This window comes from Pseudomonas sp. rhizo25, from assembly GCF_031931935.1.
GTDB lineage: Bacteria > Pseudomonadota > Gammaproteobacteria > Pseudomonadales > Pseudomonadaceae > Aquipseudomonas > Aquipseudomonas synxantha.
Window position 1 is genome coordinate 514,945 of the sequence record NZ_JAUJXA010000004.1, and the last position, 44,459, is coordinate 559,403.

The window sequence follows — 44,459 nt, forward strand, 5'->3', positions numbered from 1 at the left end:
GAACGCCGTGAGTGCGGCGGCGCAGCTCGCTATTCCGCTGGTGGGCAATGTGTCGATCCAGACCAAAGTCATCGAGCCGCCGCAGTTGTCGGCTATCGGCAATCCTGCGCTGGCGAAGAAGGGCTTGTTGAAGAACCCGCCGACCGATCAGATCTTTGTGCGCACCGCACAAGTGCGTACGCTGGTGTCTATTCAACTGCCCGTATTGAATGGCATTAATGGGCTGACATCTGCGGTTTCCGCCATCACCACTCCGGTGACAGGTGTCGTAAATAACTTGTTGCATTTGAATTTGGTGGGCCTGCTGGATCCGGTGTTGTGCCTGATTTTGAAGCCCTGTGATCACACCGATGTTCAGTTGATGAGCGGCCTGGATATCAATATCGAGGTGGCGAGCGCGAAAAGCCATGTCACGGATTTCAATTGTGCGAGCAATGCGACGAAATCGCTGACTGTTCAGGTTGAGACTGCGCTTGCCGATGTTTCCGTAGGAAAAGTGGATGCGGCGCAGGCCTTTTCCTCCGCAGTAAAATCCGAAGTGAATCCAGTAGCCCTGGTGGATATTGGCGTACAGACCTGCAAGGGGATATTTGGCTGTGGTCCACGCAAGGCAGGCGTAGGCGGTAGCCTATCCCTATCCGTCGTCCATGCGACCGTGGGAGGGACGAGTCAAAGTCTGCTGTTTTCTCCGGTCAACGACATGAATCTGGCGCCCACCTATAAGTCTGTTCCTCCCTCGACAGAGGTGGTCAAAGGGCTGGTCAACACATTGGGGGCGATCCAGGTGAATTATGTTGCCCCAACCGGTAGTGCCCCTGGCGGCATCCTACCGGCGGTGTCGGGTTTACTCGCGACCATTACCAATACGCTGGTCACCGCGATCAAGAACGTTTTGTCGCCAGTACTCGACCCGATTGTGGATGGCTTGTTGAGTGCACTGGGCATCAACCTCGGAAACGCCGAAGTCGGTGCCAACCTCACCTGCCACATGGGTCGGGCTTACCTGGTGATTTGATCCGGTACGATGGGCAACTCCACGCAAAATTTCGCGCCTGCCTCGCCATTGCTGACGCTCAGGCGCCCGCCCATGTTTTCCACGATCCCATAGCTCACCGACAGCCCCAGCCCGGTGCCCACACCGATTGGCTTGGTGGTGAAGAACGGCTCGAAAATCCGCTCCAGCAAGCGCGGGTCAATCCCGCCGGCGTTGTCTTCGACCCAGATGCGTACGTGGCGGCCGTCATGCTCGCTGTGCAGCGTAATCCAGGGGCGCAGTCCGGGAGTCTTTTCGCGCTGGCTGAGCAACGCGTCGCGGGCGTTGACCATCAGGTTGATCAGCACCTGTTCCAATTGATCGACATAGCCTTTGACCTGCACTGAGAAGTCCGCAGGGCTGATGCGTACTTCCACACCCTTGCCGCGCAGGCCTTCGCTGAGCAGGGCCAAGGTGCCCTCCAGCGCCTGCGCCGGGTCAAAGGGTTGCTGTTCGATTTCAGAGCGACGGCCGAAGACGCGCATATGGTCGACCACTCGTGCCGCGCGTTGTACCTGGGCGTCGATGCGCTGGAGTTTTTCCGTGAGGTAATCCACTTGTACATCGCCATTGCCCAGGCGCTTGAGCACGTTGACGACGGCCATGTGCATCACGTTCAGCGGCTGGTTGATCTCATGGGCCAGGCCGGTGGCCATTTCGCCGAGGGTGGCCATTTTTGCGCTTTGGGTCAGTTGTTGCTGGGAGCGACGCACTTCGGTGTTGTCGCGGCCCACGGCCTGCACTTCCAACAAGGTGCCGTGTTGATCAAACACGCCACGGTCCGACCACACCCACCAGGCATGCTCGCGCCCAGGCAGTTGCAGGCTGATTTCAGCCGTGCTCACCGGGAACTCCGGGGTCAGCCGCGCAATGCGCTGCACAAAGGCGGCGCGCTGTTCATCCGACAGCCATTGGCCCAGGTCGATGCCGGGCAGTTGGGCGGGCAGGCATTCCAGGTAGTTGGCCAGCGGCGTGTTGCCGAAGGTCAGGATCAGGTCGGGGCGATAGCGGCAGATCATTGCTGGCGAATCTTCCACCAGGATGCGATAGCGTTCCTCACTCTGGCGTACTTGTTCAGCGGCCAGGGTCGCCTCGGTCACGTCCAGCCACAAGCCTACGGCCTCCACCGGCAGCCCGAGGTCGTCGCGCAACAGTTTGGCTTCGTCGAGCAGCCAGTGGTAGTGGCCCTGTTTGTCACGCAGTCGGTAGCGGCTGCGCATGTTGCCTTCGCGTAGCAATTGGCGAGTGCGTTCAAAGTAGAGTTCGCGGTCGTCGGGGTGGATCAGCGCCGCCAGGGTGTCGAGGTTGCAGTCGGCCAGGGTCCAGCCCAGCAGTGGTAGCAGGCTGTCACTGAAAAACGCCGGATGCAGCGCGCCGTTGACGTAGCGCTGCACATAGATCACCGCCGGTGAACTGGCGATCAGGTTGTCCAGCCGCGCATGGGCGGCGGCGGCTTGCAGTTGCTGGTTCTTGATGTCGCTGATATCGAGCATGAAACCGATCCAGCGTCGCTCATTGCCAACTCCCAGCACTTGTCCCTGTATGCGGTACCAGAGGGGCGCCTGCTCGGCCTCCGTCCGCTGCAGGCGCACGCTGGTCAGCAAGGGTTTGCCCAAAGCTTGCAAGTCTTGCAGGCGGCTGTTGAGGGCCTGGCGGTCGGCCGGGTGGATCAGTTCAAGCCAAGTGCCAAGGGCCTGGCGAGTGGGACCCTGCTCCAGGCTCAGGTTGCGCAGCAATTGTGGCGCCAGCTGGATTTCCTGGGTGGCGGGCAACAACTCCCACCAGCCGGTGCCGAGCAGGCCTTGCAGGGCTTCTACCCGTTCCAGTTGCTGGTGATGACGTTGTTCACGCAGGCGACTGAGCAACGGTGCGGCGAGGGCTGCGCAGAGATTAAGCCAGTCGCGCTCACGGGTATGTTGGGCCTGGCCACTGTAGAAGCCACACAGCAACCACGCCGCGACACCTTGGCTGTCGCGGTAAGGCACCAGGAAGCCATCGGCATTGCCAAACACGCTGTGCAGGCGCGGGTTGTCGCTGCGGCCCTGGGCAATGTCCAGGCTCAGCGGCGTGTTGCCGTTGATGCTGTCCAGGCTGGTGCCCAAGTGTTGCCCGGTTTGCCACAGGGCCGGCGCATCATGGGCGGCATATTGACTGTAGATGCGCCAGCCTTGGTCCTCCTCGTCGAGCAGCGCCATAGCCACGCACGGCATGCGCCAGCGCTGAGCGACGGTGCGCAGGTGCTCGTTGAACACCTGGGGTAGGCGGTTGAGGCTGCACACGCGCAATTGTTCGTTCATCAGGCCGGTGATCTGATGGTTCTGTTCGCGCTGCTGTTCCAATGCTCGGTCGGCCAGCAGGTCAGTAATATCCAGCAAGTGCAGGGCCCAGCCGTCGCCCTCGGGCTCCATCCAGCCGCGGGTATGCAGGACCTGGCCGCCGGCACCCTGAAAGTCCAGGTCCAGGCCATGGCGTTGCCATTGCTGCGGTGTGCCCTCGACACTCAATGCGCTGTTGGCGCACAGCAAGGCATGCAACGGTGGGGTGTTTGTGTGGGTGAAATGGTGGGTGAGCAAGGGTTGCAAGGTGCCGGCGATGCTCAGCACATGGCCCAGGTTGTCCAGTTGCAGGTGCAGGCCCAGCGCGGTCATGGCCGGAGCGCTGTGGCGCCCGCGCAGGCGCGCGAACAGTTTATCCCCTGCCGTCAAAACTGCAGGCTCGAGGTGGCGGTGAGGTTGGCGGGCAGGTTCGGTACGCTGCCAACTCCGGGCAGTACCAAGGCCGGCAGCACCGCTTTGATATTGGCCGAGGGGTAGGTGATTTTTACCGTCAGCAAATTATTGGTGTAGGTGGCAGTGATGTAGCCGGGCAAGAATTTCAACGAGCCGGGGATCCAATTCAACTGGGCCTGCGCCGCATCCTTGGCGCGCTGTACCACCAGTGCCGAATAGCCTGCGGTACTTGGGTCCAGGGACACACTGCGGCGCACTCCCTCCGCTGCCGCCTGATGAAAGGACTGCATCAACAGCAGCGGCAAGCTGTAGCTGAGCATGCCGTAGAACACCGCAAAGAAGATCACGAAGACCAAGGCAAACTCGATGGCCGCCGCACCTTTTTGCTTTCTCGGGAAGCCTGATTTCATCACTGCGTCTACCCTGAGGCGAGTACCTGATATCAGCATAGAATCATTCGGCAAAAAGGGATGTTTTTTACGTGATCCACTATGTAGTGATTCTGCTGTGGTTGGGCCTGTGTGCAGTGCAGGATATTCGCCAGCGCCAGATTGCCAATACGCTGACCTTGGGTGCTGGTTTGCTGGCGTTGATCTACCTGCTGTGGGCAGGGTCGACCTGGGTCGGTGCGCCCCGCAGCGAAGGCGGCCTGGCCTTGGTTCTGGCGCTGATACTGACCCTGCCCGGGTATGCGTTGGGCCGCTTCGGCGCGGGGGATGTGAAGCTGCTCGCCGCCCTGGGCCTGGCGTCCAATATCGACATTCTGTTGGGATCGCTGATCGGCGCCGCGGTCGCCATGCTGGCCTGGACATTTGTGCATCAAGGGCTTAGCTCGAGCCAGTTTGAGCGGGCAGAAAAAGTGTCAAAAAAACAGCCTTTTGCGCCTTTCGTTTTGACAGGTTTCGTCGGGTGTTGGCTTTGGATCCATTAAGCGCGCGCGTTGAATAATGCTATGTACATAGTCAGAAAGTACGTCTACGTTTAATGAGTAGTTGTATAGGATTTTTCGTCAAAAAGGATGGGTCCTCTTTGGCTTGCCAGGCATGGAGTAGCGCGTGAACAAGCTCACATCTGCAGTAAAAGTGCTCGTGGTCGACGATCAACCTTTGATCGTGGAGGAGCTCTGTGAATTTCTCGAAAGCAGCGGGTACCGTTGTGTCCCGTGTGAGTCCAGCCAACAGGCGATCCAGCGCTTCGGCGATGACCCCTTGATAGGCCTGGTGCTGTGTGACCTGCATATGCCGGACATGGACGGCATCGAGCTGGTGCAGGCCCTGCAGCAGGTTGCCGGCAAACATCGTGCGTTCGAAGCGATCATGCTTACCGGGCGTGCCGACAAACAGGATGTGATCAAGGCCCTGCGCGCGGGGATCGCCGATTACTACCAGAAGCCGATCAATCTCGATGAGGTGCTCGAAGGCCTGAAGCGCCAGGAAGCGGCCTTGGAGGAACGGCAAAAAGACCTGCAACTGGGCACGCTTAACCAGAAGTTGCAGTACCTGTCCGAATCCATCAACGACTTGTATATGGACCTGGACAAGGTGCGTCGCAAGCCAGTGCCCAAAGAGGGTGACGGCGAACCGTTGGCCGATGATGCCGGGCCGCTCGAAGTACCGGCGATCTTCAGTCAATTGTCACCGCGTCAGTTGGATGTGGCGCGCCTGGTGGGCAAGGGCCAGACCAACTACCAGATTGCCTGTGACCTGGGGATCACCGAGAACACGGTCAAGTTGTATGTGTCCCAGATATTGCGCCTTACCCATATGCACAACCGTACCCAGCTGGCGCTGGCGTTGTCACCCAGCAACTCGGCGATGCACCAGCGGGTGACGGCGCACTGAAGGCCCGGCGCCTGCGCTAATAATGTAGGAGCGAGCTTGCTCGCGAAAAACGTCAACGATAACGCGTGAATCCTGCATAAACGCGGTGTCGTGGGGTTCTTCGCGAGCAAGCTCGCTCCTACGGTGGGATATAGGCTTGGCTATTGGCTCCCACCCTGTGCAGACCCGCCCACCTTCTGATCAAAGAACTCCGGGATCGGGTGCTTGTTGCTGTCCAGCCAGCGCTTGAGTGCCTGCTCGCGTTCTGCCGGCGTGGTCTTCTGCGGGTTGGCCGAGGCTGCGCGGCCGCTTAGTTGCAGCGCCATCCAGTTTTCGGTTTCCGCTTGCCGTGGAGAAGACGGCCCAGCTTCGATGGCCGATGCCATGAGCGGCAGTGTCAACACGGCGAGGCCGGCAAGGTAATGGATTTTCATCATCGACTCCCTATTTCACAGGTACCGGCAGCGTGTCGCTGACCGTCGCGACCTGGTCTTTGGCTGAACGCACCGGTACCGTGCGTGAACCCTTGAGTTGTTGTGCCCGCGCCTGGGCTTCGGTGACCTGCTCGGGGCTCAGTCCGAGTTGGCCGACCACTTTTGCGGCCTGTTCCCAGTTGTCCTGATAAATCAGCAAGGTCACCAGGTTCAAGGCCGCCAATTGATCGCTCTGCTTGAGCTCGATGGCGGTCATGAATTCGAAACGGGCGTCTTCCAGGCGCAGTTGATCGAGGTACACCACGCCCAGGTCATTGCGGATTTTCTCGTCGGTGGGCGCCAGTCTTGCAGCATGTTGCAGGTGGGCCATGGCCTGGCCGTTGTCGCCCCTGGCCGACGCCAATTGCCCCAGGCCGTGCTCGCCATCGGCAGCCAGGCAGGTGCCCAACAGGCTGCGGTACAGCGGCTCGGCCTCGCTGCGCCCCAGCAAGCGATAGGCACGGGCCTGGCGCTGGCGCACCTGGGGCAGGGCATTGGGCAGGTTCTGCAGGTTGGCCAGGCTGGCGTGCAGCTTGCCTTCGTTGGCCATGTCATCGGCCAGGTTCAATGAAAGCTCCTGGTCCGAGCTGGGCTTGGGGCAACTGCCGGGCTGCAGCAACCCGGCCCATGGAACCTGGCCATTGCTGGCACAGCCGCCCAGCATCAGCAGGCTCAAGGCGACAATCAGTGGCTTCATGGCAGGCTCCTCAGAAGTTATTCAAGGCCCGGGCGATGGCGATAAAGGCCGGCCCCCCAAGCACAGTCAGCAGGGCGGGAAACAGGAACACCATCATCACTACGGACATCTTCGCCGACATCTTCGAGATGTATTCCTGCAGGCGGGTCAGGCGGCGGTCATCGAGCAATTGCTTGAGCGCCAGCAGTGACTTCATGGCACCGCCACCCTGCTGGATCAATTGCTGGAGAATGATGCAGGTGTCGGTGAACTCATCCACAGCCAGCAGGCGCGCGGTCTTGCCCAGTTCCTCCGACAACTCCAGGCCCGAGTCGACCCGTACCAGAATCAGGCGCAGTTCATGGGTCAGGTCCGGGAGCAGGCGCTGGGCGTCGATACTCAACACCCGCAGCGACTGTTCAACCGCCATGCCGGATTCGAACAGGATGCGCAGCAACGGAATGAATGTGGAGATCTCTCGTGCGATGCGTTCCTGGCGGTATTTCGCGCTGAGGACCAGCACGCGCTTGGGCAACAGGTAACCGACCCCCAGGGCAATGGCCGGCGCGATCCACGGCGAGCCCACATGGGGAAACAGCAGTTGCTGGCCGAGCACGGTCAGGCCCAACAGCACAATGGGCACGCCGACCTGGCAGGCGGCGAACATGGAACGCTGGTTGGGCTTACGCCAGCCGACGCGGTTGAGCAAGGTCTGTGTTTCGTTGTCCAGGCTGACCGAGCGCTGCGCCACCGCGCTGGCGCCCAGTTGGCGCATCAGGCTGCCAAGTTTGTCTTCACGGGCCAGTTGGCCTTGCAGGCGTTGGTTGACCATGCGCTGGCGGCGGCGTTGTTCCAGCAGGCTGCCGGCGATCAAGACGACGGCGGCGAGTAACAGCAGGAGGCTGATCAGGATGGCCATCTCAAATACTCCGCAACATGCGCCACATGACGAAGGTGCCCGTGATGTCGAGCGCTACCGCACCGAGCAGCAGGTAGCGCCCGGTTCCGTCATTCCACATGCTCATCAGGTAGCCCGGGTTGACCATCAGGAAGTAGCCGACCATGGCGATGGGCAACCCCGCCAGCACATACGCGGTCATGCGCGTTTCACCGGTCATGGCCTTGAGTTGGCGCGCACCCTGCTCGCGCTCGCGGATCATCTTGATCAGATTTTCCAGCAACTCGCTGGCGTTGCCGCCGTAGCGGTGGTTGACCTTCAGGCCCAGGGCAAACAGGCGAAACTCATCGCGCTCGTAGAACTCGGCAAAATCGCTGGCGGACTCCGGCAGGCTCACGCCCATTTGCACATTGCGCTGGATGCGGCTCATCGCTTGCTTGAGGGGCGCCTCGGTGCTTTCGATTGCACCCAGCACGGCATCGGCCAGAGTGCGTCCGGACTTGAGACTACGCACGCTGTGGTCGAGTAACTGCGGTAGTTGTTCGATCATGCGTTGCACACGCCGCTGGTAACGCCAGGCGATGTACAGGCGCAACAGCAACGGTGGTACCAAGAGCATGGCGAGTAGGCCCAGCCAGTCGGCCAACAGGTAGCCCAGCACCATGGCCACCGCCCAGCCGCTCAACCACAGCCCAAGGCGATCGGTGGGCTTGCCCAGGCCGGCGCGCTGGAACATCCGCTCCATGGCGACCCAGCTGCTGTTCGATTCCTGGGGGATGGGCTGGCCCTCGGCAAGGCGTTCCAGCACGCGGTCGGTGCCGGCCTGGCGCAGCCCGCGCTGGAACAGCCAGATGGACAGGCTGACCAGCAGAACGCAGATAAGCAGCAGGATAAGTCCGGTCATGACGCCTCCCTACAACGGCAATGGCGTTTCGCGCCGCAGCTTGTCGCCGGCCGGGTGCAACGCTTCGCGCAGGAAGCCAAAGCCGGCACGGCGGTCGAAGCGGAACAGGGTATTGGTGACATACACGTCGTCGCGCACGCCGACCACTTCCACCACCTCGCTGACGCAGCGGCGCCCATCGGGCAGGCGCGTCAGCTGAATCACCACATCCAGTGCGGCACAGATCATCTGGCGCAGGGTTTTTTCCGCCACCACGCGCCCGGTCAGGCCCACCAGGGTTTCCAGGCGCAGCAGCGCGTCCTGGGCGTTGTTGGCGTGCACGGTGCTCATGGAACCGTCATGGCCGGTGTTCATGGCGGTCATCACGTCGAGTACTTCGACGCCGCGAATCTCGCCGAGGATGATGCGGTCCGGGCGCATCCGCAGGGCGTTGCGGATCAGGTCACTGGCCTTGACCTCGCCATGTCCTTCGGCATTGGGTGGGCGGGTTTCCAGGCGCACGACGTGGGGGTGGCCCAGTTGCAGTTCGGCCACATCTTCGATGGTGACCAGGCGCTCGTGGGGGTTGATCAATTGGCTGAGAATATTCAGCAGTGTGGTCTTGCCGGTCCCGGTACCACCGCTGATTAGGATATTGCAGCGTTTGCCCACCGCTTCCTGGAAAAACTCGAAGATGCTCTGGTCGATGGTCTGCATCGCCACCAGGTCGCTGCTCTTGAGCATGTCCTTGCGAAATTTACGGATCGACAGGCAGGGGCCGTCCAAGGCGATCGGCGGGATGATCGCATTGACCCGGCTGCCGTCGGGCAGGCGCGCATCGACCATCGGCGACGACTCATCCAGGCGCCGCCCGAGGGGCGCGAGGATACGCTGCATCACCCGCTCCACATGGTGCGCATCGATAAAGCGCAGGTCGCTCTGGTGCAGCACACCATCACGTTCGATAAACACCCGGTGCGGGCCGTTGACCAGGATCTCGGTGACCGACACATCGCGCAGCAGCACTTCCAGCGGGCCGAAGCCGGTCAGCTCATCGACGATTTCTTCGGCCAGGCGCTCCATCTCGTAACGCGAGATCGCCAGGTGCATACGCGTGATGTACTCGGCCACCTTGTCGATGACAAATTGCGCCAGGGATTGGCGCGAGCCTTCCAGCAGGTTCTGTCCGGTCTCTTCGATGGCATCGATAATGTAACGATGCAGCACCATTTTCAGGCTGTCGTGGTCGTTGCGCCCGGCGGCTCCACGAGTGGGGGCGCCGAAGAGCTTTTCACCGTTCATCGACCTGACCCCAGTAGACGTTCGAACCAGCGCGTGGACGGTTTTTCCATGCCCTCGGAACGTTTTGCCAGGCGCTCGCCCAACTGACGCAAAGTGTGGGTAAGGGCTTCGCGCGGGGCCAGGGTGAACAGACTTTGCCCCTGGTTCTTGGCATTCAGGCGCACTTCAGGGCTAAGCGGCAGCACCGCGATGCACTCCAGGCCGAAGCTTTTTTCCAGGGTTTCGGTGTCGGGCGCGCAACCCTTGATATAGCGGTCGACCAGCAGTCGGGCGTGGTCGAGCTTCATGCCTTTTTCGCGCCACAGGTTCAGCACCGCGAGGTTGCGCCGGCAGTCGAGCACGCCTTGGTCGGTGCACCACAGCAGTTTGTCGCAGTGGCTGACAAAGGTGCGCAACGGCTCGCTGTCAGCCTGCCCGGTGAGGTTGACCACGATGTGCTGGAAGTGCTGGCGCAAGGCGCTGAGCAACATGTACAGCTCGGCGGCGCTGGTCATTTCCAGGGGCTCGTCGCTGGCGGCATACGCAAGAATGCGCAGGCCCTCGTCGGTGCTGGTAAAGGCGCTGTTGATCAGTGTGGTGTCAAGGCGGCGCAGGTGGCGCAAGGCGTCACCGAAATTGAAGGTACTCTCCAGGCCCAGCAGCGCCAGGCTGTCGCCCCGCGGCAGGCCGAGGTCGAGCAGCAGTGTCTGTTGACCGCTCTTTTGCACCACCATCGCCAAGTGGCTGGCGATCAGGGCTCCGTCGGTATTGCCTTGGGTGCCGTATAGCACCGTCAGGCCACCAAGGTGGGCGTTCGGCGCGGTAGGCGGCAGGCGCTTGCTCATGCGTCGCACCAACCCGGCCACTTCGCTGGAGCGTGAACCATAGGCGACAAAATCCCGGGCGCCGGCGCGCATCGCGTTGAGTACCAACTGGTTGTCCATGCCGTCACCGAGGGCGACTACGGCCAGCATCGGCTTGGCTTCCAGGGCGCCTTCGATCAGGGCGCTCTGGGCCACCAGGTGTTCGCGGTCCAGGCCCACGAACACCAGGTTGGCGAAGGTCACGTCCACCAGTGCCAGCAATTCATCCAGGCTGCCACCGCCGACGCTGATCACTTGACCAAGCGGGGCCAGCGCGCCCTGCAGCCACTCCAGGTCGGTGTTGTTGCGGGTGATTGCCAGAAAGGTCTGGCCCAGGCTATCGCTCATTGGGAAAGTCCACTGCGACGGTCGAAGTTGCCGTTTTCAAGAAAGAACAGGCGGAACCAGTTCGGGTCGTAGTTGCGCAGTTTTTCCCCGGGCAACGACGGCAACTGTGCGTTGGCCGCCAATGGCCGGACCAGGTGCGGGGTGACAATCATCAGCAGCTCTTTTTCCTCGCTGCGAATATTGGAGTCGCGGAAAAACGCGCCAATTATCGGGATATCGCCCAGGCCGGGGAGCTTGGCGATGGTGGAGCGGTTGGTGCTGCTGATCAGGCCACTGATGACAAAGCTTTCGCCATCGGCCAGCGATACGCTGGTGTCGGTGCGCCGTACGGTCAGGGCGGGCACCAGGATGCCCTCGATCTGGATCGCGTTGTTGTAATCCAGCTCGCTGACTTCCGGTGCGACTTTCAGGGCGATGCGGTTGTGATCGATCACCGTGGGCGTCAGGGTCAGGCGGATGCCGAACTCCTTGTACTCGATGGAAATGGTATCGCTGCCGGCACTGGGCACCGGGATCGGCACTTCGCCCCCGGCCAGGAAGGTCGCGCTCTGGCCGCTCATGGCCACCAGGCTCGGACGCGCCAGGGTGTAGGCAAAGCCACTGCTTTCCAGGGCGTTGATCAACGCCTTGACCCGGCCACCGCCAAACCCGATGTTGAAACTGTCAGCGCTCACCGGCAGCTTGAACACGCTCTCTGCTGGGGAGAGCAGGTCGGGGCTGCCGAGGAAGAAATTCTTGCCCATGCCGAGGATCTTGGTGCTGGCCTCCTTGAGCTTGGTGCGGCTGACTTCGACGAAGCGGATATCGGTCTGTACCTGGCTGGGCAGTGTCGGGTCTTCCGAAGGCGACAGCGATTGGCTGGTCAGCGCCGAGGTGGCCTTGCCCTTGACGAACACCATGCTCTGGCGCGGCGCGGTCGAGCAGCCGGTCCACACCATCAGGCTGGTGGCGCCGCTGCCGACGCCGGTCAGCAGGAAGTTACGCTCGCCATTGACCCGCACATCGGCGATCTTCGGGTCACCAATGGCCAGGCGCGTGATCGCCACTGACGATTGCAGCTCGGTTTGCAAGCCTTCGCCCACCTCGACCACGGCGGGCAACTGGCCCAAGGTGCTGCAATTGCCAGGTGCTGCCATTGCCAGGCCCACGGGCAGGCACGGTAGCATCAAGGTCAAGGCCAATTGAGCGTAGCGTGGGCTCATTCAAAGCATCCTTGTTCAATCAGGGGTTTGTTGGGCCGCCGAAGCGCCACGAATCACTTCGACGCCCCGACGCTGGCCGGTGTCGGCAACCGTGGGGGCGACTTTTTTCGGCGGGCCGGTGAGGGCCAGTTGGGTGAATTGGTAGAGGTCGCGGTTGGCGCTTTGCACTTTGTCCGGCGTGTCGCTTTCGCCGGCCCAATAGCGGCTGAGCAACTGTTCGTCGGCACTGCGCACAGCCAGGCGCAGCGTGCCGGCTTGGGAGGCGAGCATCAGCCGGCTCAGCAACGGTTCGGGCACCGCCAGCACGACACTGCGCGCTGCGGTACGCCGTTGGGCAGCTTGGGCGCGCTCTTCGGCGGTGGCCGGTGGCGGCACTGCCGGTGTGCCGTCGTTGGCCAGCCCCAATTGGTCGCCGACGCTGAGCAGCCGAATCGCGGGAATGATCACCTGCGCCGATTGCTCGGCATTGGCGTTGTCCTGACGCAGGAACAGAAGGACGTCGACGTAATCGCCGGGGCTCAGTTGGCCGCCAGCACCGATGACCTCATCGACGGCGACCGCCAGTGCGCGTTCATTTGCACGAATCATGCGAGCCAGAGGCCCACCGGCGGTGAAACTTTCATCGTTTAGCCACGTCCCTGCACCCAGCGCGCGCAAGGGCGTACGACCGATAGCCTGGTCGAGGCTGGTCAGGCTGCCGGCCGGAACGGTGCGCAATTTTTCCACGGCCACGTCGGCAGCGGTAAGGGGGGCAAAAGCGGGCACCGCGTGTACCAGTACCACCACCGGTTGGCGGGTTTGGTCTTCCACGGCAGTCAGGGTTTTTTCAACGGAAATGACAGGTTCCGGCGATGGGGCCACTACGGATTCCGGAGGACGACTCAGCACCAGCCCCCAATACCCTGCAATTAAAGCTGCGACAAGCAGCAAGCCAGCCAGGACCATGCTGATGCGACTGTTCATGACGGCTCTCCCTATCCCGTTGCACTGCTTATGCCCGTTAATCCAAACGAGTTAATTTCGCAACTTAGCTGTGATGAACAACTAACGATTTGGCTATTTGAAGGTAGCTCAGCTAGGACGAAATGCCATTACCGTATGAAAAAATTATCTGTAGGCTAAATCTGACCCCCGTAAAATCGGATTTGGGGCGGCAGCGCCGCGACTAATACTTTGTGATTAATTCGTTCTTACAGTTGTGAGTGTCAACTTTGTTGACAATGCTCTAGTGGCACACGGCAATCATCGTGCGGGCCAGCAGTAACGGCGCTTTGTGGCGCATGAAGGAGAAGTCTTATGATCCTTGATCTGTTCTTGAAGTTTTACATTCACGCTCAGTTATTCTTGCGTCGCAGAGACGGAGCATCAGCCATTGAGTATGTGATTATCGTGGCGATAGTTGCGTTGGTGATCATTGGGTTCGGTACTGGGCTGGGCGATAAAATAAAAGGCGTTTTCCAGAAGGTGTCCGATGCACTGCCGGCGGCGACATAACCGTAAGTACTGTAGGTTGTCGTTTCGATGATCTTTTTAATCAGGTACTGCCCATGAGCCCCCCGTCGTCAGCCCGCCAACAAATCCTATTGGTGGACGACGAGGAGGATGCGCTGGTCGAGTTAGCCGAATCCCTCGAAAACGAGGGATTCGTCTGTTTCACTTCCACGTCCGTGACTTTCGCCCTGCAAGAATTGACACTTCATCCTGATATAGCGTTGGTCATCACTGACTTGCGCATGCCCGAGGAAAGCGGGATTTCCTTGATCAAGCGCCTGCGCGAACACACATCGCGCTCGCATTTGCCTGTGATCGTGATGTCCGGCCATGCCGAGATGGATGATGTCAGTGACATGCTGCGTCTGCAGGTGCTGGATCTGTTTCGCAAGCCGATCTATCTGGTGCGCTTGATCGATACCCTCAACAGCCTGTTTCCTCTGCCGAAGTCCCGTCGGTAGTTGGCCCGCGCAGTTCCAAAAAAATGTGGGAGAGGGCTTGCCCCCGATGGCGGTGTGTCAGTCACAGATTTGCTGGCTGGCATTCCCTCATCGGGGGCAAGCCCCCTCCCACATTTTTAGTTAAGGCATCGGCTGGGTCAGAGCTGATAACTGAAACTCAACGTATACCGCGGCCGCCGGTTGTAGCTGTCCAGGGCTATGTCCGACATCGGTTTGGCCGCTTCCAGGGCGATGTTGTAGTACTTGTTGTCGCCAAAGCGCAGGCCCACGGCCGCCGATGACATGTTGCTGGCCTTCACCGGCAGCTCGTTGAACCAGGTTTTGGCGCGGTCGAGCACCACATAGGGTTGCAGGACTTTCACCCAGTCACCGGCGCGGTTGTAGCTGTAGTTGACCTCGTAGGCCGCCCCCCAGCCCTTGTCGCCCGAGCCTTGGTCATCAGGGTAGCCGCGGCCGAAGTTCTGCCCGCCGAAGGTGGCGCGCTCGCTGTCGGGCAGGGTGTCGTTACTCCAGTAGAAGGCCCCTGAAAGCACGCCTTGCCAGTTATCGAAGAACTTGTTGCTTTGCACCCCGGACAGCCGCAGGCGGAAGAAGTCGAGGTCGGGCTTTGCCACGTCCAGGTCACTGCGGGCTTTGGCGCCCAAGCCGTCGATACCCCGGTACAAGCCGCCGCTGATAATGCGCAATTGCCGCGCATCAGCCTTGCGCCAATCACCCTCGAACGCCAGCGCACGCAGGTTCGATTCGATATCAAAACGCAGCGGGTAGCCCACCAGTTTGTAGCGGGTGGTCTGGTCCACGGCGTACAGGCGCGTACCCAGGGTCAGCGACTCGGTGGGCGAGGCAATCAGCGGGTGGCTCAGGCCAATGGAGTAGCGGTCCACGGACTGGTGCGGCTTGAGTTGGAAGCCGCCGTCCAGTTGCACATTGGCATTGGGGTCGGCGCGGTAACGTTCGGCGGCCAGTGCGAACTGGCTGCCTTCGGCATTGATGAACTGGTTGTAGTCCACGCGGTAGTAATGCTCTTTATCTTCGCCCGGCGGGAACAGGCCGCTGACGGTGAGCTGTTCGCCCAGGAAGGTTTGCGAATTGCTGGTGGCGCTGAGCAACGCCTGGGTGCCGCCACGGCTTTTCTGCACCAGGCTCATGCTGGTGGTGAAGGGCTTGCGGCTGGCCTGGATCTGCATGTGCGTGGCGCCATCGGTGGTGCCCGGCGGCGGCACTTGCGCCTGCACGGTGAGGCCCGGGATGCGGCTCATCAGAGTGGTGTAGCGTTCGAAGGTTTTGCGGGTCAGGGGACGTTCGGCCAGGAGTTTATTCGCCAGCTTGTCGACGTAGGCCGACACCGGGCCGATGTCGCCGGTCTGCTGGTAATCCTTGATGTAACCCTCCACCAGGACCACGCGGACCAGGCCGTTTTCGAAGTTTTGCTGCGGCAGGAACGCATAGGACAGCAGGTAGCCGTCTTGCTGGTAGCGGCGGGTGATGCCACGGGTGGCTTCGATCAGTTGCGCGAGGTTGGTCTCACGTCCAATCAACGGCGCGTAGGCCTTGGCCGTCTCGGTGAGCGGGTAGATCGTCCCGCCTTCGATTTGCAGCTTGCGGATGGTGACCTTGGTGTCCATCAGCAGCGGCTGGCCCGCCGTCGGCGGCGCCTCGGGCACCTGGGTTTGCGGGGTGGCCGGGCGGTAGGCGTCGGCGGGCAGGTTGGGGACCGGCAGGGTGCGGATTGTGTCGTTACTGTTCAAAAAGCTGGGAAGGGGCTCGGCCTGTACGTAGGCACTGAGGGTCATCAATAACAACGGTGTCAACACGCGCATAGGACACTCCATGGTCAACTGCAGCAGCGCTTCGGGCCCGCCGGGTTCTAGGACGCGGTTCGGGAGGGCGGCGGTTCATCACCTATGTCGCCGCCCATAAAAAAGACGAGAGACTTATTTAGGGTCTCTCGTCTCAACCAAGCGTAGGCGCTGTAGGGGAGGCCGTCTAATCGGCCAGGTGCAATTCTATTTTCCGGTCAGGCCGTTCAACAAACCGCCAAGACCGCCCGTTGCTGTGGTGCCGCCGGTTGTTGTCGTTGCAGTACCGGTGGTTGTGGTGCTGGCGCCGACGTTCAGGCCGCCAAGCAGGCCACCGCTGGTGCCGCCAGTGCCGCCGGTGACCAGGCCACCTACCGAGCTCACGGTGTTGCCGACCGCCGTAACGGTGGTGCCGAGGGTGTTGGTGACCGGGTTGGCATTGGCTGTGGTGAGGTTAGTGCCCAGGCTGCTCACAGCGCCGCCGACTTGTGTTACCAGGCCGTTGACTGGAGCACCAACGCCAGTGGTGGTACCAATGTTTTGCGTCAGTGCAGTGACGCCGGAAGTCACTGGGTTCAAAGCTGCGCCGACATTGGTTGCGACTGCTGCGACCGGTGCCGTGGCGCCGGTGTTGGCGACGCCGGTACCACCCAGCACGGTGCCTACGGAGGCGATGGTGTTGCCCAGCGCGCCGCCGGTTACGCCGGCTGCACTGACGGTGCCGTTGGTGTTGCCCACATTCAGGCCAGTACCCACGTTACTTACCAGGCCACCCACCAGTTCCGGTATGCCGGGGGCTGCCGTGCCACCCGCAGGTGCGACATAACCGCCGGACTTATCGAGTGTGCCCCCGACGCCAGTCAGCACGCTGCCGACCACGCTGGTGACAGGGTTGCCGGTGCCGCCAGTGCTGGCGACTTGGGTACCCAGGCTGGTGACCGTCGAGCCGACTTTGTCCAGCAGGCCATTGACGGGAGTGCCCAGGCCGGTTGCGGTGCCCAGATTGCCGGTGGTGTTTTCCACCAGCGACACCACAGGCACCACTATTTTGCCACCCAGGGTGTTGGTCAGCGAACCCAGCGGGCCAGTGGTGCTGGCGGTGCTGAGGGTATCGCCGAGCATGGTCACCGTGGTGCCGACTTTATCGACTACGCCGCCGACCGCACCGCCGACACCGCCGGTCAAGCCACCGACCACGGGGACGCCGCCGAGGGTGGTCGACAGCGATTGGCCGGTGGTCGAGAGGCCGCCGCCCAGGTCGGCGACGCCATTACCTACGCCTGCCACGGTGATGCCCAGGGAGTTGCTATTGGTGCCCAGCGAGCCCAGGCCGGTGGTCACGCCGGTACCGATGCTGGTGACAGCAGTGCCTGCCGAGGTCACCAGGCCGCCAGCGGTAACGCCGACGACGGGTACACCGTTCAAGGTCGAGCCAAGATCACCCACGGCTGCGCCTACATTGCCCACGGTGGTGCCGAGGGTGCCAGCGATCTGGCCGGTGATCAGTGGGGTAGTTGTCGAGCCAGTTCCGCCGCCAGTACCACCACCTGTTCCGCCGGTGCCGCCACCTGTGCCACCAGTGCCACCGCCGGTCCCACCAGTACCGCCACCAGTACCGCCAGTGCCACCGCCGGTCCCACCAGTACCGCCACCGGTTCCACCCGTGCCGCCGCCCGTACCACCTGTTCCGCCGTCAGTGCCGCCAGTGCCGCCGCCGGTCCCACCCGTGCCGCCGTCAGTTCCGCCGGTGCCACCACCCGTGCCGCCGTCAGTGCCGCCAGTGCCACCACCAGTTCCGCCCGTGCCGCCGTCAGTGCCGCCGGTACCACCGCCAGTTCCGCCCGTGCCACCGCCCGTGCCGCCGTCACCACCACCTGTGCCTGCACCTGCTCCGGCATCTGGTGAGGACGCTGCCACGCTGGATTTATGCCCGCCACCTCCGCTGCTGCAGCCACCGAGGCTCAACGCCATGATCAGGGCCAGAGCGGTACTTGCTTTCCAAAACACTACTTGAGTTTTCATGATTGAGTTCCTTGCACCTGGTACAACCTTGGTTGTTTCAAACCCTCGTTACTTCTTGGGGTAGCGATAGGTTTGTCCGTGTGGTTATCACAGGCCCAGGCGCTCTTTCGTGCAACGCTCAACTTGGTATTAACGATTTATATAGATAAGGTCTTAGTCGGCTTAACGACTAATACGAAAGGTGTAATAGATAAGACTTTGATAAAAACTTAAGTTTTTTAAATCAGGGAGTTAAATAAAAAAACGGACCTCGTGAGGTCCGCTATAACTTTGGATGTATATATACAATTAAGCAGGGTATTTCAGGCGATCGGCTGCCACTTGCCGAGCATATGCTGAATGTCGCCCGCGCCTTGGAGTGCCAGCTCGCCACTGGAACCGGCCGTGCTGCTCATCAATATCACTTCACTGGGCAGGCGCACGGGCTTCTTGAACTCGACTTCTATCTCAATATTGGCAGCCGGCAGATGTGCTCCCAGCGCCGCCAGGGTGCGCGCCTTATTCCACAGCCCATGGGCAATGGCCTGGGGAAAACCGAATAACTTGGCCGTCGGCGCACTGAGGTGGATCGGGTTGTAATCGCCCGACACCCGGGCATAGCGGCGGCCGATATCGGCAGGCGCTTTCCAGCGTGTCAGCTCGCTGGTCGGGCCAGGGGCCAGGAAGGTTTTATCCACGGCTTCGCCTTCAAGCTTCACGCCGCGACATAGCATTTGGCTTTCGGCCTCCCAGAGCAGCCCAAGCGCATCCTCGACCACGGTCACAATGTCAAAGGTCGCGCCCTTGGCGTGGGGCTTCAGGTTATGCGCATAGACGCCGATGCTCAGGTCGCCCACGCCACCCAAGGGGCGATGAATGCGGATGCGATTGCTCAGGTGAACCAGCCCCAGCAAGGGGAACGCAAACGCCTTGTCAGTCAGCAACTGCATCTGCAGGCCGAACGCCAGGATATGCGGATAGGTCGCCGGTAGCATCGGGCCGTCGGCAAACCCGCAGACCTTTCGGTAAGCCGCGACGGCCCTGGGGTTGACGCTGACCCGGCAACGCAAGCCGTGTTCGGGCAAGGTGCTGCCGGTGATCTTGCGCTTGAGCGCCGCTCGCCAATACAACGGCAGTAGAGAGGGCGAACTGTCTAAGGTGTGCCATTGCATGTTTACGCTCCCAGAAGACTTTGCCCACATACCCGCAGCGCTTGGCCGCTGACCGCACCGGAACCCGGCTGACCGAGCCAGGCCACCGCTTCGGCCACGTCCTGGGGCAAGCCACCCTGGCCTAATGAACTCATGCGACGCCCGGCTTCACGTAGGGCGAACGGGATATGCGCGGTCATCTGGGTCTCGATAAAGCCTGGCGCCACGGCATTGATGCTGATTCCGCGTTCCTTCAACAGGGGCGCCCAGGCCTGGGCCAGGCCGATCAAGCCGGCCTTGCTCGCGGCATAGTTGGTTTGCCCGCGATTACCGGCAATGCCGCTGATCGAGGCCAGCAGCACCACCCGTGCGTTGTCATGCAGGCTGCCGCTGTCGAGCAGGGCCTTGGTCAGCACCTGCGGGGCATTGAGGTTGACGGCCAGCACGGCGTCCCAGTATTCCGGGGTCATGTTGGCCAGGGTCTTGTCGCGGGTGATACCGGCGTTGTGTATCAGGATATCGAGGCCGTCGGGCAGGTGTTCGACCAGTTGGCTGGCGGCGTCTTCGGCGCAGATATCCAGCACCACCGTGCGCGCATTCAAGCGCGCAGCCAGGGCTTCGAGATCGGCCTTGGCCTGGGGCACGTCGAGCAGAATCACCTCGGCACCGTCGCGGGCCAGGGTTTCAGCGATGGAAGCACCGATGCCACGGGCGGCTCCGGTGACCAGGGCTTTGCGCCCCGCGAGCGGGCGCGTCCAGTCCTCGACCGGGGTGTCGCAGGCCGCCAGGCGGATGACCTGGCCCGAGATATAAGCGCTTTTCGGCGACAGGAAAAACCGCAGCGCACCTTCCAGCTGGTCCTCGGCGCCGTCGCCCACATACAGCAATTGCAATACGCCGCCGCTGCGCAACTCCTTGGCCAGGGAGCGGCTGAAACCTTCCAGGGCATGCTGGGCGCTGGCAGCAAACGGATCGCTGAGGCTTTCCGGCGCCCGGCCGAGGATCACCACGTGGGCACTGTGATCAAGGTTTTTCAGCAGCGGCTGGAAGAACTCGCGCAGTTGCTTGAGCTGGTCGGTGTGCTGCAAGTGGCTGGCGTCGAACACCACCGCCTTGAGCTTAGGGCCGTGCCCGGGGATCCACGCGGTTGCTGTCGAGGCTTCGGTGCCGTAGCTGTAAACCGCGTCGGTGAGTCGATTGGCAAACGCCAGCACCTGGGTCGTCAACGAGCCCCCGCCGAGCAGCAGTGCACCCTCGACCGGGCGCAGTCGTCCGGCCTGCCAGCGTTCCAGGCGTACCGGCGACGGCAGGCCAATGGCGGCGACCAGGCGATGGCCGAGGCTTGAGTTGGCGAAGTCGATATAACGGTCAGACATGGAACGCTCTCCGAAGGCTGGGGTTCAAAGGGTTGACCACCCTGGGGTGGCAGTCGTTCGATTGAGCCTAGGCTAGGCTTGATGATTCCACCCACCTTCAAAAGGGAGCTTTCCATGACTCAATTGCGCCGTGTAGCGATCATTGGCGGTAATCGCATTCCTTTCGCCCGCTCCAATGGCCCATACGCCACGGCGAGCAACCAGGCGATGCTGACCGCCGCGCTGGAGGGCCTGATCGAGCGCTACAACCTGCACGGCCTGCGCATGGGCGAGGTAGCCGCCGGTGCGGTACTCAAGCACTCCCGAGACTTCAACCTGACCCGCGAATGCGTGCTCGGCTCGCGCCTGTCGCCGCAAACCCCTGCATACGATATCCAGCAAGCCTGCGGCACCGGGCTGGAGGCGGCGTTGCTGGTGGCCAACAAAATTGCTCTGGGCCAGATCGAATGTGGGATTGCCGGCGGCGTAGACACCACGTCCGATGCTCCGATCGGGGTGAACGAAGGCTTGCGCAAGCTTTTGCTGCAAGCCAATCGCGGTAAATCCATGGTGGATAAACTAAAAACCTTGTTACAACTTCGTCCCCAACATCTCAAGCCGGAACTGCCGCGCAATGGCGAACCACGCACCGGCTTGTCCATGGGCCAGCATTGCGAACTGATGGCGCAGACCTGGCAGATTCCTCGCGTCGAACAGGACCAGCTTGCGCTTGAGAGTCATCAGAAAATGGCCGCGTCCTACGCCGAAGGCTGGCACAACGACTTGCTCACGCCCTTTCTTGGCCTCACCCGCGACAACAACCTGCGCCCCGACCTGACCCTGGAGAAACTCGCCAGCCTCAAGCCGGCCTTCGAGCGCAGCGCAAAGGGCACGCTCACCGCCGGCAACTCCACGCCGCTCACCGATGGCGCATCCCTGGTGCTGCTGGGCAGTGAAGCCTGGGCCAAGGAGCGTGGCCTGCCGATCCTGGCGTACCTGCGCGATGGCGAAGCGGCTGCGGTGGATTTCGTCAACGGTGCCGAGGGGCTGTTGATGGCGCCGGTGTATGCGGTGCCGCGCTTGCTGGCCCGCAACGGCTTGACCCTGCAGGACTTTGATTACTATGAGATCCACGAAGCCTTCGCCGCCCAGGTGTTGTGCACGCTCAAGGCGTGGGAAGATGCGGACTATTGCAAGACCCGTCTGGGCCTGGATGCGCCGCTGGGATCCATCGACCGCAGTCGGCTCAACGTCAAGGGAAGTTCCCTGGCGGCGGGCCATCCGTTTGCCGCCACCGGCGGGCGCATCGTCGCCAACCTCGCCAAACTGTTGGATGCGGCGGGCAAAGGTCGCGGGCTGATTTCGATCTGTGCTGCTGGCGGCCAAGGGGTGACGGCGATTATCGAACGCTGATTAACGACAAAATTGGCCCATTGCATGCATTCTTGAGTGGTCAGAGGTCGGTAGCCTCTCCCACCGGCGAGCCGATTGCCGTATAACGAGTGCCACACGCGTGTTTGGTAATACAGGACCCACAATAAAAGCTGATGAAGACTCCTAAACGCATTGAACCCCTGATCGAAGACGGTCTGGTCGACGAAGTGCTGCGCCCACTCATGAGTGGTAAAGAAGCAGCTGTTTATGTGGTGCGCTGCGGCAACGAATTGCGTTGCGCCAAGGTTTACAAGGAGGCGAACAAACGAAGTTTTCGTCAGGCGGCCGAGTACCAGGAAGGCCGTAAGGTTCGTAACAGCCGCCAGGCCCGGGCCATGGCCAAGGGCTCCAAGTTCGGCAAGAAAGAAACCGAGGACGCCTGGCAGAACGCCGAAGTTGCGGCGCTGTTCCGCCTGGCCGGTGCGGGCGTTCGCGTGCCCAAGCCGTATGACTTTCTTGAAGGCGTGCTGCTGATGGAGCTGGTGGCCGACGAGTACGGCGATGCGGCGCCGCGCCTGAACGACGTGGTACTGGAGCCGGACCAGGCGCGTGAATACCACGCCTTCCTGATCTCCCAGATCGTGCTGATGCTATGCACCGGCCTGGTGCACGGCGACCTTTCTGAGTTCAACGTACTGCTCACGCCAACTGGCCCGGTGATCATCGACCTGCCCCAGGCGGTGGATGCGGCGGGCAACAACCATGCATTCAACATGTTGGAGCGCGACGTTGGCAACATGGCTTCCTACTTCGGGCGCTTTGCCCCGGAGTTGAAGAAGACCAAGTACGCCAAGGAAATGTGGGCGCTGTACGAAGCCGGCACCTTGCACCCGGCCAGTGTATTGACCGGTGAGTTCGACGAACCGGAAGAGCTGGCGGATGTGGGCGGTGTGATCCGCGAGATCGAAGCGGCGCGGCTGGATGAAGAGCGTCGCCAGGCGATTCGTGCGGCGGATGATGCGCCACCGAGCAAAGTGCCGGACGAACCACCGCCGCCGCCTTGGATGCAGTGATCTTCGGGTAGATGAAGATCAAAATGTGGGAGGGGGCTTGCTCCCGATGGCGGTGTGTCAGCGACAGATGTGTTGACTGTCACTCCCTCATCGGGAGCAAGCCCCCTCCCACATTTGGATTTGCGTGTAGCCAGTTAGAGCATCAGGCGCAGCAGTTGCCCGCTGCCAACTCCTTGAGTATCGGGCAGTCCGGTCGATGATCGCCCTGGCAGTGCTCCATCAGGTCCTGCAAGGTATCGCGCAGTTGCCCCAATTCGCGAATCTTGTGATTCAGCTCGTCGATGTGCTGGCGCGCCAAGGCTTTTACGTCGGCGCTGGCCCGTTGGCGGTCTTCCCACAGGGTCAGCAGCTTGCCGACTTCTTCCAGTGAAAACCCCAGGTCCCGCGAGCGCTTGATAAACGTCAGGGTGTGCAGGTCGTCATGGCCATACACGCGATAGCCGCTGTCAGTGCGATGGGGCGTTTTCAGCAGGCCGATGGATTCGTAGTAGCGAATCATCTTTGCGCTCAGCCCGCTGTTGCGGGCGGCTTGGCCGATGTTCATGGGCGTTGATCCTCCAAGTCCTTGGGTTTCCAGGTTTTCAACAACAGTGCATTACTCACCACGCTGACGCTGGACAAGGCCATCGCCGCACCGGCCAGCACCGGGTTGAGCAGGCCGAAGGCGGCCAGGGGAATGCCGATCAAGTTATACACAAAGGCCCAGAACAAGTTCTGGCGAATTTTCGCGTAGGTCTTGCGGCTGATCTCCAGGGCCGCCGGCACCAGGCGTGGGTCGCCCCGCATCAGGGTGATGCCGGCCGCATGCATGGCCACGTCGGTACCGCCACCCATGGCGATGCCGATATCGGCCGCGGCAAGGGCCGGGGCGTCGTTGATGCCGTCGCCGACCATCGCCACCACGCCGGTTTTTTTCAGTTCGGCAACGGCAGCCGCTTTGTAGGCGGGCAGTACCTCGGCGTGCACATCGTCGATACCCAAGGCCTCTGCGACGACCCGGGCACTGCCGTGGTTATCGCCGGTAATCAGGTGGCTGCTGATGTGTTGCGCTTTGAGCTGTTGCACGGCCTCCAGCGCGCCGGGCTTGAGGGTGTCGCCAAACGCGAACAAGCCCAATACGCGGGGCTGCGTGCCTTGCTCGATAAGCCAGGACAAGGTGCGGCCTTCGGCTTCCCAATCCTTGGCGCGCTGAGCCAATTCGCCCGCCTCCAAGCCCGTCTCTTCCAGCAAGCGTCGATTACCCAGCGCCAGTGGCCGACCGTCCAGCGTGCCGGCAATGCCGCGTCCGGTCAGGGACTGGCTGGCACTCACATCGGCCACGTCCAGACCTTTCTCCTGGCACGCATCCAGCACGGCCTTGGCCAATGGGTGTTCACTGCCGCGTTGCAACGCGCCGGCCTGTTGCAACAAGAGTGCTTCGTTGCCATCCACGGCCGCCAGGTGCGCAATTTTCGGCGCGCCGGAGGTGAGGGTGCCGGTCTTGTCGAACACCACGGCGCTCACCGCATGGGCGCGCTCCAATGCTTCGGCATCCTTGATCAGAATGCCGTGGCGCGCGGCGACGCCGGTGCCGGCCATGATCGCAGTTGGCGTGGCCAGACCCAGGGCGCAAGGGCAAGCGATCACCAGCACTGCAACCGCATTGATGATCGCAGTTTCCAGGGATGCGCCGTACCACCACCAGCCCACTACGGTGATCAACGCCAAGACCAATACCGCTGGTACAAACACCTGGCTGACTTTATCCACCAGTTTCTGGATCGGCGCCTTGGCAGCCTGGGCGTCTTCGACCAGGCGGATGATGCGCGCCAGCACGCTCTCGGCCCCCAGGGCCAGGGTGCGCACCAATAAACGACCTTCACCGTTGATGGCGCCACCGGTGACCGGGTCGCCTGGCTGTTTAGGCACCGGCAGGCTTTCACCGCTGATCAGCGCCTCATCGGCATGGCTTTGGCCCTCCACCACTTCACCGTCCACCGGGAAGCGTTCGCCGGGTTTGACCAGCACCAGGTCACCGTGCTTCAACGCATTGATCGCGACGTCTTCTTCGCGGCCATCCTGCACGCGGATCGCCCGTTCCGGACGCAAGGCTTCCAGGGCGCGGATCGCGCTGGCGGTCTGGCGTTTGGCGCGGCTTTCCAGGTATTTGCCCAGCAGCACCAGGGCGATGACTACCGCTGAGGCTTCGAAGTACAGGTGCGGCGTCACGCCTGGGGCGGCGGTGAGCCATTCATAGATGCTCAGGCCGTATCCGGCGCTGGTGCCGATCGCCACCAGCAGGTCCATATTGCCAGCGCCGGCGCGTACGGCTTTCCATGCGGCAACATAGAAGCGCGCACCGAGGATGAATTGCACCGGCGTGGCCAGGGCAAACTGTATCCAGGCGGGGAGCATCCAGTGCAGGCCGAAGGGTTCCACCAGCATTGGCAGCACTAAGGGCAACGCCAGCAGGATCCCTGCCACCAACGCCCATCGCTCACGGCGCAGGCGTCGGGCCTGGTCGGCTTCGGTGGCGGTTTCGCTTTGGGGCAGGGTGGCGGTGTAACCGGCCTTGTCGACTGCGGCGATCAGTACGCTGGCGTCCATCTGGCCGAGCACTTCGATATGAGCGCGTTCGTTGGCCAGGTTGACGCTGACACGCTGTACCCCCGGCACCTTGCCCAGCGCGCGTTCGACGCGGCCGGCACAGCTGGCGCAGGTCATGCCGCCGATGGGCAAGTCAAATGTGGTGGATCCATTCATGGGACAGTCCTCCAGGAGAAGTTGCCCTTAGGATCAACCTTAACCTGTGGGGAAGGTCAAGCGTCTTCAGTATTCCAATGCCGCAGGCTTGAGGTACATGCCGTCCGGGCCTTGAGCGATACGCAATTTGCGTACATCGCCAGCCTTCAAGGTAATGTTCTGCGCGGGTGGCGCCAGCAGGCTGGGCAGGCAGCCTCCGGACTGACCTGGTAGCAGCTTGAGACGCAGCGATACATCGCCCGCAGGCAGATTGAACGAGGTGGCCTGTTCTTGGAACAGGCGCCCGGCCAACTGGTCCTGGATATACAGGCCGATCTCGCAGTTGGTCGGCACCTCCAGGCGCTCGCGGGAAATGATCAGCACCGCATAATCTTCAGCGGCAAGGGCTTGGGGCGCAGCAGCAGACAGGCTCATCAGGCCGGCAAGGGCAAAAAACGACCAGCGCATGGCGAATGCTCCGTGGTTCACAGCAAGGAAAGTTGAAGCTTGGCCGACGTTGCCTGCGAATACCAGCCCGGCCGATTTTTTTGAAACTTGACCTTGCTGTCGTGGCAAGGTTGACACTGTGTCCCAACCTCATCAAAGGAGTCATGTCATGCAAATATTCAGTGTTGAAGGAATGACCTGCGGCCATTGCGTTCGAGCGGTGACCCAGGCGGTACAGAGCCAGGACCCGGCAGCGAGTGTCGAAGTGGATTTGGGCGCTAAAGAAGTGCGCGTGGCAAGCAGCCTGCCCGCGGATAAGGTCATCGAACTGATCATCGATGAGGGCTACACCGCTAAGCTGGCGTGATTTTTCTGATCGTTAGCGACCTAACGTAATGTTCATGGCACCCAAGCGCGGCTAGACTGTCGGGCTGCCGACTCACTTGGGTGTCTGATGAACCTTCGCATAATCCTGATTTTGGGCGCCTTGAGCGCCTTTGCGCCGTTGGCGATCGATTTTTACCTGCCGGGCTTTCCGGCGATGGCCACGGCCTTTGCCACCGATGAAAAACATATCCAGTTGACCCTGGCGGTGTACTTCGCCGGCCTGGCCATTGGCCAATTGATCTACGGCCCATTGGCCGACCGCTTTGGTCGTCGCGTGCCGCTGCTCAGTGGCGTCACTCTGTTTACCCTTGCGTCCTTCGCCTGTGCCTACGCACCGTCCCTGGAATGGCTGATCGTTGCGCGCTTCGTGCAGGCCCTTGGCGGTTGCGCGGGCATGGTGATTTCCCGGGCGGTGGTCAGTGACAAGTGCGATGCGGTGGGCTCGGCCAAGGTGTATTCGCAACTGATGCTGGTCACCGGCCTGGCGCCGATCCTTGCACCTTTGGCGGGCGGGTTGATGGTCGGGGTGTGGGGCTGGCAATCGATCTTCCTGGCACTGTCGCTGTTCAGCGTAATGGCGGCGATTGCCGTGGCAGTCGGGTTGCCGGAAACCTTCCCGGCCGATCAGCCGCGCCAGCCGTTGTCTGGCTCGTTGCGCCGCTACGGCTCGCTGTTGTCGGACCGCGTATACCTCGGCTATGCCTTGACCGGCGGCATCTCGATTGCCGGGATGTTTGCCTACATCGCCGGCTCTCCCTTCGTATTTATCAAACTCTACGGCGTGCCTGCCGAGCATTACGGCTGGCTGTTCGGTTCCAACGCCGCCGGCTTTATCCTGGTAGCGCAGTTGAATGCGCGGTTGCTGGCCAAGCGCGGCCCGGCGTTTTTGCTGTCGCGCACGGTATGGGTTTATGTGGCGGCCGCGTTAACGTTGCTGGGTATTGCCGCGCTGCGCACCGAGGCCTTGTGGCCTTTGCTGGTGCCACTGTTTATCTGTATCGCCAGCCTGGGCTGCATTTTGCCCAATACCTCGGCGTGCGCCATGAGCGGGCAGGGCGCCCGGGCCGGCAGTGCGTCGGCGTTGCTCGGTTGCATTCAGTTCGGTGTGGCGGCAGGGGCTGCGTCGTTGGTCGGCGTGTTGCACGACGGCACAGCGATGCCGATGGCCATGGTCATCTGCTTGTGTGGTGTGCTGGCGGTGACGATTGCGATGTCGACCCAGCGCCTGCAACGGGCAAGGGCCGAACAGGCGCAGGTCTGAAATGGGTCAGCCAGCGGCGGAGCGTTGCTGGCCGAGGGGAAAGCGGTGGGGCGCCTGGATACGGGCTTGCAGGGTTTCGGCAAAGGCGCGGGCCTCGGCTTCACTGCGAAAGGTGATGGCTTTGCCGTCGAGACGAACCTGCCATTGGCTGCCTGGGGATTTTGCTAACGCTTTTATCAGGATCTTCATTGCTGACTTCCTCGCGTAAAAGACTCGTGGCAAAGGCGGCCAATATAAACCCGAATCCCCTTAAAAATATGACAAGGGTCAACTCTCAGACTAATGGCGTCGTCCATTACTTACATGAATAACGGACGACACTGACAGTCGTTTTTTTAGAACCCTTCCAGCACGATCTTGCCCTTGGCCTTGCCGCTTTCCAGCAGCGCGTGGGCACGCCGCAGGTTGGCCGCATTGATTACACCGAAGTGCTCGCCCACCGTGGTTTCCAGGATGCCAGCGTCGATCAGTTCGGCCACGCGGTTGAGCAAGTTGTGCTGCTCGATCATGTCCGGCGTTTCGAACATCGAGCGGGTGTACATGAACTCCCAGTGCAGCGACAGGCTCTTGCGCTTGAGCTTGCTCACATCCAGCGCCTTGGGGTCATCGATCAGCGCCAGCTTGCCTTGGGGTTGCAGCGCCTCCACCAGTTGATCGAGGTGATGCTCGGTCTGGGTCAGGCTGGCAACGTGGGTCACTTGCGGGTGACCGGCCTGTTTCAGCGCTTCGCTCAGCGGCTGGCTGTGGTCGATCACCAAGTGGGCACCCAGGGCCTTGGCCCAGGCCTGGGTCTCGGGGCGCGAGGCGGTGCCGATGACTTTCAGCGCGGTGAGCTGGTTGGCCAGTTGCGTCAGGATCGACCCCACGCCGCCGGCAGCGCCGACGATCAGCAGGCTCTGGCCTTGATCTTCCTTGCCTTCAATTATCTGCAAGCGTTCGAACAGCAGCTCCCAGGCGGTGATGGCGGTCAACGGCAATGCAGCCGCTTCGGCAAACCCCAGGCTCTTGGGCATATGGCCGACGATGCGCTCATCCACCGTGTGCAGTTCGCTGTTGCCGCCTGGGCGTACCAGGGAACCGGCGTAGAACACCTTGTCGCCAGCCTTGAACAGCGTCACGTCGCTGCCAACGGCCTGGACCACACCGGCCACATCCCAGCCCAGCACCTTGGCGGCGCCGTTTTCGGGGGTGACGTTCTGGCGCACCTTGGTGTCCACTGGGTTGACCGAGATGGCTTTGACTTCCACCAACAGGTCACGCGGGCCGGCCACGGGCTCCGGCAGTTCGATGTCTTGCAGGGATTTTGGGTCGTGGATCGGCAGTGAGGCGTAGTAGGCAATGGCTTTCATGGTGGCTCCGGTAAAGGGGGCGTGATGCGGACTTGATGTAGGGATCAGGCGAGGAATTTCAGGCGCTTGAGGTCGAAATGTTCGAGCACGTCAGCGGCTTTGGCGCGAAAGCTCTGGATATGCGCGCTCTGGTCATGGTCGGCCAGCGCTGCCTCACTGCTCCAGCGTTCGAGCATGTAGAAGGTCTCGGGGTGTTGCAGGTCCTGATGCAGGTCGTACTGCTCGCAGCCGGCTTCCAGGCGGGTCGGTTCCAGTAGGCCGCGCAGCAAGGGTTCCAGGGTGGCTTGTTGGCCGGGTTTGGCGATCAGCGTGGCGATGACGTTAAAGGCGGTGGGCATATTCAACTCCTGGCACGTGATGACGGAATGCGCAGATGATTGGCTATTTCCCATGTAGATAAAAGCGGCTAAAACAGCAGTCTGTTTCAACCAAATTTTGATAATGGATGGAAGTGCATGCTGCGTTTTGATGATTTGCAGTTGTTTGTGCGCGCCGCGGACTTGGGCAGCCTCTCGGCGGCGGCGCGGGTCATGGACCTGTCGCCCGCGGTGGCCAGCGCGGCGCTCAAGCGTATCGAGCAGCAACTGGGCACGCGCTTGCTGGCGCGCTCAACCCGCAGCCTGCGCCTGACCGCCGAAGGCGAGGGCTTCCTGGAGTATGCGCGTGCGTCACTGGGTGCGCTGGACGAAGGGCGGCGCCTTTTGGCCAGTGGACAAGATCATGTCAGCGGCGTGCTGCAATTGTCGGCGCCATCGGATTTTGGGCGTAACCAGCTGGTGCCGTGGCTGGACGAGTTCCAGCAGCAACACCCGCAATTGAATGTGCGCCTGTTGCTCGGCGATCGCATTGCCGACCTGTTTCGCCAGCCGGTGGACATTGCCTTGCGCTATGGCGAACCCGAAGACTCCAGCCTGATTGCGCTGCCCATCGCCCCGGACAATATTCGAGTGCTGTGTGCCGCCCCCAGTTACCTCGCCCGCCATGGCGAGCCGCGACATCTGGAACAACTGGCCCAGCACAATTGCCTGCTCTACATGCTCGGTAGCCGGGTGCATGACCACTGGGGTTTTTACGACGGCAAGCGTCATGTAAGCCTGACGGTCAGCGGTGACCGCTTCAGTGATGATGCCGATGTCGTGCGCCGCTGGGCGGTGGCGGGGATGGGGATTGCCTACAAGTCCTGGCTGGATATAAGCACCGACGTGCTGGCCGGGCGCTTGCGCTTGATTCTGCCGGAGCTGCAGGGCGAGCGCACGCCGCTCAACTTGCTGTGTGCCCATCGTGCGCAATTGAGCAAACCTATCAATCTGCTGCGGGAGATGCTCGTGGCACGTTGTGCGATATTGACCGCGCAGCGACCGGGGCGAATGGCTGCTAGGCAATAGCCTGCGCCACGGTCGGAAGTTTCACTCATATCCTGTCCTGATCTGCGCTGTCAGACGCCGCGGAACCGCTGGTCTGCGCACCTATACTTTGGCCTCAACCGCAGCAGAAAAATGGTTTAACAGGGAGTGAATACATGGAAGCAGCACCTTGCATCAGTCAGATCGCCAGCTTGCTCGCCGAGCCCAAGCGCACGGTCATGCTCTGGGCCTTGATGGACGGTTCGGCGAAGTCTTCAGAAGAGCTGGCGACCCTGGCCGGACTATCGCCGGCATCGGCCAATGCACATTTGGCGCGCCTGGCCGGCAGCGGCCTGCTGCGAACCGAGGCTCGACGGGGCAAGCGGTTGTTTCGCGTGGCGGCTGCGGATGTCAGTGTCGCCATTGATGCGCTGGCCAGTACCACCATGGCCAGCGCGGCGCGCAGCACGCCGAATGCCTTGCCGCCGGCGCTTATGGCGCCACCGCTGCTGCGGCGTGCCCGCCTGTGTCACGGCCATCTCGGCGGCGAGCTGGCGGCAGGGCTGTACCGGCGGATGTTGGAGGCAGGCTGGATCCAGCGCCATGAGCAGCGTACCGAGGTCACGGTCAAGGGCGCGCAGTATTTGGCAGGCCTGGGCATTTTTACCCAGGCACTGGCGGCGCCGTTGGCCTGCGATTGCTTCGACTGGAGCCAGCAGCAACCGCATCTGGGAGGGGCGCTGGGTGCGGGGTTGTTGCAACTGTTCCTGCAGTCGGGCTGGATCAGTGTGGTCAACGAGTCGCGGGCTTTGCAGGTTTCCGATCTCGGGCTCGCGCAAATCAACCGGCTGGCGGCAGTGTAGGCGCCTCGTCAGCGGTTCGCGTCGTTCAGGGTTTCAGTCAGGTCGCATCCAGCAATAGCCAGGGATAACGATGTCGCACACTCGCCGAGGGATTTTTCACAAGGGGGTGTGGCATGGGTATACAGGGCTATAGCGCAGCGGAACGGTTGGAGCGGCTGCCGATCAGTGGTTACCACCGAATCATTTTCATCATCATCGCCTTGGCGTTTTTCTTCGACTCCATGGACTTGGCGATGATGACCTTCCTGTTGGGGTCGATAAAAACCGAGTTTGGCTTGAGCACCGCCCAGGCCGGATTACTGGCCAGTTCGAGCTTTTTCGGCATGGTGGTCGGCGCCTCGCTCTCCGGCATGCTCGCCGATCGCTTCGGGCGCAAGCCGGTGTTCCAGTGGAGCATCGTATTGTGGGGCGTTGCCAGTTACTTGTGTTCCACGGCGCAGACGGTGGAGATGCTGACGTTGTTTCGTATCCTGCTGGGCATTGGCATGGGCATGGAGTTTCCCATCGCTCAGTCGATGCTGTCGGAGCTGATTCCGGCCAAGGGACGCGGGCGCTACATCGCGTTGATGGATGGTTTCTGGCCGTTGGGTTTTGTGGCCGCAGGCGTGCTGTCTTACTTCCTGTTACCGGTGATTGGCTGGCGCGACATCTTCCTGGTGTTGGCGGTGCCGGCGGTGTTTGTGTTGGCCATCCGGTTCTTTATCCCGGAATCACCGCGCTGGCTGGAACAGGCCGGAAAGCATGAGGCGGCGGACAAGGTGTTGCTGGGCATTGAGCAGAAGGTACGCGAGTCCCTGGGCCGGGCTGATTTACCCGAGCCGGTTGCCCTGCCGAGGGTCGCGACTGTACCGGGGACTTTCTTCTCCGCGTTCCAGCAGCTGTGGTCGACGCAGTACCGCCAACGCACAATGATGATCTGGAGTGTGTGGTTTTTTGCCTTGCTCGGCTTTTACGGGCTGACATCGTGGTTGAGTGCGTTGTTGCAGCAATCGGGTTTTGCCGTGACCCAGTCGGTGTATTACACCGTGATCATTTCCCTGGGAGGGATCCCGGGCTTCCTGATGGCGGCGTGGCTGGTCGAACGCTGGGGGCGTAAGCCGGTGTGCATCGTGACGCTGCTGGGCGGCGGGGTGATGGCGTTTTTGTATGGGCAAAGTGCGGTGTTTGGCGGCAACGTCGGCCTGCTGATTACTTCGGGGCTGCTGATGCAGTTCTTCCTGTTTGGCATGTGGGCCGTGCTGTACACCTACACGCCGGAGTTGTATCCCACTTCTGCGCGGGCGACAGGTTCTGGGTTTGCTTCGGCGGTTGGCCGGGTTGGCTCATTGCTCGGGCCGTTGGTGACCGGGCTGGTCTTCCCGATAACAGGGCAGGGCGGGGTGTTTGCCTTGGGCGCGCTGTGCTTTGCAGTCGCGGCGCTGGTGGTGTGGGTGTTTGGGATGGAGACGAAGGGCAAGACGTTGGAAGAGCTCACCCAAGTCTAAAGCTCAATACAAAACCTATGTGGGAGGGGGTTTGCCCCCTCCCACATTTAGCATGCATTCATTTAATGATGGCTGGTTATGGCTTTACGAGCCGTGCATCCAGGCTGTTTTGCGCCAGGCGTTTGGCCTGGTCCTGGGTCATGCCCAGGGAGGTGTACAGCGCGTGGAAGTTCTCGGTGACATAGCCGCCGAAGTACGCCGGGTCATCCGAGTTCACAGTCACCTTCACGCCACGCTCGAGCATGTCGAGGATGTTGTGCTGGGCCATGTCGTCGAACACGCAGAGCTTGGTATTGGACAGCGGGCACACGGTCAACGGAATCTGTTCGTCGATGATGCGCTGCATCAGGCGTTCATCTTCGATGGCACGTACGCCATGGTCGATACGCTGGATCTTCAGCAGGTCGATGGCTTCCCAGATGTACTCGGGCGGGCCTTCTTCACCAGCGTGAGCCACGGTCAGGAAGCCTTCGTGACGGGCACGGTCGAACACGCGCTGGAACTTGCTCGGTGGGTGGCCCATTTCCGAGCTGTCCAGGCCCACGGCCACGAACGCATCACGGAACGGCAGGGCCTGGTCGAGGGTTTTCTCGGCTTCGGCTTCGCTCAGGTGGCGCAGGAAGCTGAGAATCAAGCCGCTGGTGATACCCAGTTGCTGCTCGCCATCCTTAAGTGCCGCGGCGATGCCGTTGAGCACCACTTCGAACGGCACGCCACGGTCGGTGTGGGTCTGCGGGTCGAAGAAGGGTTCGGTATGAATCACGTTCTGGGCCTTGCAGCGCAGCAGGTAGGCCCAGGTCAGGTCGTAGAAATCCTGGGACGTGCGCAGCACATCGGCGCCTTTGTAATACAGGTCGAGAAACTCTTGCAGATTATTGAAGGCATAGGCCTTGCGCAGGGTTTCGACGTCGTTCCACGGCAGCGCTATCTTGTTACGTTCGGCCAGGGCGAACAGCAACTCAGGCTCCAGCGAACCCTCCAGGTGCAGGTGCAATTCAGCCTTGGGCAGGGCGTTGAGCCAATCGTACATTTTTAAAATCTCATCAGGTGCAATGGCGGCATTCTACAGGCCATGGCTGAAATAATCGGCAAAACCTGACCAGCAGGAGAGTATTTGTCTCACCCACGCAAGGTTGATGTGAACTAAGGTGTAACGAAACGTTAGCGGCTTGGCGCAGTCTGTACCCCATCAATGACTGATTCGCCGTATGAAAAGGCCCGGAATGCTCACATCCCTCAAGCAAGAAAAATTCATGTTGCTGGCGCTGATTGCCGCCATTGCCGCCTACCCGCTGGAGCACTGGATGCTCCACAGCGGGCAACTGGTGGCGCTGCTGGCAGGCTTGGCGCTGATCGCCTTTATCGTGATGGCTTCGATGCGCGTCGCGCACCATGCCGAGCAACTGGCGGAAAAGGTAGGTGACCCCTACGGCACCATGATCCTGACCCTCGCCGCGGTATTGGTGGAAGTGGTGATCCTGGCGATCATGATGAGCAACGAGCCATCGCCCACGCTGGTGCGTGACACCATCTACTCGGCGGTGATGCTCGATATCAACGGCATCCTCGGTCTGGCCGCGCTGATGGGCGGCATCAAGCATGGCGAGCAGTCTTACAACGATGATTCAGCACGCACCTACAGCGTAATGATCCTTACCGCTATGGGTGTGTCGATGGTGGTGCCGGAGTTTATCCCCGAAGCGGATTGGAAAATCTACTCGGCCTTCACCATTGGCGCGATGGTGGTGCTTTACACCTTGTTCCTGCGCATGCAGGTGGGGCCGCACAGCTACTTTTTCAGCTACAGCTACCCGGAAAAGCGCCGCAAGAAAACTCCGGAGGAGGAGCAGGCGCCGCCGGTCAACCTGGCGTTTTCCATCGGCACGCTGGTCTTTGGGGTAATCGTGATCGGCGCATTGGCCGAGGTGATGTCCAAGACCCTCGACCTGGGCCTGGAAGGCACCGGCGCACCGCCGGTAATCACGGCGATTGTGGTGGCGGCTATCTCTGCCGCGCCGGAAATCCTGACGGCACTGCGCGCTGCGTTGGCTAATCGTATGCAGTCGGTGGTGAATATTGCGTTGGGGGCATCGTTGTCTACGGTGATCCTTACGGTGCCGGTGATGGAGGCCATGGCCCTGTATTCCGGCCAGCCGTTCCAGATGGCGATGACGCCGGTGCAGACGGTGATGGTGTTTATCACGCTGATTGTCAGCGCGATCAACCTCAACGATGGCGAAACCAATGCCATCGAGGGCATGACCCATTTTGTGTTGTTTGCGACCTTTATCATGTTGTCGCTGCTGGGGCTGTAACCAGACTTCGAGAACACCCCAGAACCAAACGTGGGAGGGGCGGTGCGACGGTTCGACTTGCTCCCGATAGCGGTGGATCAGCCAACTTATATATGACTGAAACACCTCCATCGGGAGCAAGTCGAACCGTCGCACCGCCCCTCCCACATTTTGGAATGTGTTGGGCTCAGGTGCCGGCGATGAGTTGGCGAGCCGCCTGAGTGTGATCGGCGATCAAGCCTTTCAGGTCCAGGCCTTCGACTTGGCCGTCGATTACCCGCCACTGGCCGCCGACCATCACCCGATCCGCCCGATCCGCACCGCACAACAGCAACGCTGAAATCGGATCGTGGCTGCCGGAAAAGCGCAGTTCGTCCAGCTTGAATAGCGCCAGGTCAGCCTGCTTGCCTACCGCCAGTTCACCAATATCCGTACGCCCCAGCAACTGCGCCGAACCTTTGGTTGCCCAGCCCAGCACGCTTTCTGGGGTGATCTTTTCTGCGCCATAACGCAGGCGCTGAATGTACAGAGCCTGGCGCGCTTCAAGGATCATGTTCGACGCGTCGTTGGAAGCGGAACCGTCCACGCCCAGGCCGATGGGCGCGCCGGCGGCAAGCAGATCCAAGGTCGGGCAGATGCCGGAGGCCAGGCGCATGTTCGAGCTTGGGCAGTGGCAGATGCCAGTACCGGCGGCGCCCAGGCGTGCGATTTCATCCAGGTTGAAGTGAATCCCATGGGCCAGCCAGGTGCGTGGGCCGAGCCAGCCGACGCTGTCGAGGTAGTCCACGGTACGCAGGCCGAAACGTTGCAGGCAGAAGTCTTCCTCGTCGAGGGTTTCCGCCAAATGGGTGTGCAGGCGTACATCCAGGCGGTTGGCCAGCTCGGCGCTGGCTTGCATGATCTCGGGGGTGACCGAGAACGGCGAGCACGGCGCCAGGGCTATCTGGATCTGTGCACCGTCGCCACGCTGGTGGTATTCACGGATCAGGCGCTGGCTGTCGTCGAGGATCACCTGGCCTTGTTGTACGGTCTGCTGCGGCGGCAGGCCACCATCGGCTTCGCCCAGGCTCATGGAGCCGCGGGTGAGCATGGCGCGCATGCCCAGTTCGCGCACGCTTTCTACCTGCACATCAATGGCGTTTTCCAGGCCATCGGGGAACAGGTAGTGGTGGTCGGCTGCGGTGGTGCAGCCTGAGAGCAGCAATTCAGCCAAGGCGACTTTGCTGGCCAGGGCAAGTTTTTCCGGGGTGAGCCGTGCCCATACCGGGTACAGGGTTTTCAACCAGGGAAATAACGGCTGGTTGACCACCGGGCCCCAGGCGCGGGTCAGGGTTTGATAGAAGTGATGGTGGGTGTTGATCAGCCCAGGCAAGACCACATGCTCGCGAGCGTCGAACATCTGTGCACAGGGTTGTGCCGGTTCTTGGTCTTGGGCCAGCACTTCGGTGATCACACCGTCTTGCAGCACCAGGCCGCCGCGGGCATCGAGGCCATTGGCAGTGAAAATCGCGAGAGGGTTTTTTAACCAGATACGGGTCGCAGGCATTGGCCGGCTCCTCTGAATGATGGGTTCAGGTTTGCCAGCTCAGTGTTGCCCTGTCTGCTGATCCAGGGTCGCCGGGGAGGGCGAGGTGGGCAGTTTACCTCTGTAGGAGCGAGCTTGCTCGCGAAAATCGTCAACGATGACGCGGGCAGTCTGGCTTTAAGCAGTGCCTGGGCGTTCTTCGCGAGCAAGCTCGCTCCTACAGTTGGGGGGGTTACCAGGCGATGGTGTCGCCCTTGTAGTCCACGAAGTGGTGGCCGCCTTTGCCGGTGTAGGCATTCACCTGATCCACCAGGCCGCGCACGCTGGTGTCGACGTCGATATGCGCATTTTCGCCGCCCATGTCGGTCTTCACCCAGCCCGGATGCATCGACAGCACGGTCAGCTTGTGATCGCCCAGTTGGGTGATAAAGCTGTTGGTCATCGAATTGAGTGCAGCCTTGCTGGCCTTGTACAGCGCCAGATCCGAACCGTCGGGAATGGTCACGCTGCCCAGTACCGAACTCATGAAGGCCAGCACACCGGTGTCTTTGCGGATCTGCCCGACAAAGCGCTGGGCCAGGTTAATCGGTGCCACGGCGTTGGTGAAGAACAACTGGCCGACTTCCGCCAGGGTGGCGTGGCCGGGCTCCTGGTTCGCCGGGCCCTTGACGCCAGCGTTGACGAACAGCAGGTCGAAGGTGCGGTCTTTCAGGCGTTGGGCCAGGGCGATCACGGCTTGCTGGTCGTCCATGTCCAACTTCTCGACCTGCACCGGCCCCACGGCTTTCAGCGCATCGGCTTTGCTCGGATCGCGCACGGTGGCGGTCACGTCCCAGCCATCCTGGAGCAATTGCTTGACCAGGCCAAGGCCCAGCCCGCGTGAGGCGCCGATGATCAGTGCGGTTTTTGGCGTAGACATGAAAGGCTTCCTTTGAAATCGCGGTTCAGGGAGTTCAGCACGTAACAGTAGCAGTTTCAGCGTTGCAGCAGGATGCGCCCACGGCTCAGGTCGGCGAGCTGGGCTTGCAGGGTGTCGATGTGTGCCTCCCCCAGCGCAAGCTGCAGCTCCACGCCGTTGGCGGTGAAGGTTTCTTCCACCACCAGGCCTGCGAGTTCAGCGACACGCAGCTTCACCAGGTTCAGCTCGGAAAACCCACAGGCGCAGCTCAGTGGCACACGGCTGACCAGTTCGATGCGCTCGGCATTTTGCAGGCATTTGTTTGCACCGCCGCCATAGGCACGGGCGAGGCCGCCGGTACCCAGTTGGATGCCACCGTACCAGCGAATTACCAGCACCGCGACCTGATCAAAGCCCTGTGCCTCGATAGCCGCAAGAATCGGGCGCCCGGCGGTGCCGCCAGGTTCGCCGTCATCGTTGCTGCGGTATTGGTCGGCCAGCTTCCAGGCCCAGCAGTTATGCGTGGCGTTCAGGTCGCTGTGTTGCTCGAAAAAAGCCTGGGCGTCCTGCGGGCTGGTGATGGGTGCCGCCAGGGTGATAAAGCGGCTTTTGCGGATTTCTTCACGAAATTCGCAAAGGCCTGTCAGCGTAAAAGACATAACTCGCTTCGTTTATTGGGCTGGCTTGATGCCGCAGCCTTTGAGGATGATCTGGATCAGATTGGTGCCAGCGTCTTCCATGTCCTGCTTGGTCAGCTTGGTGCGACCGGTGACGCGGCAGATCTGGGTGGCGAAGTCGGCGTAGTGCTGGGTGCTGCCCCACAGCAGGAAGATCAAATGCACCGGGTCGACGGGGTCCATCTTGCCGGCGTCGATCCAGGCCTGGAACACCGCCGCCCGGCCACTGAACCAGGCGCGATAGTCTTGGCTGAAATATTCGGTGAGGCATTCGCCGCCGCTGATGATCTCCATGGCGAAGATCCGCGAGGCTTGTGGCTGGCGTCGCGAAAATTCCATCTTGGTGCGGATATAGCGCGTGAGCGCCACGGCTGGGTCGTCCTCGGCGGTCAGCGCGTTGAAGGTGCTGTCCCACAGTTCGAGAATATTGCTGAGTACCGCGATGTACAGCCCCAGCTTGTTGGTGAAGTAGTAGTGCAAGTTGGCCTTGGGCAACCCGGCACTGGCAGCAATGGTATTCATGCTGGTGCCTTTGTAGCCATGGCGGGCGAATTCATCTTCAGCAGCTTGGAGAATCGCTTGTTCGTTCTTTTGCCGAATGCGGCTGGCGGGTTTACCGGCGTGGTTGCTGTGGGCAGGAACTTCGAGGCTCATGGAGGTTTCCGTGCTGATCGATAGAGACGACGTGTGCACAGATAACCCACCCTAAAGCCCCAGACAAGTCCCGATGCAATAAAACCGTCAAAGCGGTTCCAGGCTGTCGCTTTCTGGCGTGTGATTTACGGCAGTGGTGCTCGGCTTGGCTTCCGGCAGTAACAGGCACAAGAGGATGGCGGTGAGGCCGCCGCTGGTGATGGCGGAGTCGAACAGGTTCTGCACCAGTGTTGGCATCAGGTGCAGCAGGTTGGGCTGGGCAGCGATACCCAGGCCGACGCCGAACGAGGTGGCGATGATCAACATGCTGCGTCGGTCCAGCGGCGCCTGGGCAAGAATACGCACGCCGGCAGCGGCCACACTGCCGAACATCACCAGGGTCGCGCCGCCCAGCACTGGTTTGGGAATTTGCTGCAGCACGGCGCCGATCAGCGGAAACAGGCCGAGACAGAACAGCAACGCGCCGATATATAAGCCGACGTAACGGCTGGCCACGCCGGTGAGTTGGATCACGCCATTGTTCTGGGCGAAGGTGGTATTGGGGAAGGCGCTGAAGGTGGCAGCGATCATGCAGCTCACGCCATCACCCAGCACGCCGCCCTTGAGTCGGCTTATATAAGAGGGGCCGCTGATCGGTTGGCGGGCAATCATGCAATTGGCAGTGAGGTCGCCGACGGTTTCGATACTGCTGATCAGATAAATCAGCGCTATCGGCAGGAAGGCGCTCCAGTCGAAGTTGAAACCGAAGCGGAACGGCGTAGGCAGGCTGATCAGGGGCAGGTCAGGCAGGGCCTGGGGAGTGAGTTTGCCGCTGAACCATGCGGCCAGGCTCCCCAGGGCCAGGCCGATGATGATCGCCGAGAGGCGTACCCATGGGGTGTTGGAGCGGTTGAGCAGAATGATCGTCAGCACCACGAACAAGCCGAGCGCCAGGTTGGCGGGGGCGCCAAAGTCCGGTGCATTGAAGCCGCCGCCGAGATCGGTGATGCCCACCTTGATTAGGCTGATGCCGATCAACGTAATCACAATCCCTGTAACCAGGGGCGTGATGACTCGGCGCAGTTGGCCGATAAAGCGGCTCAGCACGATCTGTACCGCCGCGCCGAAGAAGCACACGCCGAAGATCATCGCCAGAATATCTTCCGGGCTACCGCCGCGTTGCTTCACCAGAAAGCCTGCCGACAACACCGCGCCGAGAAATGCAAAGCTGGTGCCTTGCAGGCAGATCATCCCGGCGCCTATACCAAACGGCCTGCGTGCCTGGATGAAAGTACCTACGCCCGAGACCATCAGCGCCATGCTGATCAGGTAGGGCAAGTGGGCGGTGAGGCCGAGAGTAGAGCCGATGATCAGCGGTGGGGTGATGATGCCGACGAACGCCGCCAGTACATGTTGCAGTGCTGCCAACAGTGCGGGCAGTGGTTTCGGGCGGTCGTTGAGGCCGTAGATCAGGTCGCTGGAGCTGGAGGATTCTGGGGGCATGGCGGGTTAACTCGAGGCGGACGGTTCAAGGTCCCTGTGCCTTGCAAAAAGCTGTCCACCTGCTCAGCTTTTACCCTGAAGCCCGAGTTAGCGGGTTGCGGCCAGGCTTTCCAGGAAGCTTTCCAGCACCAAATGAGGGCGCCGACCCTTGCGTGTGACCGATGCCAGGCTCAAATCGTAAAAACGTGTAGCTGGTTTCAGCGCGCGCAGTCGGCCTTGTTGCACCCACAAGCTGGCGTAGTGGTCGGGCAAGTAGCCGATGTAGCGGCCGGTAAGGATCAGGAACGCCATGCCTTCACGGTCCGAAGCGCTGGCGGTACAGTTTAGCGCCTGGTAGTGGGCCTGGATCTGTGCGGGCAGGCGGAAGGTGGGAGCGATGGCGTCCTGGTCGTCGATGCGTTCGTCTTCCAGCTGCTTGTTGTCGGCATAAAACAATGGGTGGCCGACTGCGCAGTAGAGTAGTGAGCGTTCGCTGTACAGCGGCTGGTACTCCAGGCCCGACAGCGCGCTGGCCTGGGGCACGACGCCGACGTGCAGGCGCCCGTCGAGCACACCTTGCTCCACCTCATTGGGGGCGATCATGCGGATCTGGATTTGCACGTCCGGGCCTCGCTCCTTCAACTGTGCCAGTGCATGGGTGATGCGCATATGGGGCAGGGTGACAAGGTTGTCGGTAAGGCCGATGATCAATTCGCCGCGCAGGTGCTGGTGCAGGCCGTTGACCTCAGTGCGAAAGCTTTCCAGGGCACTCAATAATTGCAGGGCTGACTGATAGACCTCGCGACCTTCCTCGGTCAGTGAAAACCCGGCGCGGCCGCGTTGACAGAGCCTTAGCCCGAGGCGCTGCTCAAGGTCGCTCATCTGTTGGCTGATCGCCGAGCGGCCGATGCCGAGCACGGCTTCTGCTGCCGAGAAGCCGCCGCACTCCACCACGCTGCGAAAAATGCGCAACAGGCGAATATCAAAGTCGCTGACTTGCGCCAAAGGGTCGGGACGACGGCTGCTCATAGTTTAGTGAAGTCCTGACTGAAGGTTAGAAGAGTTGGATTTCATCGACTTTAGCCCCGTGGCAATTTAGCTGCAACAACGCTTTTCCGATCCCGACGCTGCCTTTTGCCTTGCGAGGTTTTGCTGATGAACATGCCCGAAAACGCCCCATCGTCCCTGGCCAGCCAACTGAAGTTGGACGCGCACTGGATGCCCTACACCGCCAACCGTAACTTCCAGCGTGACCCGCGCCTGATCGTGGCCGCCGAAGGTAGTTGGTTGACTGATGACAAGGGGCGCAAGGTCTACGATTCGTTGTCGGGGCTGTGGACCTGTGGCGCCGGGCATACGCGCAAGGAAATCCAGGAAGCCGTGGCCAAGCAACTGGGTACCTTGGACTATTCTCCAGGTTTCCAATACGGTCATCCGTTGTCTTTCCAGCTGGCGGAAAAGATTACCGACTTGACCCCAGGCAACCTGAATCACGTGTTCTTCACCGACTCCGGCTCCGAGTGTGCCGATACCGCAGTGAAGATGGTGCGCGCCTACTGGCGCCTGAAAGGCCAGGCCACCAAGACCAAGATGATCGGGCGCGCACGCGGCTACCACGGTGTGAATATCGCCGGTACCAGCCTGGGCGGCGTCAACGGTAACCGGAAGTTGTTTGGTCAGGCGATGATGGATGTTGACCATCTGCCTCACACCTTGCTGGCGAGCAATGCGTTCTCCCGTGGTATGCCAGAGCAGGGCGGTATTGCGCTGGCCGATGAATTGCTCAAGTTGATTGAGCTGCATGACGCGTCGAACATCGCGGCAGTGTTTGTCGAGCCGATGGCCGGTTCCGCTGGCGTGCTTGTGCCGCCACAGGGTTACCTCAAGCGTCTGCGTGAGATTTGCGATCAGCACAATATCCTGCTGGTGTTCGACGAAGTGATCACCGGTTTCGGCCGCACCGGCTCGATGTTCGGCGCCGACAGCTTCGGCGTGACCCCAGACCTGATGTGCATCGCCAAGCAGGTCACCAATGGTGCGATCCCGATGGGCGCGGTGATTGCCAGCAGCGAGATCTATCAGACCTTCATGAACCAGGCGACTCCGGAGTACGCCGTGGAATTCCCCCACGGTTACACCTACTCGGCGCACCCGGTGGCTTGCGCGGCGGGCCTGGCGGCATTGGACCTGTTGCAGAAGGAAAACCTGGTGCAGAGCGTAGCCGAAGTCGCGCCGCACTTTGAGAATGCGCTGCACGGTCTGAAGGGCAGCAAGAATGTGATCGACATCCGTAACTACGGTCTGGCTGGTGCGATCCAGATTGCCCCGCGTGACGGGGATGCCATCGTGCGGCCGTTCGAGGCTGGCATGGCCTTGTGGAAAGCCGGTTTCTACGTGCGCTTTGGCGGTGACACCCTGCAGTTCGGGCCAACGTTCAACAGCAAGCCGCAGGATCTGGATCGTCTGTTTGACGCGGTCGGCGAAGTGCTGAACAAGATCGACTGATTTCTCTTTCTATATAGAACAATTTTTCAGGAGCCCTGCATGAGCCTTATCCAGCATTTGATCAACGGCCAGTTGGTCAGCGACAGCGGCCGTACCGCCGATGTGTACAACCCATCCACTGGCCAGGTGATTCACCAGGTGCCGTTGGCCAGCCGCGAAACCATTCAAAGTGCGATCAACTCGGCAAAGGCGGCGTTCCCGGCCTGGCGTAATACGCCGCCGGCCAAGCGTGCGCAGGTGATGTTCCGTTTCAAGCAATTGCTGGAGCAGAACGAAGCGCGTATCTCGCAGTTGATCAGCGAAGAACACGGCAAGACTTTGGAAGACGCGGCGGGCGAGCTCAAGCGCGGGATCGAGAACGTGGAGTACGCGTGCTCGGCACCGGAGATTCTCAAGGGTGAGTACAGCCGCAACGTGGGGCCTAACATTGATGCCTGGTCGGACTTCCAGCCGTTGGGCGTGGTGGCGGGGATTACGCCGTTCAACTTCCCGGCCATGGTGCCGTTGTGGATGTACCCGCTGGCGATTGTGTGCGGTAACTGTTTCATCCTTAAGCCGTCCGAACGTGATCCAAGCTCGACGCTGTTGATCGCGCAACTGTTGCAGGAGGCCGGCTTGCCTAAAGGTGTACTGAGTGTGGTGCACGGCGACAAGGGTGCGGTGGATGCATTGATCGAAGCGCCGGAAGTAAAAGCCTTGAGCTTTGTAGGCTCGACGCCGATTGCCGAGTACATCTATTCCGAAGCGACCAAGCGTGGCAAGCGCGTACAAGCGTTGGGCGGGGCGAAGAATCACGCTGTGCTGATGCCGGATGCAGATCTGGATAATGCCGTGAGTGCCTTGATGGGGGCGGCGTATGGTTCTTGCGGTGAGCGTTGCATGGCGATTTCGGTGGCGGTATGCGTGGGTAATCAGGTGGCGGACGCGTTGATCGCCAAGTTAGTGCCGCAGGTCAAGGCGTTGAAAATTGGTGCGGGCACCTCTTGCGGTCTGGATATGGGGCCATTGGTGACGGGCCAGGCGCGGGATAAGGTCAGTGGCTACATAGAAGAAGGTGTGGCTGCGGGTGCGGAGTTGGTGGTTGATGGTCGCGGTTTGAGCATCGCTGGGCATGAGCAAGGGTTCTTTCTCGGCGGCAGCCTGTTCGACCGCGTGACCCCTGAGATGCGCATCTATAAAGAAGAAATCTTCGGACCGGTGCTGTGTGTGGTGCGAGTCGACAGCCTCGAAGCTGCAATGCAACTGATCAATGATCACGAATATGGCAATGGCACCTGCATCTTCACTCGTGATGGTGAGGCGGCGCGGCTGTTCTGTGACGAGATTGAAGTGGGCATGGTGGGAGTCAATGTGCCGCTGCCAGTTCCGGTTGCCTATCACAGCTTTGGTGGTTGGAAGCGCTCGCTGTTTGGCGATCTGCATGCCTATGGGCCGGACGGGGTGCGTTTCTACACCCGTCGCAAGGCGATCACCCAGCGCTGGCCGCAGCGGGCTAGCCATGAAGCGTCGCAATTCGCCTTCCCTAGTCTTTAAAGCTTGGTAAGTGGAAAGCCGGCTCCTTAGAGCCGGCTTTCGCGTTTTCGGAGCTTTTTTGATCGATATGACAGAAATGTGAAAAAGAAGGTTGACGACAGATTCCATACGCCTATAATTCGCCCCACTTCCGGCGCAGTAAAAAT

The 44,459-nt window shown here is 61.1% G+C and carries 42 protein-coding genes (1 of these 42 running past the window's edge); 15 read left to right on the top strand and 27 right to left on the bottom strand.

Translation table 11 applies throughout. The features are described from left to right. Window positions 1-1,015 carry the 3' portion of a pilus assembly protein TadG-related protein gene (locus tag QZR30_RS12095; protein ID WP_059398434.1) on the top strand. The gene continues 932 nt to the left of window position 1, outside the view, so the window shows 1,015 of its 1,947 coding nt (coding positions 933-1,947); the start codon falls outside the window, past its left edge; it ends in the stop codon at window positions 1,013-1,015. Here the strand turns inward: QZR30_RS12095 and QZR30_RS12100 are convergent. Together QZR30_RS12100 and QZR30_RS12105 are read right to left on the bottom strand one after the other, a co-directional pair. After that, complete coding sequence (locus QZR30_RS12100) at window positions 1,000-3,738, bottom strand: ATP-binding protein (protein ID WP_311903345.1); 2,739 nt, start codon at window positions 3,736-3,738, stop codon at window positions 1,000-1,002. The two genes, QZR30_RS12095 and QZR30_RS12100, sit on opposite strands and share 16 nt — an antisense overlap. Continuing rightward, window positions 3,735-4,172 (bottom strand): TadE/TadG family type IV pilus assembly protein, encoded by a 438-nt coding sequence (locus tag QZR30_RS12105; protein WP_046070734.1) that lies wholly within the window; start codon window positions 4,170-4,172, stop codon window positions 3,735-3,737. Before QZR30_RS12105 ends, QZR30_RS12100 begins: the two co-directional genes overlap by 4 nt. A gap of 71 nt (window positions 4,173-4,243) precedes the next feature. Here QZR30_RS12105 and QZR30_RS12110 point away from each other — a divergent pair, with 71 nt between their 5' ends. Further along, entirely contained in the window at window positions 4,244-4,693 is a 450-nt protein-coding gene (locus QZR30_RS12110; protein ID WP_046070735.1) for a prepilin peptidase, read from the top strand. Between the two features lie 124 nt (window positions 4,694-4,817). Beyond that, window positions 4,818-5,603, top strand: coding sequence for a response regulator transcription factor (locus QZR30_RS12115; RefSeq protein ID WP_124399203.1), 786 nt, complete (start codon window positions 4,818-4,820; stop codon window positions 5,601-5,603). A 140-nt stretch (window positions 5,604-5,743) separates the two neighbouring features. Here QZR30_RS12115 and QZR30_RS12120 read toward each other — a convergent pair whose 3' ends face one another. Genes QZR30_RS12120 through cpaB form a run of 8 tightly spaced genes read right to left on the bottom strand, consistent with a single transcriptional unit; the run spans window position 5,744 to window position 13,169 of the window. Beyond that, window positions 5,744-6,016: a DUF3613 domain-containing protein gene (locus QZR30_RS12120; RefSeq protein WP_046070737.1), complete on the bottom strand. Its 273-nt coding sequence runs from the start codon at window positions 6,014-6,016 to the stop codon at window positions 5,744-5,746. Between the two features lie 10 nt (window positions 6,017-6,026). Next, window positions 6,027-6,752, bottom strand: coding sequence for a tetratricopeptide repeat protein (locus QZR30_RS12125; protein WP_311903346.1), 726 nt, complete (start codon window positions 6,750-6,752; stop codon window positions 6,027-6,029). 10 nt (window positions 6,753-6,762) lie between these two features. Continuing rightward, on the bottom strand, window positions 6,763-7,650 hold the full coding sequence (locus QZR30_RS12130; RefSeq protein ID WP_046070739.1) for a type II secretion system F family protein: 888 nt from the start codon (window positions 7,648-7,650) through the stop codon (window positions 6,763-6,765). Between the two features lies 1 nt (window position 7,651). Further along, a complete protein-coding gene (locus tag QZR30_RS12135; protein WP_046070740.1) occupies window positions 7,652-8,533 on the bottom strand; it encodes a type II secretion system F family protein in 882 nt (293 codons plus the stop codon). A gap of 9 nt (window positions 8,534-8,542) precedes the next feature. Next, on the bottom strand, window positions 8,543-9,814 hold the full coding sequence (locus tag QZR30_RS12140; RefSeq protein WP_046070741.1) for a CpaF family protein: 1,272 nt from the start codon (window positions 9,812-9,814) through the stop codon (window positions 8,543-8,545). Further along, window positions 9,811-11,004: an AAA family ATPase gene (locus QZR30_RS12145; protein ID WP_046070742.1), complete on the bottom strand. Its 1,194-nt coding sequence runs from the start codon at window positions 11,002-11,004 to the stop codon at window positions 9,811-9,813. The genes QZR30_RS12140 and QZR30_RS12145 overlap by 4 nt, the downstream gene beginning before the upstream one ends. Beyond that, on the bottom strand, window positions 11,001-12,206 hold the full coding sequence (locus QZR30_RS12150; protein ID WP_046070743.1) for a type II and III secretion system protein family protein: 1,206 nt from the start codon (window positions 12,204-12,206) through the stop codon (window positions 11,001-11,003). The genes QZR30_RS12145 and QZR30_RS12150 overlap by 4 nt, the downstream gene beginning before the upstream one ends. Before the next feature lie 15 nt (window positions 12,207-12,221). Beyond that, complete coding sequence (cpaB, locus tag QZR30_RS12155) at window positions 12,222-13,169, bottom strand: Flp pilus assembly protein CpaB (protein WP_056847052.1); 948 nt, start codon at window positions 13,167-13,169, stop codon at window positions 12,222-12,224. Window positions 13,170-13,502: 333 nt separating this feature from the next. On the opposite strand from cpaB, the gene QZR30_RS12160 reads away from it, so the two are divergent. Both QZR30_RS12160 and QZR30_RS12165 read left to right on the top strand, forming a co-directional pair. Then, entirely contained in the window at window positions 13,503-13,700 is a 198-nt protein-coding gene (locus QZR30_RS12160) for a Flp family type IVb pilin (RefSeq protein ID WP_003188231.1), read from the top strand. Between the two features lie 53 nt (window positions 13,701-13,753). Further along, window positions 13,754-14,158: a response regulator gene (locus QZR30_RS12165; protein WP_046070745.1), complete on the top strand. Its 405-nt coding sequence runs from the start codon at window positions 13,754-13,756 to the stop codon at window positions 14,156-14,158. A 137-nt stretch (window positions 14,159-14,295) separates the two neighbouring features. On the opposite strand, the gene QZR30_RS12170 is transcribed toward QZR30_RS12165, so the two are convergent. The 4 genes from QZR30_RS12170 to QZR30_RS12185 all read right to left on the bottom strand — a co-directional run bounded on the left by QZR30_RS12170 (window position 14,296) and on the right by QZR30_RS12185 (window position 20,485). After that, on the bottom strand, window positions 14,296-15,978 hold the full coding sequence (locus QZR30_RS12170) for a ShlB/FhaC/HecB family hemolysin secretion/activation protein (protein ID WP_274357846.1): 1,683 nt from the start codon (window positions 15,976-15,978) through the stop codon (window positions 14,296-14,298). 186 nt (window positions 15,979-16,164) lie between these two features. Beyond that, window positions 16,165-17,979, bottom strand: a complete 1,815-nt coding sequence (locus tag QZR30_RS12175) for a collagen-like triple helix repeat-containing protein (RefSeq protein ID WP_311903347.1) — start codon at window positions 17,977-17,979, stop codon at window positions 16,165-16,167. Window positions 17,980-18,281: 302 nt separating this feature from the next. Then, the gene (locus tag QZR30_RS12180) at window positions 18,282-19,130 is read right to left on the bottom strand and encodes a MaoC family dehydratase (protein WP_046070747.1); all 849 of its coding nucleotides are present in this window, start codon (window positions 19,128-19,130) and stop codon (window positions 18,282-18,284) included. A gap of 2 nt (window positions 19,131-19,132) precedes the next feature. Beyond that, window positions 19,133-20,485, bottom strand: coding sequence for a 3-oxoacyl-ACP reductase (locus QZR30_RS12185; RefSeq protein ID WP_311903348.1), 1,353 nt, complete (start codon window positions 20,483-20,485; stop codon window positions 19,133-19,135). Between the two features lie 114 nt (window positions 20,486-20,599). Here QZR30_RS12185 and QZR30_RS12190 point away from each other — a divergent pair, with 114 nt between their 5' ends. Both QZR30_RS12190 and QZR30_RS12195 read left to right on the top strand, forming a co-directional pair. Next, entirely contained in the window at window positions 20,600-21,877 is a 1,278-nt protein-coding gene (locus tag QZR30_RS12190) for an acetyl-CoA C-acetyltransferase (RefSeq protein ID WP_274357848.1), read from the top strand. Window positions 21,878-22,011: 134 nt separating this feature from the next. Further along, window positions 22,012-22,911, top strand: a complete 900-nt coding sequence (locus QZR30_RS12195; protein WP_005784460.1) for a PA4780 family RIO1-like protein kinase — start codon at window positions 22,012-22,014, stop codon at window positions 22,909-22,911. A gap of 142 nt (window positions 22,912-23,053) precedes the next feature. Here QZR30_RS12195 and cueR read toward each other — a convergent pair whose 3' ends face one another. From cueR to QZR30_RS12210, 3 genes are all read right to left on the bottom strand, one after another. Further along, the gene (gene cueR, locus QZR30_RS12200) at window positions 23,054-23,455 is read right to left on the bottom strand and encodes a Cu(I)-responsive transcriptional regulator (protein ID WP_046070750.1); all 402 of its coding nucleotides are present in this window, start codon (window positions 23,453-23,455) and stop codon (window positions 23,054-23,056) included. Then, window positions 23,452-25,653: a heavy metal translocating P-type ATPase gene (locus QZR30_RS12205; protein WP_046070751.1), complete on the bottom strand. Its 2,202-nt coding sequence runs from the start codon at window positions 25,651-25,653 to the stop codon at window positions 23,452-23,454. Before QZR30_RS12205 ends, cueR begins: the two co-directional genes overlap by 4 nt. Before the next feature lie 66 nt (window positions 25,654-25,719). Continuing rightward, window positions 25,720-26,100: a hypothetical protein gene (locus QZR30_RS12210; RefSeq protein WP_046070752.1), complete on the bottom strand. Its 381-nt coding sequence runs from the start codon at window positions 26,098-26,100 to the stop codon at window positions 25,720-25,722. Between the two features lie 148 nt (window positions 26,101-26,248). On the opposite strand from QZR30_RS12210, the gene QZR30_RS12215 reads away from it, so the two are divergent. Together QZR30_RS12215 and QZR30_RS12220 are read left to right on the top strand one after the other, a co-directional pair. Next, window positions 26,249-26,446 (top strand): heavy-metal-associated domain-containing protein, encoded by a 198-nt coding sequence (locus QZR30_RS12215; RefSeq protein ID WP_046070753.1) that lies wholly within the window; start codon window positions 26,249-26,251, stop codon window positions 26,444-26,446. Window positions 26,447-26,533: 87 nt separating this feature from the next. Beyond that, window positions 26,534-27,727, top strand: coding sequence for a multidrug effflux MFS transporter (locus QZR30_RS12220; RefSeq protein WP_059398444.1), 1,194 nt, complete (start codon window positions 26,534-26,536; stop codon window positions 27,725-27,727). A gap of 6 nt (window positions 27,728-27,733) precedes the next feature. Here the strand turns inward: QZR30_RS12220 and QZR30_RS12225 are convergent, their stop codons facing one another. From QZR30_RS12225 to QZR30_RS12235, 3 genes are all read right to left on the bottom strand, one after another. Further along, window positions 27,734-27,916, bottom strand: a complete 183-nt coding sequence (locus tag QZR30_RS12225; RefSeq protein WP_046070755.1) for a hypothetical protein — start codon at window positions 27,914-27,916, stop codon at window positions 27,734-27,736. Window positions 27,917-28,062: 146 nt separating this feature from the next. Further along, window positions 28,063-29,076, bottom strand: coding sequence for a zinc-binding alcohol dehydrogenase family protein (locus tag QZR30_RS12230; RefSeq protein WP_311903349.1), 1,014 nt, complete (start codon window positions 29,074-29,076; stop codon window positions 28,063-28,065). Between the two features lie 44 nt (window positions 29,077-29,120). After that, the gene (locus QZR30_RS12235; protein ID WP_046070757.1) at window positions 29,121-29,414 is read right to left on the bottom strand and encodes a putative quinol monooxygenase; all 294 of its coding nucleotides are present in this window, start codon (window positions 29,412-29,414) and stop codon (window positions 29,121-29,123) included. Between the two features lie 117 nt (window positions 29,415-29,531). Between QZR30_RS12235 and QZR30_RS12240 the strand changes: the two genes are divergently transcribed. From QZR30_RS12240 to QZR30_RS12250, 3 genes are all read left to right on the top strand, one after another. Then, on the top strand, window positions 29,532-30,461 hold the full coding sequence (locus QZR30_RS12240) for a LysR family transcriptional regulator (protein ID WP_046070758.1): 930 nt from the start codon (window positions 29,532-29,534) through the stop codon (window positions 30,459-30,461). A 134-nt stretch (window positions 30,462-30,595) separates the two neighbouring features. Beyond that, window positions 30,596-31,282, top strand: a complete 687-nt coding sequence (locus QZR30_RS12245) for an ArsR/SmtB family transcription factor (RefSeq protein ID WP_046070759.1) — start codon at window positions 30,596-30,598, stop codon at window positions 31,280-31,282. 113 nt (window positions 31,283-31,395) lie between these two features. Next, window positions 31,396-32,766 carry an MFS transporter gene (locus QZR30_RS12250; RefSeq protein ID WP_311903350.1) on the top strand — a complete coding sequence of 457 codons (1,371 nt, stop codon included), beginning with the start codon at window positions 31,396-31,398 and terminating at the stop codon, window positions 32,764-32,766. A gap of 76 nt (window positions 32,767-32,842) precedes the next feature. Here the strand turns inward: QZR30_RS12250 and QZR30_RS12255 are convergent, their stop codons facing one another. Next, window positions 32,843-33,796, bottom strand: coding sequence for an adenosine deaminase (locus QZR30_RS12255; protein ID WP_043051475.1), 954 nt, complete (start codon window positions 33,794-33,796; stop codon window positions 32,843-32,845). Between the two features lie 193 nt (window positions 33,797-33,989). On the opposite strand from QZR30_RS12255, the gene QZR30_RS12260 reads away from it, so the two are divergent. Then, on the top strand, window positions 33,990-35,081 hold the full coding sequence (locus QZR30_RS12260) for a calcium:proton antiporter (RefSeq protein WP_046070761.1): 1,092 nt from the start codon (window positions 33,990-33,992) through the stop codon (window positions 35,079-35,081). Window positions 35,082-35,247: 166 nt separating this feature from the next. Here the strand turns inward: QZR30_RS12260 and QZR30_RS12265 are convergent, their stop codons facing one another. The 6 genes from QZR30_RS12265 to QZR30_RS12295 form a co-directional block, all read right to left on the bottom strand. Next, window positions 35,248-36,606 (bottom strand): 8-oxoguanine deaminase, encoded by a 1,359-nt coding sequence (locus QZR30_RS12265; protein ID WP_311903351.1) that lies wholly within the window; start codon window positions 36,604-36,606, stop codon window positions 35,248-35,250. Between the two features lie 211 nt (window positions 36,607-36,817). Further along, the gene (locus QZR30_RS12275; protein ID WP_046070763.1) at window positions 36,818-37,504 is read right to left on the bottom strand and encodes an SDR family oxidoreductase; all 687 of its coding nucleotides are present in this window, start codon (window positions 37,502-37,504) and stop codon (window positions 36,818-36,820) included. A 56-nt stretch (window positions 37,505-37,560) separates the two neighbouring features. Then, window positions 37,561-38,142 (bottom strand): IMPACT family protein, encoded by a 582-nt coding sequence (locus QZR30_RS12280; RefSeq protein WP_056847044.1) that lies wholly within the window; start codon window positions 38,140-38,142, stop codon window positions 37,561-37,563. Window positions 38,143-38,154: 12 nt separating this feature from the next. Continuing rightward, window positions 38,155-38,814, bottom strand: a complete 660-nt coding sequence (locus QZR30_RS12285; protein WP_043051758.1) for a TetR/AcrR family transcriptional regulator — start codon at window positions 38,812-38,814, stop codon at window positions 38,155-38,157. 87 nt (window positions 38,815-38,901) lie between these two features. Continuing rightward, the gene (locus tag QZR30_RS12290) at window positions 38,902-40,296 is read right to left on the bottom strand and encodes a uracil-xanthine permease family protein (protein WP_311903352.1); all 1,395 of its coding nucleotides are present in this window, start codon (window positions 40,294-40,296) and stop codon (window positions 38,902-38,904) included. An 87-nt stretch (window positions 40,297-40,383) separates the two neighbouring features. Beyond that, window positions 40,384-41,304, bottom strand: coding sequence for a LysR family transcriptional regulator (locus QZR30_RS12295; protein WP_043051756.1), 921 nt, complete (start codon window positions 41,302-41,304; stop codon window positions 40,384-40,386). A gap of 126 nt (window positions 41,305-41,430) precedes the next feature. Between QZR30_RS12295 and QZR30_RS12300 the strand changes: the two genes are divergently transcribed. Then, window positions 41,431-42,780: an aspartate aminotransferase family protein gene (locus tag QZR30_RS12300; RefSeq protein ID WP_003188272.1), complete on the top strand. Its 1,350-nt coding sequence runs from the start codon at window positions 41,431-41,433 to the stop codon at window positions 42,778-42,780. A 39-nt stretch (window positions 42,781-42,819) separates the two neighbouring features. Continuing rightward, on the top strand, window positions 42,820-44,313 hold the full coding sequence (locus QZR30_RS12305) for a CoA-acylating methylmalonate-semialdehyde dehydrogenase (protein ID WP_056847042.1): 1,494 nt from the start codon (window positions 42,820-42,822) through the stop codon (window positions 44,311-44,313). The last annotated feature ends 146 nt before the right edge of the window (window positions 44,314-44,459 follow it).

Coding starts and splice junctions, on each gene's coding strand:
- QZR30_RS12105 (WP_046070734.1), bottom strand. CDS start 4,172: ATGAAATCAGGCTTCCCGAGAAAGCAAAAAGGTGCGGCGGCCATCGAG.
- QZR30_RS12120 (WP_046070737.1), bottom strand. CDS start 6,016: ATGAAAATCCATTACCTTGCCGGCCTCGCCGTGTTGACACTGCCGCTC.
- QZR30_RS12125 (WP_311903346.1), bottom strand. CDS start 6,752: ATGAAGCCACTGATTGTCGCCTTGAGCCTGCTGATGCTGGGCGGCTGT.
- QZR30_RS12130 (WP_046070739.1), bottom strand. CDS start 7,650: ATGGCCATCCTGATCAGCCTCCTGCTGTTACTCGCCGCCGTCGTCTTG.
- QZR30_RS12135 (WP_046070740.1), bottom strand. CDS start 8,533: ATGACCGGACTTATCCTGCTGCTTATCTGCGTTCTGCTGGTCAGCCTG.
- QZR30_RS12140 (WP_046070741.1), bottom strand. CDS start 9,814: ATGAACGGTGAAAAGCTCTTCGGCGCCCCCACTCGTGGAGCCGCCGGG.
- QZR30_RS12145 (WP_046070742.1), bottom strand. CDS start 11,004: ATGAGCGATAGCCTGGGCCAGACCTTTCTGGCAATCACCCGCAACAAC.
- QZR30_RS12150 (WP_046070743.1), bottom strand. CDS start 12,206: ATGAGCCCACGCTACGCTCAATTGGCCTTGACCTTGATGCTACCGTGC.
- cpaB (WP_056847052.1), bottom strand. CDS start 13,169: ATGAACAGTCGCATCAGCATGGTCCTGGCTGGCTTGCTGCTTGTCGCA.
- QZR30_RS12160 (WP_003188231.1), top strand. CDS start 13,503: ATGATCCTTGATCTGTTCTTGAAGTTTTACATTCACGCTCAGTTATTC.
- QZR30_RS12165 (WP_046070745.1), top strand. CDS start 13,754: ATGAGCCCCCCGTCGTCAGCCCGCCAACAAATCCTATTGGTGGACGAC.
- QZR30_RS12170 (WP_274357846.1), bottom strand. CDS start 15,978: ATGCGCGTGTTGACACCGTTGTTATTGATGACCCTCAGTGCCTACGTA.
- QZR30_RS12175 (WP_311903347.1), bottom strand. CDS start 17,979: ATGAAAACTCAAGTAGTGTTTTGGAAAGCAAGTACCGCTCTGGCCCTG.
- QZR30_RS12180 (WP_046070747.1), bottom strand. CDS start 19,130: ATGCAATGGCACACCTTAGACAGTTCGCCCTCTCTACTGCCGTTGTAT.
- QZR30_RS12185 (WP_311903348.1), bottom strand. CDS start 20,485: ATGTCTGACCGTTATATCGACTTCGCCAACTCAAGCCTCGGCCATCGC.
- QZR30_RS12190 (WP_274357848.1), top strand. CDS start 20,600: ATGACTCAATTGCGCCGTGTAGCGATCATTGGCGGTAATCGCATTCCT.
- QZR30_RS12195 (WP_005784460.1), top strand. CDS start 22,012: ATGAAGACTCCTAAACGCATTGAACCCCTGATCGAAGACGGTCTGGTC.
- cueR (WP_046070750.1), bottom strand. CDS start 23,455: ATGAACATCGGCCAAGCCGCCCGCAACAGCGGGCTGAGCGCAAAGATG.
- QZR30_RS12205 (WP_046070751.1), bottom strand. CDS start 25,653: ATGAATGGATCCACCACATTTGACTTGCCCATCGGCGGCATGACCTGC.
- QZR30_RS12210 (WP_046070752.1), bottom strand. CDS start 26,100: ATGCGCTGGTCGTTTTTTGCCCTTGCCGGCCTGATGAGCCTGTCTGCT.
- QZR30_RS12215 (WP_046070753.1), top strand. CDS start 26,249: ATGCAAATATTCAGTGTTGAAGGAATGACCTGCGGCCATTGCGTTCGA.
- QZR30_RS12220 (WP_059398444.1), top strand. CDS start 26,534: ATGAACCTTCGCATAATCCTGATTTTGGGCGCCTTGAGCGCCTTTGCG.
- QZR30_RS12225 (WP_046070755.1), bottom strand. CDS start 27,916: ATGAAGATCCTGATAAAAGCGTTAGCAAAATCCCCAGGCAGCCAATGG.
- QZR30_RS12230 (WP_311903349.1), bottom strand. CDS start 29,076: ATGAAAGCCATTGCCTACTACGCCTCACTGCCGATCCACGACCCAAAA.
- QZR30_RS12235 (WP_046070757.1), bottom strand. CDS start 29,414: ATGCCCACCGCCTTTAACGTCATCGCCACGCTGATCGCCAAACCCGGC.
- QZR30_RS12240 (WP_046070758.1), top strand. CDS start 29,532: ATGCTGCGTTTTGATGATTTGCAGTTGTTTGTGCGCGCCGCGGACTTG.
- QZR30_RS12245 (WP_046070759.1), top strand. CDS start 30,596: ATGGAAGCAGCACCTTGCATCAGTCAGATCGCCAGCTTGCTCGCCGAG.
- QZR30_RS12250 (WP_311903350.1), top strand. CDS start 31,396: ATGGGTATACAGGGCTATAGCGCAGCGGAACGGTTGGAGCGGCTGCCG.
- QZR30_RS12255 (WP_043051475.1), bottom strand. CDS start 33,796: ATGTACGATTGGCTCAACGCCCTGCCCAAGGCTGAATTGCACCTGCAC.
- QZR30_RS12260 (WP_046070761.1), top strand. CDS start 33,990: ATGCTCACATCCCTCAAGCAAGAAAAATTCATGTTGCTGGCGCTGATT.
- QZR30_RS12265 (WP_311903351.1), bottom strand. CDS start 36,606: ATGCCTGCGACCCGTATCTGGTTAAAAAACCCTCTCGCGATTTTCACT.
- QZR30_RS12275 (WP_046070763.1), bottom strand. CDS start 37,504: ATGTCTACGCCAAAAACCGCACTGATCATCGGCGCCTCACGCGGGCTG.
- QZR30_RS12280 (WP_056847044.1), bottom strand. CDS start 38,142: ATGTCTTTTACGCTGACAGGCCTTTGCGAATTTCGTGAAGAAATCCGC.
- QZR30_RS12285 (WP_043051758.1), bottom strand. CDS start 38,814: ATGAGCCTCGAAGTTCCTGCCCACAGCAACCACGCCGGTAAACCCGCC.
- QZR30_RS12290 (WP_311903352.1), bottom strand. CDS start 40,296: ATGCCCCCAGAATCCTCCAGCTCCAGCGACCTGATCTACGGCCTCAAC.
- QZR30_RS12295 (WP_043051756.1), bottom strand. CDS start 41,304: ATGAGCAGCCGTCGTCCCGACCCTTTGGCGCAAGTCAGCGACTTTGAT.
- QZR30_RS12300 (WP_003188272.1), top strand. CDS start 41,431: ATGAACATGCCCGAAAACGCCCCATCGTCCCTGGCCAGCCAACTGAAG.
- QZR30_RS12305 (WP_056847042.1), top strand. CDS start 42,820: ATGAGCCTTATCCAGCATTTGATCAACGGCCAGTTGGTCAGCGACAGC.